This is a genomic window from Kitasatospora sp. NPDC024654 (assembly GCF_055559155.1).
The window spans coordinates 97,795-147,188 of sequence record NZ_JBVHLF010000002.1 but is presented as its reverse complement, the minus strand read 5'-3'; the positions used below and the strand labels follow the sequence as shown (position 1 = coordinate 147,188).

41 protein-coding genes are annotated in these 49,394 nt (G+C 73.7%); 17 read left to right on the top strand and 24 right to left on the bottom strand.

Going from position 1 to position 49,394, the window contains the following annotated elements:
- Nucleotides 1–170 precede the first annotated feature (170 nt).
- From ACZ38L_RS01895 to ACZ38L_RS01885, 3 genes are read right to left on the bottom strand one after another with little or no spacing between them, the layout of a single operon-like run.
- Nucleotides 171–965 (bottom strand): ATP-binding cassette domain-containing protein, encoded by a 795-nt coding sequence (locus ACZ38L_RS01895; protein ID WP_465688272.1) that lies wholly within the window; start codon nt 963–965, stop codon nt 171–173.
- A 7-nt stretch (nt 966–972) separates the two neighbouring features.
- Nucleotides 973–2,085 carry a sugar ABC transporter substrate-binding protein gene (locus ACZ38L_RS01890; RefSeq protein ID WP_465688270.1) on the bottom strand — a complete coding sequence of 371 codons (1,113 nt, stop codon included), beginning with the start codon at nt 2,083–2,085 and terminating at the stop codon, nt 973–975.
- A gap of 45 nt (nt 2,086–2,130) precedes the next feature.
- Nucleotides 2,131–4,431: a SpoIIE family protein phosphatase gene (locus tag ACZ38L_RS01885; protein ID WP_465688268.1), complete on the bottom strand. Its 2,301-nt coding sequence runs from the start codon at nt 4,429–4,431 to the stop codon at nt 2,131–2,133.
- 339 nt (nt 4,432–4,770) lie between these two features.
- Between ACZ38L_RS01885 and ACZ38L_RS01880 the strand changes: the two genes are divergently transcribed.
- The 3 genes from ACZ38L_RS01880 to ACZ38L_RS01870 are packed head-to-tail and all read left to right on the top strand — an operon-like array spanning nt 4,771 to nt 7,182.
- Nucleotides 4,771–5,691, top strand: coding sequence for a hypothetical protein (locus ACZ38L_RS01880; RefSeq protein WP_465688266.1), 921 nt, complete (start codon nt 4,771–4,773; stop codon nt 5,689–5,691).
- 5 nt (nt 5,692–5,696) lie between these two features.
- A complete protein-coding gene (locus tag ACZ38L_RS01875; protein ID WP_465688264.1) occupies nt 5,697–6,359 on the top strand; it encodes a hypothetical protein in 663 nt (220 codons plus the stop codon).
- Entirely contained in the window at nt 6,343–7,182 is an 840-nt protein-coding gene (locus ACZ38L_RS01870; RefSeq protein ID WP_465688262.1) for an inositol monophosphatase family protein, read from the top strand. Before ACZ38L_RS01875 ends, ACZ38L_RS01870 begins: the two co-directional genes overlap by 17 nt.
- Before the next feature lies 1 nt (nt 7,183).
- Here the strand turns inward: ACZ38L_RS01870 and ACZ38L_RS01865 are convergent, their stop codons facing one another.
- A complete protein-coding gene (locus ACZ38L_RS01865; protein WP_465688260.1) occupies nt 7,184–8,374 on the bottom strand; it encodes an ArsB/NhaD family transporter in 1,191 nt (396 codons plus the stop codon).
- Between the two features lie 108 nt (nt 8,375–8,482).
- Here ACZ38L_RS01865 and ACZ38L_RS01860 point away from each other — a divergent pair, with 108 nt between their 5' ends.
- Entirely contained in the window at nt 8,483–14,374 is a 5,892-nt protein-coding gene (locus tag ACZ38L_RS01860; RefSeq protein WP_465688258.1) for a TIR domain-containing protein, read from the top strand.
- 270 nt (nt 14,375–14,644) lie between these two features.
- On the top strand, nt 14,645–16,915 hold the full coding sequence (locus ACZ38L_RS01855; RefSeq protein WP_465688256.1) for an ArnT family glycosyltransferase: 2,271 nt from the start codon (nt 14,645–14,647) through the stop codon (nt 16,913–16,915).
- Nucleotides 16,916–17,027: 112 nt separating this feature from the next.
- Here the strand turns inward: ACZ38L_RS01855 and ACZ38L_RS01850 are convergent, their stop codons facing one another.
- Entirely contained in the window at nt 17,028–18,176 is a 1,149-nt protein-coding gene (locus ACZ38L_RS01850) for a PP2C family protein-serine/threonine phosphatase (protein WP_465688254.1), read from the bottom strand.
- Entirely contained in the window at nt 18,173–20,800 is a 2,628-nt protein-coding gene (locus tag ACZ38L_RS01845) for a SpoIIE family protein phosphatase (protein ID WP_465688252.1), read from the bottom strand. Before ACZ38L_RS01845 ends, ACZ38L_RS01850 begins: the two co-directional genes overlap by 4 nt.
- 322 nt (nt 20,801–21,122) lie before the next feature.
- Between ACZ38L_RS01845 and ACZ38L_RS01840 the strand changes: the two genes are divergently transcribed.
- Nucleotides 21,123–22,412, top strand: a complete 1,290-nt coding sequence (locus ACZ38L_RS01840; protein WP_465688250.1) for a magnesium transporter MgtE N-terminal domain-containing protein — start codon at nt 21,123–21,125, stop codon at nt 22,410–22,412.
- On the top strand, nt 22,409–24,229 hold the full coding sequence (locus ACZ38L_RS01835) for an NRAMP family divalent metal transporter (protein ID WP_465688248.1): 1,821 nt from the start codon (nt 22,409–22,411) through the stop codon (nt 24,227–24,229). The genes ACZ38L_RS01840 and ACZ38L_RS01835 overlap by 4 nt, the downstream gene beginning before the upstream one ends.
- A 19-nt stretch (nt 24,230–24,248) precedes the next feature.
- On the opposite strand, the gene ACZ38L_RS01830 is transcribed toward ACZ38L_RS01835, so the two are convergent.
- The 12 genes from ACZ38L_RS01830 to ACZ38L_RS01775 form a co-directional block, all read right to left on the bottom strand.
- The gene (locus ACZ38L_RS01830; RefSeq protein ID WP_465688245.1) at nt 24,249–25,844 is read right to left on the bottom strand and encodes an LCP family protein; all 1,596 of its coding nucleotides are present in this window, start codon (nt 25,842–25,844) and stop codon (nt 24,249–24,251) included.
- Entirely contained in the window at nt 25,837–26,388 is a 552-nt protein-coding gene (locus ACZ38L_RS01825) for a DUF6542 domain-containing protein (protein WP_465688243.1), read from the bottom strand. The genes ACZ38L_RS01830 and ACZ38L_RS01825 overlap by 8 nt, the downstream gene beginning before the upstream one ends.
- Before the next feature lie 466 nt (nt 26,389–26,854).
- On the bottom strand, nt 26,855–26,932 hold the full coding sequence (locus tag ACZ38L_RS01820) for a hypothetical protein (RefSeq protein WP_465688433.1): 78 nt from the start codon (nt 26,930–26,932) through the stop codon (nt 26,855–26,857).
- Nucleotides 26,933–27,035: 103 nt separating this feature from the next.
- Nucleotides 27,036–28,481, bottom strand: a complete 1,446-nt coding sequence (locus ACZ38L_RS01815; protein ID WP_465688241.1) for a cytochrome P450 — start codon at nt 28,479–28,481, stop codon at nt 27,036–27,038.
- A gap of 72 nt (nt 28,482–28,553) precedes the next feature.
- Nucleotides 28,554–29,171 (bottom strand): GTP-binding protein, encoded by a 618-nt coding sequence (locus ACZ38L_RS01810; protein WP_465688239.1) that lies wholly within the window; start codon nt 29,169–29,171, stop codon nt 28,554–28,556.
- Nucleotides 29,152–29,517: a DUF742 domain-containing protein gene (locus ACZ38L_RS01805; RefSeq protein WP_465688237.1), complete on the bottom strand. Its 366-nt coding sequence runs from the start codon at nt 29,515–29,517 to the stop codon at nt 29,152–29,154. The genes ACZ38L_RS01810 and ACZ38L_RS01805 overlap by 20 nt, the downstream gene beginning before the upstream one ends.
- 64 nt (nt 29,518–29,581) lie before the next feature.
- The gene (locus ACZ38L_RS01800) at nt 29,582–29,989 is read right to left on the bottom strand and encodes a roadblock/LC7 domain-containing protein (RefSeq protein WP_465688235.1); all 408 of its coding nucleotides are present in this window, start codon (nt 29,987–29,989) and stop codon (nt 29,582–29,584) included.
- Nucleotides 29,986–31,521 (bottom strand): ATP-binding protein, encoded by a 1,536-nt coding sequence (locus tag ACZ38L_RS01795; RefSeq protein ID WP_465688431.1) that lies wholly within the window; start codon nt 31,519–31,521, stop codon nt 29,986–29,988. The genes ACZ38L_RS01800 and ACZ38L_RS01795 overlap by 4 nt, the downstream gene beginning before the upstream one ends.
- 418 nt (nt 31,522–31,939) lie before the next feature.
- Nucleotides 31,940–32,950, bottom strand: a complete 1,011-nt coding sequence (locus ACZ38L_RS01790) for a TIGR03842 family LLM class F420-dependent oxidoreductase (RefSeq protein WP_465688233.1) — start codon at nt 32,948–32,950, stop codon at nt 31,940–31,942.
- A gap of 33 nt (nt 32,951–32,983) precedes the next feature.
- Nucleotides 32,984–34,387 carry a dihydropyrimidinase gene (hydA, locus tag ACZ38L_RS01785; protein ID WP_465688231.1) on the bottom strand — a complete coding sequence of 468 codons (1,404 nt, stop codon included), beginning with the start codon at nt 34,385–34,387 and terminating at the stop codon, nt 32,984–32,986.
- The gene (locus ACZ38L_RS01780) at nt 34,384–35,661 is read right to left on the bottom strand and encodes an aspartate aminotransferase family protein (RefSeq protein ID WP_465688229.1); all 1,278 of its coding nucleotides are present in this window, start codon (nt 35,659–35,661) and stop codon (nt 34,384–34,386) included. Before ACZ38L_RS01780 ends, hydA begins: the two co-directional genes overlap by 4 nt.
- Before the next feature lie 84 nt (nt 35,662–35,745).
- Complete coding sequence (locus ACZ38L_RS01775) at nt 35,746–36,588, bottom strand: nitrilase-related carbon-nitrogen hydrolase (RefSeq protein ID WP_465688227.1); 843 nt, start codon at nt 36,586–36,588, stop codon at nt 35,746–35,748.
- Between the two features lie 307 nt (nt 36,589–36,895).
- Here ACZ38L_RS01775 and ACZ38L_RS01770 point away from each other — a divergent pair, with 307 nt between their 5' ends.
- From ACZ38L_RS01770 to ACZ38L_RS01745, 6 genes are all read left to right on the top strand, one after another.
- Entirely contained in the window at nt 36,896–37,651 is a 756-nt protein-coding gene (locus ACZ38L_RS01770; RefSeq protein WP_465688225.1) for a DUF4232 domain-containing protein, read from the top strand.
- 98 nt (nt 37,652–37,749) lie between these two features.
- Nucleotides 37,750–38,058 carry an antibiotic biosynthesis monooxygenase family protein gene (locus ACZ38L_RS01765; RefSeq protein WP_465688223.1) on the top strand — a complete coding sequence of 103 codons (309 nt, stop codon included), beginning with the start codon at nt 37,750–37,752 and terminating at the stop codon, nt 38,056–38,058.
- Between the two features lie 60 nt (nt 38,059–38,118).
- Nucleotides 38,119–38,610 (top strand): GNAT family N-acetyltransferase, encoded by a 492-nt coding sequence (locus tag ACZ38L_RS01760; protein ID WP_465688221.1) that lies wholly within the window; start codon nt 38,119–38,121, stop codon nt 38,608–38,610.
- On the top strand, nt 38,577–38,822 hold the full coding sequence (locus ACZ38L_RS01755) for a GNAT family N-acetyltransferase (protein ID WP_465688219.1): 246 nt from the start codon (nt 38,577–38,579) through the stop codon (nt 38,820–38,822). The genes ACZ38L_RS01760 and ACZ38L_RS01755 overlap by 34 nt, the downstream gene beginning before the upstream one ends.
- Nucleotides 38,823–38,902: 80 nt before the next feature.
- Nucleotides 38,903–39,532 (top strand): helix-turn-helix domain-containing protein, encoded by a 630-nt coding sequence (locus ACZ38L_RS01750; protein ID WP_465688217.1) that lies wholly within the window; start codon nt 38,903–38,905, stop codon nt 39,530–39,532.
- Nucleotides 39,529–40,842, top strand: a complete 1,314-nt coding sequence (locus ACZ38L_RS01745) for an MFS transporter (RefSeq protein WP_465688215.1) — start codon at nt 39,529–39,531, stop codon at nt 40,840–40,842. Before ACZ38L_RS01750 ends, ACZ38L_RS01745 begins: the two co-directional genes overlap by 4 nt.
- Here the strand turns inward: ACZ38L_RS01745 and ACZ38L_RS01740 are convergent.
- Nucleotides 40,806–41,729 (bottom strand): phosphatidylinositol-specific phospholipase C, encoded by a 924-nt coding sequence (locus tag ACZ38L_RS01740; protein ID WP_465688213.1) that lies wholly within the window; start codon nt 41,727–41,729, stop codon nt 40,806–40,808. The two genes, ACZ38L_RS01745 and ACZ38L_RS01740, sit on opposite strands and share 37 nt — an antisense overlap.
- A 263-nt stretch (nt 41,730–41,992) precedes the next feature.
- Between ACZ38L_RS01740 and ACZ38L_RS01735 the strand changes: the two genes are divergently transcribed.
- Nucleotides 41,993–42,445: a pyridoxamine 5'-phosphate oxidase family protein gene (locus ACZ38L_RS01735; protein WP_465688211.1), complete on the top strand. Its 453-nt coding sequence runs from the start codon at nt 41,993–41,995 to the stop codon at nt 42,443–42,445.
- On the opposite strand, the gene ACZ38L_RS01730 is transcribed toward ACZ38L_RS01735, so the two are convergent.
- Entirely contained in the window at nt 42,439–42,756 is a 318-nt protein-coding gene (locus tag ACZ38L_RS01730) for a hypothetical protein (RefSeq protein ID WP_465688209.1), read from the bottom strand. The genes ACZ38L_RS01735 and ACZ38L_RS01730 overlap by 7 nt on opposite strands.
- Before the next feature lie 75 nt (nt 42,757–42,831).
- On the opposite strand from ACZ38L_RS01730, the gene ACZ38L_RS01725 reads away from it, so the two are divergent.
- Nucleotides 42,832–43,374 (top strand): DinB family protein, encoded by a 543-nt coding sequence (locus ACZ38L_RS01725; RefSeq protein WP_465688207.1) that lies wholly within the window; start codon nt 42,832–42,834, stop codon nt 43,372–43,374.
- Between the two features lie 32 nt (nt 43,375–43,406).
- Here ACZ38L_RS01725 and ACZ38L_RS01720 read toward each other — a convergent pair whose 3' ends face one another.
- The 3 genes from ACZ38L_RS01720 to ACZ38L_RS01710 are packed head-to-tail and all read right to left on the bottom strand — an operon-like array spanning nt 43,407 to nt 46,033.
- Entirely contained in the window at nt 43,407–44,429 is a 1,023-nt protein-coding gene (locus ACZ38L_RS01720; RefSeq protein WP_465688205.1) for an NAD(P)/FAD-dependent oxidoreductase, read from the bottom strand.
- Nucleotides 44,426–44,968 carry an isoprenylcysteine carboxyl methyltransferase family protein gene (locus ACZ38L_RS01715; protein WP_465688203.1) on the bottom strand — a complete coding sequence of 181 codons (543 nt, stop codon included), beginning with the start codon at nt 44,966–44,968 and terminating at the stop codon, nt 44,426–44,428. Before ACZ38L_RS01715 ends, ACZ38L_RS01720 begins: the two co-directional genes overlap by 4 nt.
- Before the next feature lie 9 nt (nt 44,969–44,977).
- Nucleotides 44,978–46,033, bottom strand: a complete 1,056-nt coding sequence (locus ACZ38L_RS01710) for a type III polyketide synthase (RefSeq protein ID WP_465688201.1) — start codon at nt 46,031–46,033, stop codon at nt 44,978–44,980.
- A 78-nt stretch (nt 46,034–46,111) separates the two neighbouring features.
- Between ACZ38L_RS01710 and ACZ38L_RS01705 the strand changes: the two genes are divergently transcribed.
- On the top strand, nt 46,112–46,966 hold the full coding sequence (locus tag ACZ38L_RS01705; protein WP_465688199.1) for a UbiA family prenyltransferase: 855 nt from the start codon (nt 46,112–46,114) through the stop codon (nt 46,964–46,966).
- 13 nt (nt 46,967–46,979) lie between these two features.
- Here ACZ38L_RS01705 and ACZ38L_RS01700 read toward each other — a convergent pair whose 3' ends face one another.
- Complete coding sequence (locus ACZ38L_RS01700; RefSeq protein ID WP_465688197.1) at nt 46,980–48,560, bottom strand: FAD-dependent monooxygenase; 1,581 nt, start codon at nt 48,558–48,560, stop codon at nt 46,980–46,982.
- 137 nt (nt 48,561–48,697) lie between these two features.
- Between ACZ38L_RS01700 and ACZ38L_RS01695 the strand changes: the two genes are divergently transcribed.
- Entirely contained in the window at nt 48,698–49,234 is a 537-nt protein-coding gene (locus ACZ38L_RS01695; RefSeq protein ID WP_465688195.1) for a CGNR zinc finger domain-containing protein, read from the top strand.
- Nucleotides 49,235–49,394 lie beyond the last annotated feature (160 nt).

Below are 49,394 nucleotides of genomic sequence, written 5' to 3'. Positions count from 1 at the left end.
GACGACCAAAAACGACCCGGGCTCGCCTCCGCCCGCCCCGCACCCCATCCCACCGAGCTGCCCCCCACCCCCCCACCCCCCCCCGCCCGGCCCCCGGGCGGCGGCGGGCCCGGCGCGGGCGGCGTCGCGGGGCGCGGCGGAGGAGGGGCTCCTGGACCTTCCGGTGCTCTTCACAGGGTCGCCTCCCAGGGCCGGGTCTTGCGGTGCGTCACGGCGTTGTCCGTGGCACCGGTGATGGAGGAGACGATCTGCTCCTGCGAGGTGGTCGGCACGTCGAAGAAGCCGTTGTTGCGGCCCAGCCGCAGCACCGCGACCTTGTCCGCGATCGCCTTGACGTCACCCAGGTCGTGGCTGATCAGCAGCACGCCCCGGCCGTGGTCCCGCAGCCGGTCGATCAGGTCGAGCAGGTGCGCGGTCTGCGAGACGCCCAGGGCCGCGGTGGGCTCGTCGAGGATGAGCAGTTCGGGCTCGCTGAGCAGTGCCCGGGAGATCGCCACCGTCTGCCGCTGGCCCGCGGAGAGCGAGGCGACCGGGACCCGCACGCTGGGCAGGTGGGCGGAGAGGCTGTCCAGGAGGTCCATCCTCCGGGTCCGGCGCTCCATCGCCACCTCGTCGAGCACGCCGGCCACGCAGATCTCGTGGCCGAGGAAGATGTTGCCGACCACGTCGAGGCTCTCGCACAGCGCGAGGTCCTGGTAGACGCTGGCGATGCCCAGGGTCTGGGCGTCGTGCGGGCTGTTGATCCGGACCGGCCGGCCGTTCCACTCGATGACGCCCTCGTCGGCCGGGTCGACCCCGGTGATCACCTTGACCAGGGTGGACTTGCCGGCGCCGTTGTCCCCGACCAGGGCCACCACCTCGCCGGCCTGGATGTCCAGTTCGACGTCCAGCAGCGCCTGGACGGCACCGTATCTCTTGCAGATGCCGCGCAGTGACAGCACCGGGGTGGGTGCCACCTGAACCAACTCCTGCCTAAGCGGTGGTGAGTCCGGCTTTCTGGCAGTCGGGCACGAGTTTCGGTGTGCAGATCTGGTCGATCGTGTAGGGACCGTTGTCGACGACGGCACTGCGGATGGTGCCGATGGTGACCGGGACCGGGGTGCCCAGGACGGCCGGGATGTCGTTGCGGGTGTCGTTGGCGACCGTGCTCGTGGCGATGCCGTTCAGGCTCTGGCCACGGCCCAGCGCGACGGCCATCTCCGCGGCGGCGTTGGCCTCCGAGGCGAAGGACTTGTAGACGGTGACGTACTGCTCGCCCCTGACGATCCGCTGCACCGCCGCGAGGTCGGCGTCCTGCCCGGTGATCGGGGGCAGCGGTCTGATGTTGGCGGCCCTCAGGGCGGCGAGGACGCCGCTGGCCAGGCCGTCGTTGGCCGAGTAGACGCCGTCGATCCGGTTCGCGCCCAGTTGGGCGATCGCGGCGGACATGTTGCTGAAGGCGTTCTCCGGGATCCACCCCGCGGTGTAGTACGACCGGCCGATCTTCACCTTGCCCTTCAGGACGGAGAGCGCCCCCTTCTGCAGGGCCGAGGTGTTCGGGTCGGTGGGGTCGCCGTTCATCATGACGATCTGCGACTCGGGCGCCTTCGGTCCCATCGCCGTGACCAGCGCCTCGGCCTGGAGCCGGCCGATCTGCTCGGAGTCGAAGCTGGAGTAGGCGGAGACCGGGCCTTCGGCGAGCCGGTCGTAGGAGATCACCGGGACGTGCGCCTTGTACGCCGCGACGACGGAGGAGCGCATCGCCTTGTGGTCGACCGGGTCGATGATCAGCGCCCGGACCCCGTTCGCGATCATGGAATCCACCTGCTGCTGCTGGGTGGCCACGTCCGCCGAGGCATTGGCGTAGCGGACCGTGCATCCGCCGCACAGCTGCTTGACCCTCTGCTCGATCAGGGGTCGGTCGGCGGTCCCCCAGCGAGCCGTGTGGGTGTCCGGGAGCAGCAGGCCGACGGTGAAACCGCCTCGCCCCGAGGCACCGGCGCCCGAACCGCCGGCCGTGTCCACCGTCGCCCCGCAGGCCGCGAGACCCGCGGCCAGCGACAGGACGGTCGCGGCGACGGCGCTGCGACCCAGGTAGCTCTTCATCCGAGGGGCCTTCTAGCCACTGGAACCAGCCGACGAAAAGACGGCCTACCCAGCCGATGGTAGTCGCCCCGAGTGAACGACGGGCTCGCGCGCCGGCAGCACGATCTCGCTCCACACCTGCTTGCCGCCGCTGAGCGGAACCGAACCCCAGGCCGCCGACATCGCCTCCACCAGCAGCAGCCCCCGGCCGCCGGTCGCCTCCCAGTCGACGCTGGCCGGCTTGACCGGGGCCCGCGGTTCGGAGTCGCTCACCGCGATCCGCAGCCGCTCGCCGGCGAGGGTGAGGTCGAGCCGCACCTCGCCCTGGGTGTGTCCCATGGCGTTGGTGACCAGCTCGGAGACGACCAGCAGGATGGTGTCGGTCTCCGCCGTCACGCCCCAGGAGCGCATGGTGCGGGCGGTGAAGCGGCGCGCGTGCATCACGGCGTCCGGGAGCCGCCAGGCGGCCCAGCCCGCCCGCAGCGGCCGTGCCGTCGTCCCGTCGAAGCGCAACAGCAGCAGCGCCACGTCGTCCTCGCGCTGCTCGGCGGCGCCGACCAGGTCGTCGGCCATCCGTTCCGCGTCGGACGGGTCGGCGGCGGCGAGCAGCGCGCCCACCCGTCGCAGGCCGTCCTCCAGGCGCAGGCTCGACGACTCCACCAGGCCGTCCGTGAGCAGCACCAGGACCGTGCCGGGAGCCAGGCCCACCATGGTCATCGGGAAGTCGGTGTCCGCGAAGACACCCAGCGGGGGACCGCCCTCGACCGCGACCTCCGCGGCGCCGCCGTCCGGGGCGCGCAGCAGCGGCGGCAGGTGGCCGGCCCGGACGAACCAGGCGTCGCCCTCCTCGAGGTCCAGCGTGACGTAGCAGCAGGTGGCGAAGGTGTCGGTGGCCATCCCGACGAGGAGGCGGTTGGCGTGCGAGACCACCACGTCGGGCGGGTGGCCCTCCACGGCGTAGGCGCGGATGGCGGTCCGGATCTGACCCATGATCGTCGCGGCCTCGGCGCTGTGTCCCTGCACGTCCCCGACGACCAGCGCGACGTACCGGTCCGAGAGCGGGATCAGGTCGTACCAGTCACCGCCCACGTCGAGGCCCGTCGTCGCGGGCAGGTAGCGCGCGACGGCCGCGCAGCCGGGAACGGTCGGAAGCTTGCGGGGCAGCATGCCGCGTTGCAGCGTGTCGGCGAGTTCGCGCTCGGCGTCGAGGGACCGGACCCGGGCCAGCGCCTGCCCGGCCAGGCCGGCGGCCGCGGCCAGCAGGGAGCGTTGCTCGGGGCCGAACTCCCGCGGCTCGTCCCAGCCGAGCAGGCAGCCGCCGACCAACTGGTCGTCGGCCGGGAGCGGCAGGACGGCGAGGCCGCCCGGGCCGACGCCGGGGGCGCGTTCGCCGTCGGCGGTCCACAGGCTGAGGCCGCCCTGGCGCAGCGCGGCCTCCAGAACGGGCGGCTCCGGCGCTCCGGGCCAGTCGGCGCCCCAGCCGAAACGCCAGGCCTCGGGCCGCTCGGCGTGGTACTCGAAGACGGTCACCCGGTCGGCTCCCAGAGGCTCCCGCAGCGCGGTCGCCACCTCCCGGCCGACGTCCCGGGCGGTCCGCGCACTCGCCAGCGCGGCGGTCAGCCGCTGGACGCAGGAGACCTCGTCGTGCCGGGAGCGCAGCGGACCGGCCTCGGCGAGCACGGCCAGCACCCGTTCCGGCCGCCGGCCGCCGTCGCCGCCCACCACCCGGTGCCGCAGGCGCAGCCAGCGCACCTCACCGGTGGGCCGGCGGATCCGGAACTCCAGGTCCCGGTCCTCCCGGGGCACCCGATCCGGCGCGAGGACGGCCATCAGCGCGGGCAGGTCCTCCGGTACGGTCACCGTGAGCAGAGCCTCCACCCGCCCGTCGAAGCCGTCCCGGGCGATGCCCAGCAGGTCCAGCGCCGGCCCGTCCGCGTCGATCCGCCCGGTGTCCAGGAGCAGGGTGAACGAGCCGACCGTCGTGGAGTCCAGCGCGGCGCCCGACTCCGCGGCCCCGAGCCGCGCGGCGACCTGGCCGGCGTACAGCTCCAGCAGGGCGCGCCGGTCCGGAGTGAACTGCTCCCCGGCGCGCTCCACGATCACCAGGCAGCCCGGCCGCCCGGTGTTGATGGGCACCGCGCCCAGGGCGGCGTCGATCCCGTCCCGGGCGGCGGCCTCCGCCGGGGTCAACCACAGCGGCCGGCCGGAGCGGAAGGCAGCGGCGACCGGCGAGCGGCCGGCCAACGGGTAACTCGGTGCCAGGCTGTCCACCGCGCCGGCCCCGTCCCCGGCGGTCTCGGCCAACCGCAGCTCTCCGGCGTCCTCGTCCAGCACGTAGAGAGCAGCAAGCGCAACCCCGGTGAACACCAAAACCTGCTCCGTCGCAATCCGCAGAGCCTTCCGACAACGTCATTATCGCCGCATATCAGGGCCCACGCGCAGGCGTCGCGGGGCGCCCGCCGGCCTGCTCCACCCTCCGTGGCGCGCCGGTGGCCCGTGGTGTTCCCCGCACCTGCGCACGGCCCGCCGGGGCGCACCCGCGCCCCCGGTGGGCGCGGTCCGGCAAGGGCGGCCCGAACGGTGTGACGTTCCGTCAGCCCACCTGTCCGAAACGTCGATTGGCCCCCTGGCGGATGATCTCCCGGCGCTCCTACCATGGCCGCGGGAGGCGATGTGGGAGGGACCACGAGGGAGCCGGGGCGCCGGTTGGAGAACGCGATCGCCTGGGCGATCAGGAACTCGGACGGGGTCGTCGCGTTCAGCGGTGCCGTCGTGGTGGGCCTGCTCGACATGCTCGGGGACGCCGTCCCGCAGAACCTGGTCTCGGGCGCGATCCTGCTGGTGCTGGCCGCGCTGGTGTACGGGTCGCTGGCCGAGCGCCGGCGCCGGGTGGCGGACATCCGGGAGGCCACCGACGGCACCAGGCGCGCGCTGGAGAGCCTGACGGCGATGCGCGAGCTGGCCGGCTCGGAGGTCGAGCAGGCCCTGGCGCGGGCCCGGCATGACACCGACCGGTGGGTGTTCAAGGGCGGCACCGGGACGTACCTGCGGGCGGTCACGCTGCCCGCGTGCGTCGAGGAGGCGCAGCGCCAACGCCGGTCGCTGACGGTCAAGATAGACATCGTGCACCCGGGCGACGAGCAGGCCTGCGCCGCCTACGCCCGGTTCCGGCAGACCTTCGCGCACCGCACGGACCGGGACCGCTGGACGGTGGAGCGGACCCGCAAGGAGTCCTTCGCCACCGTGCTCGCGGCCTGCTGGTACCGGCAGCGGCTGGACACCCTGGAGATCGACGTCCACCTCTCCTCGGTCGTGCCGACCCTGCGCTTCGACCTCTCGGCCTCCTGCCTGATCATCACCCAGGACGACCCGAGCCGGCTGAGCCTGTACGTGGACCGGAACCGGCCGCTCTACGACTACTACGCCACCGAACTGCACCACCAGCGGGAGCAGGCGGCCAAGGTCGACCTCCGGGACGCCGAACCGCTCAGCGACGATCCGACGGTCGACGAGGCGCGCCGGCTCTTCGACCGGCTGCGACTGCCGCTGCCCCCCGACTTCGACGACCGGGACGTCGGCGAGGTGGTCGACAAGGCGCTGCGGGCCGAGAACCCGTACCGAAGGTGATCACCGTGGACTTCAGTCTGCTGGAGCGGGTCGCCGGCCGTACGGCGGCCTCGTCCGAGCTGCCCGACCTGGTGGCCCGGGAGCTCGAACCGATCGCCTCCGGTGCCCGGCGGCTGAACGCGGTCCGGCACCCGCTGGGCTTCCTCTGCCTGCCGATCCTGCGCGACGGCGCCCTCGGGGTGTGCGTGCACATCTTCGAGCCCACCGGTCCCGACCCCGGCGATCCGGACCTGACCGTCGTGCACTGCCACAGCTGGCAGTTGACCAGCAGCGTGCTCTACGGGGAGATCGGCAACCTGCGGGTGCGGGTCTCCGACGAGACCGATCGGCCCACCCACCGGGTCTTCGAGGTGATCAGCGGCAGCTCCGGAGTGGACGAACTCCACCCGACCGCACGGCTGGTGCGCAGCGCGCCGGGGGCCGAGCACACCAGCGGGCGGGGCGAGACGTACACCCTGCCCGCGGGGGAGTTCCACACCACCGTGCTGCCGGCCGGCGGCGCGGCGGCCACCCTGGTGCTCGCCCGGACGCTGCCCCGGGGGCGCGACCTGATGCTCGGCCGGATCGACGCCCCCGCCCACCGGGTGGTGCGCCGGACCTGTGACAGCGCCCAGACCGCCCGGATCGCCCGGGCCTGCGCGAGGAGGATCCATGAACCCGCGTCCTGACCCGCCGAGCGAGTTCGCCGTCGAGTGCCGGATCGCGGTGGACGCCGCGGAGGAGGCGGGCACGCTGCTGCGTTCGCGGTGCCGGCAGGACTACGCCGTCCGGCCCAAGGGCGATCGGGGCGACGTGGTCACCGATCTGGACCTGCTGGCCGAGCGCCTGGTGGTGGGTCGGCTCCGGGAGCACTTCCCGCTGGACCGGATCCTGGCCGAGGAGGCCGGCCTGCTGGAGGGCGAACGCCCCTCCCGCACCTGGCTGGTGGACCCGCTCGACGGCAGCAACAACGTGGTGATCGGCCTGCCGGCCTACGTGGTCGGCATCGCCCTCTGCGTCGACCGGCGACCGGTGCTCGGCGTGGTGCACGACCCGGTGACGCTGCGCACCTGGCGGGCGCTGAGCGGCTGCGGCGCGTACGGCCCGCACGGGCGGCTCAGCGCGCCGGTCCGCCCGCTGCCGTCGTCCGGCCCGGTGCTCGCCTGGACCCAGGGCCACGCCGTCCCGCGCGACGACCCGGCCGCGGGCGCCCTCAAGTCGGCGCTGGAGTCGGGCGCGCGGCGACTGCTCCAGCTGTGGGCGCCGCTGCTCACCTGGTCGATGCTGGCCCGTGGGGACATCGACGGCTTCGTCGGCTACCGCCCGGAGGAGATCGACCTGCCCGCCGGCAGCCTGCTCGCCGCGGAGGCCGGGCTGGACGTCCGGGCGCTGGACGGCGGCGGCTTCAGCCACCGGATCGGCCTGCCGGACACCGAGCGCGGCTTCGTCGCCGGGCGGCCGGAGGTCGTGCCGTACCTGCTCGACCTGGTCGCCCAGGCGCGGACCAGGTGACTCAGCCGGTCACGACCAGCGCCGCGGTGGCGGCCAGCACCGCGCCGACGGCCAGTACCGCGCCGGTGGCCGCCGCGCCGCGGAACGGCACCCGGACGCCGAACGCGCGGCAGCGCTCGTACCAGATCAGGGTGGCCAGGGAAGCCCAGGGCAGCACCAGCGGGCCGACGTTGGTGCCGATCAGCAGAGCCAGCAGCTGCCGGTGGTTGCCGACCGGCACGGCGGCCTCACCGGCCAGGTAGACCGGCAGGTTGTTCAGCACGTTCGACAGGCCCCCGCCGACCAGCGAGGCGCGGAACATCCCCGTCGGCCCGTCGTCCGTGCCGATCGCCGCGGCCAGCAGCCGGTGCAGCCCGTGCACGTCCACGGTCTGCACCACCAGGAACATCCCCGGCACCAGCACCAGCAGCCGCCACGGGACCAGCGACGGTCGCAGCGCCGCGGGCCGCCGGACCGCGAACGCCACGACCACGACCACGGCCGCCGCGCCGGAGGCCGCCCAGAGCGGCAGGTCGGCCAGGAGTATCGCGGCCAGGAAACCCGCGCAGGCCAGCGCGCAGACCCGGAACAGCACCGGATCCGCCGGCCGGTGCGGCGCCGGCGGCGCGTACCCCGGCGCCCCCCGCCGGCCGCGCCGCCAGTAGAACAGCCACAGGCAGGCCATGGTCACGGCGATCGCGGCCAGCTGCGGCGCCCACATCACCGCGGCCAGACCGGTGGGCGAGAGCGCGACCCGGTTGGCCGCCAGCAGATTGGTCAGGTTGGACACCGGCAGCAGCAGGCTCGCGGTGTTGGCCAGCCAGACCGTGGTCATCGCCAGCGGCACCGGCGCGATCCCCACCCGGGAGGCGAGCGCCAGCATCACCGGGGTGAGCAGCACCGCCGTGGTGTCCAGGTTGAGCGTCACCGTGGTGAGCGCGGCGAAGCCCACGCACAGCACGAACAGCGCGGCGTAACTGCCCCGCCCGGCCCGCGCCACCCCGGCCGCGACCACGTCGAACACCTCGGCCTCGCTGGTGAGTTCGGCCAGCACGATGACACTGCCGAGGAAGGCCAGCAGCGGGCCGACCCGGGCCATCGCCGATCCGGCGGTCGGCGCCGGCAGCAGGCCGGTGGCCAGGAACAGCAGGCCGCAGCCGAGCAGGCCCACGGCCACCCAGTCCAGTGTCTGCAGACGTCTCAGAGACAACACAGCCGACAGGATCGCACACGCTCGGCACCGGGGCACCGGGCGGACGATCCCGGTGGTGATCCCGGCGTTACCGTTCCGCGAGCTGATGACACGTCATAGAGTGTCACCATGGGGGCGCTTGAGACGAACACCCGGGAACCACTGGACTTCTTCATCAGCTACTCACCGGCCGACGAACGCTGGGCGTCCTGGATCGCCTGGACCCTGGAGGAGGCGGGCTACCGCACCATCCTGCAGGCCTGGGACTTCGTACCGGGCACCAACTTCGTCGAGTTCATGGACCGGGGCGTCACCGAGTCCGCCGCCGTGATCGCGCTGCTCTCCAGCCACTACGAACGCTCCCGGTACGGGCGCCTGGAGTGGCAGGCCGCGCTTCGCGCCGACCCGGACGCGCCGGAGCGCCGGCTGCTCACCGTCCGGGTCGAGGACGTGCCGGTGGACGGCCTGCTCGCCACCATCACCTACGTCGACCTGGTCGGCATCGGCGATCCGGAGCAGGCGCGCCGGCTGCTGCTGGCCCGGATCGAGCAGGCGCTGGACGGCCACGCCCGGCCCGAACTGCGGCCGCCCTACCCCGTCGAGGTGGCCTCCCCCGCCACCGAGCCCGACCGGACGACCCCGCTGCCGCTGTCGCCGCTGGCCCGACCGATCGGCCGGACCGGCTGGGGCGGCCGGCGCCGACCGGCGAACCAGCCCGAGTACCCGGTGGCGCCCACGGCCACGACGGGGCGGGACAGCGTCACCGTGCTGCACCTGGCCGGCCCGTCGTTCGGCCGTGGCCAGGACCCCGACGAACTCCAGGCCGCGGTCTGGGGCGACCTGGTCGAACTCGGCCAAGCCGGTGCCCCCACCCCCGAGCTGCTGGTGGTGACCGGCGACCTGACCGCCTCCGGCAGTCCGCGCGAGTGCGACCAGGCGCTGACCTTCCTCACCGGACTGCGCGCCCTGCTCGGCCTGGAACCGCACCGGGTCGCCATCGTGCCCGGCGGCCAGGACGTCAACCTGGCCGCCTCCCGTGCCTACTTCAGCACCTGCGAGGCGGACGAGCAGCGACCCCGGCCGCCGTACTGGCCGAAGTGGCGGCACTACACCCGGCTGTTCCAGGAGTTCTACCAGGGCCTCGACGTGGTCTTCGACAGCGACCAGCCGTGGACCCTGTTCCCCGTCCCGGAACTCGGCACCGTGGTCGCCGGCCTCAACTCCTCGATGGCGTACAGCCATCGGCCCGACGACCAGTACGGCTGGCTCGGCCCCGAGCAGGCCGCCTGGTTCGCCCAGGCGCTGCGACCGTACGAGGTCGAGGGCTGGCTGCGGATCGGCGCACTGCGGCACCCGCTCTCCGCGCCCACCCGCTCCACCGCCGGCGGCGCCCGGACCGAGCGCGCCCCCGAGCCGCTGCGCGACCTGGACCGGTTCGCCCGGCTGACCGCACCCCGGCTGCACCTGCTGCTGCACGGACCGGCCGACGGCCACCCGGCCGTCAGTACGCTGCCCGGCGCCGGGCCGTCCGCGCTCCGGGCCGCCGCGCCCGGCGCGCACCAGTTGCTCCGCCTCTCCCGCGACGGTCTCGCCCGCTGGGCCGGGCCGAGCGCCGCCGAGCCCGAGCGGCTGGGCGGCCCCTGGCCCAGCGCCCACCGCGCCTTCCCGCCGGCGCAGGCCGAGCCGGCCGGCCCGGCGGAGCCCGTCGCCGCCGCCGAGCCGCCGAGTCGTGAGGCCCGCGCGCTGACCTCCCCGTTGGAGGTGCTGATCGCCCGGGTCGCCGAGGTGTGCCGGACCAGGCACCCGGGTGCCCAACTCCGCACCGTGACCGGGCCGGTGCCCCAACTGCTGGTCACCTGGAACGAGACCGGCTTCGTCCGCCAGCAGCGGGTGGCGGTCTGCGCCGGCACGCCCGGGACCGAGGAGCTCGACCGGTTCGTCGCCCAGGTGCACGCCTCGGAGAGCACCGCGCTGAGCGGCGTACCGGGTGACGCCGAGCTGGTCTACGACGGGCCGCCGCCCAGCCGCGCGCTGCGCGACCGGGCGCGCCGGCGCGGGGTCCGGCTGTGCAGCTTCGTCGAGTTCCAGGGGCTGCTCGACCTGCGCGACTACGTCGCCGCACAGAGCGAGCGGCTGCGCACCGACACGCAGTACCCGCCGAGCCTCTACCTGCCCCAGCGCTACCGCCGGCTCGACCGCCCGAGCGTCGGCGAACACGAGGGTCTGGTCGACGAGTTGCTGCGGCTGCTCGACGGCGACCAGGGCCGGTTCGTGCTGCTGCTCGGCGACTTCGGCCACGGCAAGACCTTCGCGCTGCGCGAGCTGGCCCGCCGGATCCCGCTCGAACTGCCCCACCTGACACCGCTGTTCATCGAGCTGAAGGCGCTGGACCGGGCGCACACGGTGGACGAGCTGGTGGCCGCCCACCTGGCCGGGCGCGGCATCGACACCATAGACCTGAGGGCCTTCCGCTACCTGCTCCGGCAGGGCCGGATCGTGCTCCTCCTGGACGGCTTCGACGAGTTGGTGAACCGGGTCAGCTACGAGCGGGCCGCCGACCACCTCCAGGTGCTGCTGGACGCCTCGGTGGACGCTGCCAAGATCATCGTGACCAGCCGGACCCAGCACTTCGCCTCCCAGGGACAGGTGTTCACCGCGCTCGGCGAGCGGGTCGACCAGCATCCGCAGCGCCTGCTGCTCGACGTCCGGGAGTTCACTCCGGCCCAGATCCGCGGCTACCTGGCCAACCGGTACGGCGACGAGACCGCGGCCGACCGCCGGTTCCGCCTGCTGGAGGACATCCCGGACCTGCTCGTGCTCTGCCGCAACCCCCGACTGCTGAGCTTCGTCGCCGAGCTGGAGTACGACCGGCTGCGTGCCGTCGCCGGCGCCGGGCGGGCGCTCAGCGCCGCCGGCCTCTACCAGGAGGTGTTCACCGACTGGCTGCGGTTCGAGGCGCGTCGCGCGCAGGGTGCCCCGGGAGCGGCGCCCGGGCTGAGCCTGGACCAGCTCTGGACGGCCGTCACCGAACTCGCGCTGCGCCTCTGGGAGAGTGGCCGCAGCGCCCTGCCGCTGGATGAACTGACCGACCTGGCAATGGCGTTGACCGGTCTCACGGCGCCCGCCCGGGGAGCCGGCGGGCCGGTCACCTCGGTGCCCCAGGCGGCGCACGCGGTGGGCTCGGGGAGCCTGCTGGTCCGCACCGACGACGGGATGTTCCAGTTCATCCACGGCTCGGTGATGGAGTGGCTGGTCGCCCGGGAGGCGGCGGCCCGGCTGACGGACGGCGAGTCCGCGCTCCTCGCCCGGGGCCGCTTCAGCCGGCTGGCGGTCGAGTTCCTCTGTGACCTGGCCGACCACCGGGTCTGCCAGGACTGGGCACGGCGCGTGCTGGACACGTCCGCCGGCGACTCCGGTCGGCAGGACGAGATCGCCCGGGCCAACGCCGTCCGGGTGCTGGCCCGGCTCCGGGTGCCCTCGCACACCGACCTGCGGGGCACCCTGCTGGCCGGCGAGGACCTCTCCTACCGGGACTTCTCCGGGGTCGACCTCAGCCACGCCGACCTCACCGACGCCCGGCTGGTCGGCTCCAACCTGTCCGGGGCGGTCCTGCGCGGCGCCCGGCTGGTCGGCGCCCGGCTGGACGGTGCCGACCTCACCGGTGCCGACCTGAGCGGTGCCGACCTGCGCCGGGCCAGGCTGATCCGGACCGACCTGCGGGGCGCCCGGCTGGCCGGCGGCCACTGGCAGCGGGCCGCCCTGATCTCGTCCGTCACCGACCCGGTGGTGCTGGCGGCGCCCGAACTCCGGGCCGCCGCCATCGCCCCGGGGCTGCCCGTCGAGTCCGGTTTCCGACCCTCCGAGGTCGGCGTCCCGTACGGCTTCGACGTCCGTACCAGCCGGCTGCCCGAGCCGCTGGCCTTCAGCAGCGACGGGCAGCTGCTCGCGGTCGGCAGCGACGACGGCAGCGTCCTGGTCTGCGACGCGGTCACCGGTGCCGCGCTGCGCACCCTCAAGGACCACTCGGGCCGGGTGTACGCGGTGAAGTTCGCCGAGGGCGTGCTGGCGACCGGCAGTTCGGACGGCACGGTCCGGCTCTGGGACCCGGTCTCCGGCGCCTGTCGGCAGCGGCTGGAGGTGCACCCCGGCGGTGTCTGGCCGGTCTCGCTCGGCCCGGACGGCGCGCTGCTGGCGAGCGGCGACGCGGAGGGCACCGTCACGCTCTGGGAGACCGGCTCCGGCCGGCGGCTGCACCGGCTGCCCGGCCACACCGCACCCGTGTACACGGCTGAGTTCAGCCCCGACGGCACCCTGCTGGCCACCGGGGACGCCGCCGGGGGAGTGCGGCTCTGGCAGGTCGCCACCGGCCGCCGGATCGCCGAACTGGCGGACCATCAGGGGGCTGTCTACCGGGCCCGGTTCAGTCCGGACGGGCGGACGCTGGCGACCGCCGACGGCGGCGGACCGGCCGGTGGCACGGTCCGGCTCTGGGACCTCGACGGCCGGCGGCCCCGGCACACCCTCACCGGCCACCCCGGCCGGGTCTACACCCTCGCCTTCGACCCGGCCGGCGGGCTGCTCGCCAGCGGCGACACCACGGGCCAGGTCCGGCTCTGGGACGCCGCCGACGGCCGCTCGGCGGGCCTGTTGCCCGGCTGCACCGGTGCCGTCTACCAGGTGTCGTTCGCCCCGGACGGCAGCCGGCTGGCGGCCGGCGACAGCGACGGTCTGGTCCGGGTCTGGCAGGTGCGTCCCGGTGCCGGTGGGTCCGACCCGGCGGCCGTCCCGCTGCTCAGGCAGCCGCCGGAGCACCGCGGCTCGGTCTGGGCCTGCGCCTTCCGCCCGTCCGGCGGCCCGGACGGGCCGGACGCCGACCCGCTGCTGGTCACCGGCGGCAACGACGGCATGGTCCGGCTCTGGGACCCGGCCACCGGCCACAGCCGCCAGCTGCTGCGCGGCCACGGCCGCCGGATCGGCGCGCTCTCGTTCAGCGGGACCGGCGGTCTGCTCGCGGCGGCCGGCAACGACGGCGTGGTCCGGCTGTGGGACCCGGCCACCGGCCGCCGGGTCAGCGAGATCACCGGCCAGAGCAACCGGCTGGTCTCCGCCGCGTTCGGCCCGACCGGCCCAGTGCTGGCCACCGCCAGCAACGACGGCGACATGTACCTGTGGAACGCCGACACCGGCGAGTACCAGCGGCAGCTCGACGTCGAGACCGAACACGTCTGGGCCGAGGCGTTCAGCCCCGACGGCGTCTTCCTGGCCACCGCCAACGACGACGACACGGTGCGGATCTGGTACCGCTCGACCGGCGCCCACGTGGCGACCCTGGCCGAACACCGCGGTCGGGTCCGCTCGATCGCCTTCGGTGCAGACGGCGGCCGGCTCGTCACCGGTTGCGACGACAGCCGGATCCGGATCTGGGACCTCGCCGCCGGCCGGGTCGAGGCCGTTCTGGAGGGCCACACCGACCGGGTCTACGCCGTCGCCACCGCGCCGGACGACTCCTGGCTGGCCAGCGCGTCCTGGGACGGCCGCGCCGTGGTCTGGGTCGACGGCCGTCCCCGCCACCAGCTGCGCGGGCACACCGGCCGGCTGTGGACCGCCGCCGCCCACCCCCGGGGCAGCTGCCTCGCCACCGCCGGTGACGACCGGGTGATCCGCCTGTGGGACCCGCGCACCGGCCGGGACCTCGGCCGGCTCGCCGGTCACACCGGCCGCGTGCTCGCCGTCACCTTCAGCCCGGACGGCTCGCTGCTCGCCAGCGGCGGCGAGGACGGAACTGTCCGGCTCTGGACCGTCCCGGACGGCTGGAACGGTCGGGACGCCGCCGCGCTCCGGGCCACCCTGGTGGCCACCCCCGGCGGCTGGGCCACCCTGACCCCGTCCGGCGCCTACAAGTACGAGGGCGACGTGGCCGGCGAGTTCTGGCACGCCGTCGGGATGTGCCGCTTCGAGCCCGGCGAACTCGACAGTCAGCTGCCCGGCATCGGCCAACTCGCACTGGACGCACCGATCTGACGCCGCGTTCGACCGGCTACCACCTCGGACCGGAGATGGCGATCCGCGGCGCGCTTTTCTCATCACTCTCCCAGGGGGGTCTGAACCCGGTCTCACCGGCGCTTGCCAGGGTCGACCCGTGACTCGTCCGGCTGCGGCACGCCGGGACGTGGTCGCGACTGGATCCCCCGGCCACCAGGAGGTAGCGCTGTGTCTGCGATCGCCGTCGACCATCCAGCGAGTGCGGGAGAGGTGAGGCGCAACGGTGTCGGTGGGGCGCGCAGACCCTGGATGTTCTGGCGCTCCCCGGTCGACCAGCCACGCTGGGCCCGGCCGGCGCTGCTGGTGATCGCGACCCTGGCCGCCGTCCTCTACGCCTGGAACATCAGTTCCTCCGGCTTCGCGCCGTTCTACTCGGACGCTGTGAAGAGCATGTCGGTGAGCTGGAAGGCACTGCTGTTCGGTGCGATGGACCCCGGCGCCACCATCACTCCCGACAAGATCGCCGGCTCGTTCGTCCCGCAGGCGCTGTCCGCCCGGATCTTCGGTTTCCACGCCTGGTCGGTGACGCTGCCGCAGTGCGTCGAGGGTGTGCTCAGCGTGCTGGTGATGTACCGGGTGGTACGCCGGTGGGCGGGTCCGCGGGCCGGCCTCGCCGCCGCCGGACTGTTCACCTTCACGCCGGTGGTGGCCTCGATGTTCGGGCACTCCATGGAGGACGGCGCCCTGGTCTGCTGCCTGGTGCTGGCGGCCGACTGCTACCAGCGCGCGGTGCTCGACGGGCGGCTGCGCTGGCTGGTGCTGGCCGGAGTCTGGGTGGGTGTGGGATTCCAGGCCAAGATGATGCAGGCGTGGATGGTGCTGCCGGCGCTGGCCATCGGGTACCTGGTGGCGGCACCGGTCCGGCTTCGCCGGCGGTTCGGCCACCTGTTGGTGGCGGGTGCGGTCTGCCTGGCGGTGTCGCTGTCCTGGGTGGCGATGATGACGGTCGTGCCGGCCAAGGACCGTCCCTACGTGGACGGCAGCACCAACAACAGCGCCGTCGCGATGGTCTTCGGTTACAACGGCCTGGAGCGGTTCGGGATCCACGTTCCCGGCTCCATCCCGAGCATGGGCAGCGGGATGGGGGGAGGCGGGGCGCACGGCTCCGGCGGTGCGGGCCGGCCGGTCGTACAGCGGCCCGGGGGCGGTCAACTGCCGGGCGGGGGCGCCGGTTTCGGCGCGGGCGTGGGTGCGGGCTTCGGTGGCGGTGCCGGTGCGGGCTTCGGTGGCGGCGCGGGCGCGGCTCCGGGTGCGGGCACGGCCCCGCAGGGCCTGGCGGGCGGCGCTCCGGCGCACGCCGGCGGCCGGGGCGGCGGCTTCGGGGGCATGAACGACGGGCCGAGCTGGCTCAAGCTGTTCCAGGGCAGGTTCGGCCCGCAGATCGGCTGGATGTACCCGTTCGCCCTGCTCGCCATCGCCTTCGGCCTGTGGACCCGGCGGCGGGCCGAGCGGACCGACCGGCTCCGCGGCGGATTCGTGCTGTGGGGCAGCTGGTTGCTCGTCATCGGCGCGGTGTTCAGTGACATGAGCTCCATCCCGCACACCGCCTACATGTCGACCCTCGCCCCCGCCCTGGCGGCGCTCTGCGGCGCCGGCGCGGTGCTGATGTGGGACGCCTACCGCGAGGGCCGCCGGGCGGCCTGGGCGCTGCCCGTCGCGGTCGCGGCCGAGGCCGGCTGGAGCTGGTACCTGAGCACGTTCGACCCCACCTTCCTGCCCTGGCTGAAGTGGCTGATGCTGGGCGCCTCCATGCTCGGTGTGGTCGCGATGGTGTGGGGACGAGCCACCCGCCGGACCCGTTCCCGGCTGCTGACCGTCGGCCTGCTGGCCGGGCTGGCGGGGGCCGTGGTCACCCCGGTCGCCTGGTCGTCCTCGGTCCTCGACCCGAAGTACGCGGGCAGTGCCCTCGACGCCGGCGCGGGTCCGTCGACCGGGATGGGCGCGATGTTCGAGGGGGTCGCGGGCAACAGCCGCGTCGAGGGCATCCTCGGCGAGCTCGGCAGGCAGGGTGGGGCGCAGCCCGGCGGCGCCGGCGCCTTCGGCGGCCTGGGGGGCTCGGCCACCCTGACGAGCGACCAGCGCGCGCTGTACGACTACGTCAAGTCCCACCAGGACGGGGCCAAGTACGTGTTGGCGGTCGACAACTGGTCCTCGGCGTCGCCGTACATCCTGGCCACCGGCGACACCGTGCTGCCGATGGGCGGGTTCAGCGGCTCGGTCCCGCAGCCCTCGCTGAGCGGCTTCACCACGATGGTGCACGCGGGTCAGGTGCGGTTCGTCTTGGTCCAGGGCGGCCGGGGGATGAGCGCCCTCTTCGGCGGCGGTGCCGACGACGGTTCGGTCACCCAGATCGACTCCTGGGTGAAGCAGAACTGCACCGAGGTGCCGTCCACCAGCTACGGGGTGAACCCCCCGCCGAGCCGGGCCGGCGGCGCCCAGTCGCCCGGGCTGGCGGGCCTGGCGGGCATGTTCGGGGGCTCGGCCACCGGAACCCTCTACGGTTGCACGCCCTCGTCCTGAGAGGGAGCCCTCTCGGATCGGTGATCACCCGGGTGGCACTGCCGCGCACGGCCGTGCCACCCGGGTGCGCCACGGGACGACCCCGGGAGCGTCACCGCGGCGTCCGTCGGTCCTACCGAAGCGGGGCGATGGCGAGCAGGGCGACGTCGTCGTGGAGCACCCGGGTGTGCCGGGGCAGGTCGGTGTCCAGGAAGTCGATGACCTCGCCGGGACTCGGGGCCGGCCGGCCGGCGAACCGGTCCCGGAGCCGGTCGAGGAAAGGGTAGAAGGCCCCGGCCGGGTCGCGGGCCTCGATCAGCCCGTCGGTGCAGAGCAGCAGCACGTCGCCGCGGGAGAAGCGATGGGTGTGGGCGGTGGGGCGTACGTCGGCCAGCGCGCCCAGGCCGAGGGGGAGGGCGGGCGGGCCGGTGAGCGCCCGGACCTCGCCGCCGGAGATCAGCACGGGCTCGATGTGGCCGTGGTTGACGATCGTCAGGCGGTGGGCCCGGGCGTCGTACTCGATCAGGACGGCGGTGACGAACAGCTCGGGGTCGGGCAGGGCGCCGGGCTCGCCGGCCATCCGGTGTTCCATGCCGGCGGCGACCTGCAGCAGGTCACCGGGCTCGTAGACGGCGTGGCGGAAGCTGCAGAGGACGTCGGCGACCGTCCGCACGGCCTGCAGGCCCTTGCCCCGGACGTCGCCGATGATGGCCCGCTCACCCGCCTGGGTGACGCGGATGTCGAAGAGGTCGCCGCCGACCACGGTGCCGGCCTCGGCGGGGCGGTAGAGCGCCGCCGCCAGCACGTGGCCGACCTGGCGCGGCACCGGGCGCAGCAGGGTGCGCATCAGCGCCTCGGCGACCGAGTTGGCGTGGATCAGGTGGGCTTCCTGGCGTTGCCGGTAGGCGGCGAGCGCGGTGCCGAGGGCGCCGACCAGGGCGGTGGAGATGTAGGCCGCGATGTAGTGGCGCTCCCACAGGTCGCCCGCGTCGCGGCCGGCACAGCACGGCGTGCCGGCCAGGACGCCTTCGAACACGACTGCGAAGACCGTGATGCCGGCGACACCGGCCGGGCCGCGGGTGTAGGCCGCGACCACCGGGAGGGCGATGAGCAGGAAGCTCACCGGCCACTGCACGGGGGTCACGGGTTCGAGCAGCAGCACGACCGCGACGTAGCCGGCCGGCAGCCACCGCATCCAGGTCGGCGGAGCGGGCGCCGCCAGGCCGGCGCTGCTCAGCCTGGCGTCGGCCGGATCACCGGTTCGTCGGCGGATCCAGCTCACGAGGGCTCCTCGGCGGGCAGGTCCTGCTCGGCCCAGATGGTCTTGCCGCTGGGCGTGTAGCGGGTCCCCCACCGCTGGGTGAGCTGGGAGATGATGAAGAGGCCGCGGCCCCCCTCGTCGTCGCTCGCGGCGTACCGCAGGTGCGGCGAGGTGTGTCCGGTGTCGGAGACCTCGCAGGTGAGACAGCGGTCCCTGATCAGCCGGACCCGGATCGGCCCCGGGGCGTAGCGGAGGGCGTTGGTCACCAGCTCGCTGACGATCAGTTCGGTGGTGAACGACAGCTCGTCCAGTCCCCACTCGCCCAGTTTCGCGGTGGTCGCGGTGCGGGCGTCTCCAGCGGCCGTCGGATCGGTGGGCAGCTCCCAAACCGCCGTCTGGTGGGCACCGAGCATCCTGGTGCGGGCCAGGAGCAGCGCCGCGTCGTCGTCCACCGGCCCGGGCAACAGCGTCTCCACAGCCTGGTCGCAGAGCTCCTCCAGCGGCCGGCGGTCCTGGCTGAGCACGTCGGCGAGCAGGCCGAGCCCCACCTCGGTGTCGTGGGCGGCGGCCTGGACCAGACCGTCGGTGAAGAGGGCGATCAGGCTGCCCGGGGGCAGCCGGAGTTCCATGCTCCGGAAGGGCATGCCACCGCGTCCGAGGGAGCGGCCCAACGGGAGCTCGGGGTAGCTGACGCCGCTGCCCGGACTGATGATCGCGGGTGGCGGGTGGCCCGCGCACGCCATGGTGCACTCTCCGGAGACCGGGTCGTAGACCGCGTACAGGCAGGTCACCCCGAGGGCCTCGTCGGATCGGGCGCCGGCCCGCTCCTGGCCGGTCTGCCTGACCAGGTCGTCCAGGTGGTCGAGGAGCTCGCCCGGATCCAGGTCCAGTCGGGCGAGGACCCGCACGCTCGTACGGAGGCGACCCATGGTGGCGGCGGCGCGCACACCGTGGCCGAGGACGTCCCCGACGACCAGGCCGACCCGACTGCCCGACAGCGGGACGACGTCGAACCAGTCACCGCCCACTCCGGACCGGCTGTCGGCGGGCAGATAGCGGCTCGCCAGGTCGACGGCGCTCAGCGCTGGCAGGCTGTGCGGCAACAGGCTCCGTTGCAGCCTGAGGGCGGTGGTGTGCTCACGGGTGACGGCCGGCATCAGCAGGGCACCGACCAGCAGGGCGCCCAGACCCATCACGGTCACCCCGCCGGTCCGTCCGATGAGCGGCAGGTCGAAGGAGGTCGCACCGTAGGCGGGGTTGGCGTAGACGTCGAAGGCCGCGTAGCAGAAGAAGTAGACCATCATCAGCCCGCCCAGGCCGGGGAGCAGGCCCTTGAACACGAGGTCCCGGGAACTGTGGGTGAGCACCCTGCGGAAGTACCAGGCACAGGCGAAGCCGGTGAGGCCGTAGTAGAAGGCGATCGCGAGGCCGACCGACTGGACGGAGTCGGCCAGGACGTCGCGGCTGATCGTCGTCAGCAGGACGAGGAAGCCGATGGAGGCCAGACCCACGCCGACGGTCGACCAGGTGGGCGTGAGGTAGCGGCGGTGCACCCGGGCGAACTGCGAGGGGACGGCCTTGTGTGCGGCCATCGAGAAGACGGTCCGGGCCAGCGGCAGGATCGTCGTCTGGGTGGAGGCGGCCGCGGAGGTCACCACCATGAAGATCAGCAGCTTGGTGAAGACCTGACCCATCCCCTGGCTGCCGAAGACGGCGTTGCCCAGCCCGGAGAGCACGTCGCCGGAGTTGTTGGCGTTGCCCAGCCCGATGCCCGTCGTGCCGACTCCGGCGAAGGCCTGTGCGGAGGTGGAGACCAGGGAGTAGATGATCAGCAGCAGCACGGTGGAGATGACCGCCGCGCGCCCGGGGGTGCGTCTGCTGTCGGCGCTCTCCTCGTTCACCGAGACGGCGGTGTCCCAGCCCCAGTAGACGAAGACGGCGGCGAGGATGCCCGAGGTCAGCGCTCGGGCCGAGGCGACGTGAAGGGGGTTGAACCAGGACGCGGAGACGTGGATCGCCGTGCTGGGGCTGCTGGTGTAGACCCTGACCAGGGCGGTGACGGCGAACAGGACCAGGACGGCCACCTCGGTGCAGAGCAGCCAGCGCTGGACGGCGGCCGAGACCTCGATGCCGACGTAGCAGACGGCCGTCATCACGACGATCCAGCCGATACCCGCGACCGTGGTCCACAGCCTGCTGCCCGCGAGTGAGTCGAGACCGAGCAGCCGGAAACCGTAGATGCCGGCGATCTCCGCCAGGTTCGCCATGACGATGACGTCGGCGACGATGATGCCCCAGCCGCCCATCCAGCCGGTGCGCGGACCGAAGGCACGGGTGGCCCAGGTGAAGGTGGTCCCGCAGTCGGCGTCGCTCGCGTTGAGTTCCCGGTAGGCGTACGCGATCAGCAGCATCGGGATGAAGGCCAGCATCGTGATGATCGGCGCCTGCAGGCCGACCCCCGCCACGACGAGGCCGAGCGTGGCCGCCAGGCTGTACGCGGGGGCGACGGAGGACAGGCCGATCACGACCGAGGAGAACAACCCCAGAACCCCGGCCTTGAGCCCTTTCTCACCCGCACCCGAGCCGGGGGCGAGTGGCGCGGCGGGCGCGGCAGAACCACCGGAGAGCTTCACATCTGATTCCAACCCCGAATCCGTTCGCGCGCAACGCCGCACCGAACGGGTGGCGTCGACGACAGTCACCCCATCATCCACACGAACTTCCCGTACGCCGCAGACCGGGCCCGGGGCGCGGACCGTGTCGTGCGGCCCTTCCCCGCCGAGTCTGCGACGGTGCACCGGCCGACACGTCACGGCGCTTCGCCGGAGGAACTGAGGCCCATGAGGGCCCTGCGCTCCGCACTCGACGTCATCAACGTCGCGCCATCCGCCTGAAGGTTCGCCCGGTCGCGGTGCGTCTCACGGACCGTGCCCAGGCGCGGGTTAGCTTCGTACCGTGGATCGTGTCGTGTCCCTGTCCCAGCTGTTGCGCCGACCACTGGTGGGGCGCGACGGCGCGTCGGTGGGTCGCCTCGCCGATGTGATCGTCCGTCTGCGTGGACGTGACTACCCCCTGGTCGCCGGCCTGGTCGCCCGGATCGGGAGCCGCGAGGTCTTCCTGCCCATCGAGCAGGTCACCGACTTCGGCCGGGAGCGGATCCAGCTCACCAGCGAGGTCGTGGACCTGCGCCCGTTCGAGCGGCGCGAGGGGGAGGTGCTGCTGCGCGCCGACGTCCTCGGGCACCGGGTGATCGACGTCGCCCACGTCGAACTGGTCCGGGCCCACGACCTCGGCCTGAGCCCGCACCCCGAGGGCTGGATCGTCGCCTGCCTGGACACCAGTCCCCACCGGCCGCGGCTGTTCGGGCGGAGCGGTGCCGGGAGCCGGCGGCACTGGCGGGACTGGAAGTCCTGCGAACCGCTGATCGGCCACGCCCAGTCCGCTCGCGTGCGAGGCCCCTTCGGACGGGTGGGCCGACTCAGGCCGGCCGACATCGCGGATCTGCTGGAGGACGCCAACCGGACCGAGTCCCACGAGATCCTCCAGACCGTGCACGCCGACCCCGAGCTGGAGGCCGACGTCTTCGAGGAGTTGGAGCCCGACTCGCAGACCCGCCTGCTCAAGGAGAAGAGCGACGCCGAGATCGCCGAGGTGCTCACCCGGATGCGTGCCGACGACGCCGCCGACGCGATCAACGACCTGCCGCAGAACCGCCGCCAACCGGTCCTCGACGCGCTGCCCGCCGGCCAGCGCACCAAGGTCCTCACCCTGTTGGGCTTCAACCCCTCCAGCGCCGGCGGACTGATGGCCCTGGACATCCTCACCGCGTCCGCGGGCACCACCGTCACCGAGGCGCTGAGTCTGGCCCGGGCGGCCCGGACGCTGCAGCCGGAGGCGCTGACCAGCATCCACGTCGTCCGGGAGGGGAACCGGCTGATCGGCACCGTGACCCTGGTGGTCCTGCTGCAGGCCCGGCCGGACGCCCGCCTGGAGGAGGTGATGGCCACCGAACCGGTCCGGGTCCTCCCGGACACCGACGTCGAGGACGTCGCCCTGCTGATGACCGACTACAACCTGCTCACCGTGCCCGTCGTCGACCAGCAGGACCAGATCCTGGGGGTCATCACCGTCGACGACATCCTGGAGACGGTCATCCCCGAGGACTGGCGCCGGCGCGAACCCGCCCCGCACCCGGCCTACCGCACCGACGGCGGCGCCTCCGCCGGGCCCACGCGCGTCACGGACCTGGGCGGATGACGGCGCCCGGTGACCCGCCGGAGCCAACCGGCCGACCCACCCCCGGCAAGCCCGCGACGCCCAGGCCCACGCCCGAGCCCACGTCCACACCTACGCCCAGGCCCACACCTACGCCCAGGCCCACCTCCGCACCCGCACCCGAGCCGGGACCCCGGCCCAAGCCGGCACCCAAGCCCGCGCCCAAGCCCGCTCCCAAGCCCGCGCCCAGACCCAGCGCCGTCCTGGACGAGGCCCACCTCGGCGACATCGAAGGCGCCTTCGGCCGCATCTCCCGGGACGAGTCCGACGAGCGCCCCGGCCCGAAGGCCCGGCTGCTGACCCTGCTGGCGATCATCGGCCCGGGCATCATCGTCATGGTCGGCGACAACGACGCCGGCGGTGTCGCCACCTACGCCCAGGCCGGGCAGAACCACGGCTACTCCCTGCTGTGGGTCCTGCTGCTGCTCATCCCGGTGCTGATCGTCAACCAGGAGATGGTGGTGCGCCTCGGCGCGGTCACCGGCGTCGGCCACGCCCGGCTGATTAACGAACGGTTCGGCCGGTTCTGGGGCTGGTTCAGCGTCGGCGACCTGTTCGTTCTCAACTTCCTCACCATCGTCACCGAGTTCATCGGCATCTCACTCGCCGCGGGCTACCTCGGGGCATCCAAGTACTGGGTGGTCCCGACCGCCGCCCTGCTGCTGATCGCCGTCACCGCCAGCGGCTCCTTCCGTCGCTGGGAACGCGCGATGTTCGCCCTCATCGCGATCAGTCTGCTGCTGGTCCCGCTCACCCTGCTGTCCGAGCCCAGGTGGGGCCGGGCCGCACACCACTTCGTCGTCCCCGGCATCCTGGGCGGCGTCACCAGCGACGCCGTCCTGCTGATCATCGCGATCGTCGGCACCACCGTCGCCCCCTGGCAGCTCTTCTTCCAGCAGTCCAACGTCATCGACAAACGCATCACCCCCCGCTTCATCGGCTACGAACGCACCGACACCGTCATCGGCTCCTTCGTGGTCGTCATCGGCGCCGCCGCGCTGGTCATGGTCGCCGACTACGCCGCCCGTGGCACCGCCTTCGCGGGCCGCTTCACCGACGCCGCCGGTGTCGCCCACGCGCTCGACGGGCGCGGCCACGCCCTGGGCGTCATGTTCGCGGTCGTCCTGATGGACGCCAGCATCATCGGCGCGGCCGCCGTCACGCTGGCCACCAGCTACGCCTTCGGTGACGTCTTCAACCTTCGCCACTCACTCCACCGCGGCTTCGGTGAGGCCAAGCAGTTCTACGCCTCCTACAGCCTGATGGTGCTGCTCGCGGCCGCCATCGTGCTCATCCCGGGCGCGCCACTGGGTGTGATCACCGAGGCCGTCCAGGCCCTCGCCGGCCTGCTCCTCCCGTCCGCCAGCGTCTTCCTGCTCCTGCTCTGCAACGACTCCGAGGTCCTCGGCCCCTGGACCAACCCGCGCTGGCTCAACCTCCTCGCCACCCTGATCATCGCCGTGCTCCTGCTGCTCTCCGCCACCCTGATGGCCACCACGCTCTTCCCCGCCCTGAACGTGAAGGCCCTGGCCGGCCTGCTCGCCGTCGTGCTCGCGGTGGGCCTGGCCGCGGCTGCCGTCGGCCTGTGGATCGCGCGGCGGCGCGCCGGTGCTCCGACCGTACCGGCGCCGACCATGTCCGCGTCCGAGAAGCTGGCCTGGCGGATGCCCCCGCTGGCCCTGCTCAAGCCCGTCCAGTGGTCACCGGGCCTGCGCCTGGGCATGCTCACACTCCGCGGTTACCTGCTGCTCAGCGCCGTCCTGCTGCTCGTCAAGGCCATCCGCCTCGGCGGCGCGTGACGCACCGGATCGGCGCGTGTCAGTTGACGCAGGGGATGCCGCCCATCTTGACCGGGGGTCCCTGCATGGGCAGGGTGGCCGCCGGGTCGGGGGCGCTGCCGCCGCCGCTGGCGGGGGTGGGTGCCGAGCCGCCGGGCGGGGTGTAGTCGGTGCCGAGGGTGACCACGATGTGCCCGGCGGGCACCTCGGAGGACGGCTCGGCGGTGGTGCCGTAGCGGGTGGCGACGCCTTGGGCGCCGTCCTTGGCACCGGCGCCGTAGGTGACCGTGGTGGTCCTCGGACGGGTGCCGGCCTCGCCGACCCGGCCGCCGGTGTAGCCCATCCCTGCCAGGGCCTTGGCCTCGGCCGCGGCGGCGCCGGTGACCGTCGAGGCGTTGTACACGTCGACCGTGCCCGAGCCGGTCTTCCCGGCGGGCGTGGCGGCGGCCGGGGACGGGCCGGCCGAGGAGGAGCCGGCGGGGGGCGGGGCCGGTGCGGGGTCGTGCCCGAAGAGCTGCTGCACCTCCCGCCTTATCAGGGCGGGGTCGACGGTGTTGACGTCCTCGCCCCCGATGGTCGCGAAGCCGGCGATCGGCAGGGTGTTGAACTCGACGTTCCCGCCGGTGAGGTTGGTGGCCTGCTGGGCGAAGTCCAGGATGTTCAGCTGGTTGTCGATCACCACGTCCTTCTTCACCACGTCGAAGAGGGACTGCATCTTGCCGATGTCGTCGAAGATGCCCTCGTTCTTGAGCTTGTACTCGACCGAGGAGATGAAGGCCTGCTGGCGGTGGGTGCGGTCGAGGTCGCCGTTCGGCAGGTTGTGGCGCTGGCGGACGAAGGCCAGCGACTGGGCGGCGTCGAGGGTGTTGATGCCGGCCACGCCCTTGAAGCCGGAGCCCTGGCCCTCCTCGGCCGGGTCGCTGGTGGCGTGGTTCAGGCAGACCTGGACCGGCCCGACGGCCTGCGCGATGTCGTAGAAGCCGAGCAGGTTGACCTCGGCGAAGTGGTCGATCGGGATGCCGAGGAAGTTCTGCACGGTGGCCAGGGTCGCCGCCCGGCCCGCGTCCCGGCTCTGCTGCTCCAGCTGGGCCCCCTTGAGCCCCTGTGCCTGGAGCTTGGTCTCGGCGGCCGCCTTGGCGATGCCGTACGCCTCCTTGATCTTGTGCATCCTGCCGTCGGCGCCGGCGGTCTGCACGTAGTCGTCGCGCGGGATGGAGAGCGCGGTGACCTTGCCGCCGTTGGCCGGTATGTGCAGCACGATCAGGCTGTTGGTGTTGTAGCCGCCGACGTTGCTGCTGGCGCCGGCCTGCAGGTCGTCCTCGACGAACTGCGGCGGCAGGTCGTTGCCGTTCATGTCCTTGCGGCTGTCCAGGCCGATCAGCAGCAGGTTGACCGAGTTGTCCAGGTGCGGCGGCGCGCCCCTGCGCACGTTGCTCAGGGCGTCGGAGGTGTTCAGGCCGGTGGTCAGGGACCGGTACGTGTACCAGGTGACACCGCTGGTGGCGAGGACCGCCAGACCGACCCCGCACACGACGGTGCGCCCGGCGATGGCCAGCAGGGAGGGGCGGTGCCGCTCCGGCACGGAGGTCTGGCGGCGGCTCGCGCGCCCTCGGTCGGCAGGGGTGTGCTCAGCCACGACGGTTCCTCCCGTCCCGGGTCCGCCTGTCCCGGGCGATCCGGACCAGGACGACGAGCAGCGCGGCGCCGAGCGCCGCGAGCATGACCGGGAAGTCGTTGATGGTCCAGCGGGCCGCGCCGGTGGCCAGGGCCTTGGAGCCCTGGTACTTGGCGGAGTCGCCGAGCAGTTCGGCGGCGGCCGTGGTGGCCAGCACCACGGCCGGTGACGCCGGCAGCACCCACCACCAGCTCGAGCGTTCGGCCAGGGCGGCCGCGCCGGCGGTGCCGAGGACGGCGCAACTGTCGAAGATCAGGCCCAGCCCCGGGGCGACCGCCTCGTCGACCAGCGCGCCGACCAGCGGCAGCCCGAGCAGCAGCAGCAGTGCGATCAGGCCGCCCTGCCGCTGGGGTCGGGCTGCCGGCCGCCCGCCACGGGACAGCGGACCGGGACGGCTCGCGTCCGGCCCGTCGTCCGATGCCCGCTCGGGTGGGGACGGTGGTTCCGGCTGGTCCCGCCAGAGATCTATGCCCTCGCTGGGCGTGACCGCCCACTGCTCTGCCACGCGCTCATCCTCATACAGTCGGCCGATGCGCCAATGGTTGCTCGGTTGCGCAATATAGCAACTGTTCATGACGTCGCGTCGCCGGCCGGCACAGGACGGGGGAGCGCCGGCCGGTGTGCGGTCCTCCGAGGAGGTGGTCGGGATGGCACCCGGCAGTCGGTCCCGAAGCCGACCCGCTTCTGCCCAGGAGGTCCCACGGCCCCGAGCGGCAGCTGCTCACGGAGTCCAACTACCCGACCGGGTAGCCTGGTTCGACTTTCACCCAGGCCGTTGTGCGATCGTCATGGGCGCGACCCGCCCGCCCCCGCCCGCTCCGCGGACGTGCCCGCCGCCTCCGGGTGACGGCATGCCCGACCGTCGAGGGACCACACCACTGCGACCGCCGCCGGCCGAACCGAGTCCGTCGGCCTGGCCGCACGGCGTCACCGCACGGCCACCCGGGTCCGCCCGGTTGGGGTGCCCTCGCTCAGCACTGCGGCCGCCGGCCGTGGTTCGCGGCGTGGTTACGACGGGTCTTCTTCTTGCGGCGCCGTTTCGATGACATGTCCGCCTCCTCGCTCGCTGCTGCGTTTCGCCCCTCTCCAACGTTGCACATGCGCGGCCCGTCGGCGCGGCGTCGACGTTCGGCAGGCGGTCGGGCGCCGCCGTCAGCGTCGGAACCGCCCGGTCAGGACGCTCCACCAGCTGCGTCGCTGCCGGGGGACGGCGGCCGCCGTGGCGGGCGGCTCGGCCGGCTCGGCAGGCAGGGCGGCGGGCGCTGCCGGCGGTGTCGCGGGCGCGGTGCCTTCGGCGATCGCCGCCTCTCCCTCGGGCTTCGTCGGCGGGGTGAAGCTCACCGGCAGCTCGACCAGGTGCTGGGACAGCCAGGCCGAAGTCCAGGTCAACTCCCCCTCGGGAACGGCGAGTCGGAGGTCCGGCAGGCGGGTCAGCAGGATGTCGATGCCGGTCTCCGCGATGGCCCGCCCGATGTCCTGGCCGGGGCACTCGTGCGGGCCGCTGCCGAAGGCCAGGTGGGAGCGGTTGCCGTAGAGCGGCTGCGACAGGTCGGGACGGACGACCGGGTCGACGTTGCCGGCCGCGAGACCGAGCAGGAGCATGTCGCCGGCCTTGATCTGCTGCCCGCCGAGTTCGGTGTCGCCGGTGGCCCAGCGGCCCGCGACCAACGACATCGGCGCGGAGTCCCAGAGGACCTGGTCCAGGGCGTCGGGCAGGGTCATGTGGCCACCGGACAGGTGGGCGCGGAACCGACGGTCGGTGAGGACGAGCTTCAGGGTGTCCGCGATCAGGTTGACGGTCGTCTCGTTCGCGGCGAGCAGCACCACCCGCAGGTGCTCCAGCACCTCGTCGTCGGTGAGCCCGGCGCCGTGCTGCATCAGCCATGACACGAGATCGGCGCCGGGCGCCACGCGCTTGCGCTCCATCATCCGGCGCAGCGTCGCCACGACGTAGTCGTTGCTCTCGATCGCCGTCTCGGTGCCCTTCATCAGGTCCCGGGCGGCTTCGACCAGTCGGGGCCCGTACTCCTCGGGCATCCCGACCACCTGCGTCATCACGAGCATGGGCAGGTGCTCGGCGAACTGGGCCACCAGATCGGCCCGGCCGGTGGATCCGAAGCCCTGGATCAGCTGGTCGGTGAAGCGGGTGACGTAGCGGCGGATCCCGCGCCGGTCGAAGCGGTTCAGACTTTCGGTGACCGCCCCGCGCAGGCGCCGGTGCTCCTCGCCGTCCGCGAACACGCACAGCGGCTGCCAGGCGATCACCGGCATCAGCGGGGAGTCCGGGGTGATCAGACCCTCCTGGAACGCCGTCCAGCGGCGGGAGTCCCGGGAGAAGCGGGAGGGCGTGCGCATCGCGGTGAGGTTCGCGGAGTGGCCGAGGACCAGCCAGGCCGGGAGGTCACCGTGCAGCAGTACGGGCGCCACCTCGCCGTGCTCGGCACGTAGTTTCTCGTACAGACCTGCCGGGTCGGCCTCGGCCTCCGGCCCGTAGAGCCGCCGGAGGCCGTTGGCGCCGAGCCCTTGGGCGCCGAGTCCGTGGGCGGGGCAGCCGGGCGGCGGGGTGAGGGAGGCGTCGTCAGGGAACGAGGTGGTCACGGTGTCTCCGGGGTCGGCGCCAGGCGGTCGTCGTGAGGCGCGGTCGTCGTGGGGCGGGCAGGGCGGGTGCGGTCACCGCGCGGGCGGGGCCGAGAGGTCGTACAGGTGGCGTATCAGGGCCATCAGGACGTCCCGGCTGGATTCGCGGGTCCGGGCGTCGCACGCGACGATCGGCACCTCGGGGGGCAGGTCCAGGGCGGCCCGCAGCTCCTCGGTCGGGTAGGTCGGCGACTCGGGGAAGGTGTTGGCCGCGACGACGAAAGGCACGCCGCGGTCCTCTAGCCGCCCGATCACGTCGAAGCTGACTTCGAGCCGGCGGGTGTCGACCAGCACGACCGCGCCGAGGGCTCCCTCGAACAGGCCGTTCCAGAGGAACCAGAACCGCTCCTGCCCGGGGGTGCCGAACACGTACAGCACCAGTTCGTCGCTGATGCTGATCCGGCCGAAGTCCATCGCGACCGTGGTGGAGGTCTTGAGCTCGACCCCGGCGAGGTCGTCGACGGCGGCTCCGGCCTGCGTCATCGTCTCCTCGGTGGTCAGCGGGCGGATCTCGCTCACGGAACCGACCAGGGTCGTCTTGCCGACGCCGAAGCCGCCCACGATCACCACCTTGACCGCCATGGCGGCCGAGTCCGGGAGCAGGTCCGCGCTCTGCGGCCCCACCACCGTCTCAGAGCTTCTGTAGTCCATGCATCACCGCCTCCAACAGGGCGCGCTCGGGAAGGATCGCCTGCGGGACACCGGCGCGGGCCTCGATCCGCCTTTCGGCGAGGAGGTCCGCCAGCAGCACGGTGACCGCGCTCATCGGCAGCCGCAGGTAGGCGGAGATCTCGGCCACGGACAGCGGCGAGCCACAGATCCGCAGGATCGCCGCGTGCTCCGGCTGCATCGTGAGGGTCGGCTCCGAGCGGGAGACGATCAGGGTGACCAGGTCGAACGTGGTCCGCTCGGCCGGACCGCTGCGGCCGCGGGTGATCACATAGAGACGTTCCGGGTCGTCGCCGTCCCAGTCCTGGTCCTGGTCCGCAACGCTCATGCGCCCGCCTCGCGGGGCTCGGCCCGTGCTTCGCCGACGCGCACCACCCGGACGTTCCGCCCGCTCATGCGACCTGCTCGCTGTTGCGCGGAGCCGTGCTGAGGTGTTCGCCGATCCGGGCGACCAGGTCCCGCATCCGCTGGCCCATCAGCCCGGCGTCGACCCCCTCGTCGGCGAGCACCGCCAGGTAGGCCCGGGCGCCGGCCGCCATCAGGTAGAAGAAGCCGCCGCCCATCTCGATCACGACCAGCCGCATCCGGCCGTCACCGTGCGGGAACTCGTGTCCCACCGCGGCGGCCAGGCTCTGCAGGCCGGCACAGGCGGCGGCGAGGCGGTCCGCGGTGTCGGTGTCGGTGCCGTGCTGGGCCATCCGCAGGCCGTCGGCGGAGAGCACGACGATGTGCCGGGTGTGCGGGACGCCGTCCGCCAGCTCCTTGAGCATCCAGTCCATGTTGGTCCGCTGTTGAATCACTGCTCGCCCTTCCCTGCCGACTCTTCACTGGTGTGGCCGGCCGCACCGGTGGACGGCGCGTGGCCGTTCACCCCCTCGTGGAACGCGGCCAGCCACATCCCGGGCTGTACCGGTGCCTGGGCCGGCTCGGTGACCCTGGAGGCCCCGGGAGCGACCGTCCGGGCGGGTGCGGCGTGACGGCGGCGCTGCGGCAGGCCGTTCGGGGTCCACTCGGTCACCACCGGAATCCCGTCGTCGGCCGGGACCGGTCCCGTGGCGGCCCCCCGGGAGGACCTGAAGGACGACCCCGCGGCGGAGACGGGTACCGTCCTCGACCGCCACGGCCGCGGTCCGTCCGCCACCCGGGGGCCGGAGGCGATGCCGATGCCGTGCGCGCGGCCGGTGGCGGGCGCCGTGGTGATGAGCTCCTGCGGCACGATCAGCACGGCGCGCACCCCGCCGTAGGCGGAGGGACGCAGCGAGACCTGGAAGCCGTACGCCTGCGCGAGCCGGCCGACCACGGCCAGGCCGAGCCGTGGGGTCTCGCCGAGGTCGTTGAGGTTGATGCCGGCCTGCGCGTCCCGGAGCATCCGCTCGGCGCGGGCCCGCCCCTCCTCGCTCAGGCTGAGGCCGCCGTCCTCGATCTCGATCGCGATGCCGGTCTGCACCTCGACCGCGGTCAGGTGCACGTTGGTCTGCGGCGGGGAGTAGCGGGTGGCGTTGTCCAGCAGCTCGGCGAGTGCGTGGATGAGCGGCTCGACCGCCGGTCCGACCACGGCGACCTCGGACACCGGGTGCAGTTCCACCCGCTGGTAGTCCAGGATGCGCGACATGCCGCCGCGCAGCACGCTGTACAGCGGCACCGCCCGGCTCCACTGCCGGCCGGGGCGGGCGCCGCCGAGCACGGCGATGCTGTCCGCGAGGCGGCCGATCAGCGCGTTGCCGTGGTCCAGCCGCAGCAGGTCCTGGAAGACGGCGGGGTCGTTGCCGTGCCGGTCCTCCATCGAGCGCAGGTCCTGGGCCTGCCGGTGGACGATCGCCTGGACCCGGCGGGCGATGTTGACGAAGGCCCGCTGGGCGGACTCGTGCAGGGCGTCCTCGTTGTCGACGGCCTCCAGGACGGTGCGCAGCACGGCCTGCCGGGCGGCCCGGAACTCCGCGCCGACGATGGCGTCGTGGGACTCGTACGCCTTCAGCACGTCCTCGATGAACGCGCCGCGCTGGAGCCGGGCGACCGCCTCGGGCAGGGCGAACCTGGCCAGCCGGACCGTCTCGCTCTCCTGCCGGGCCAGCCGACGGCGCAGCTCGCTCTCCTGCCGGCCGGAGCGCTCGCGCAGGTTCGCCAGCGCGTACCCCCGGCGTGCCGCCTCGGCGGCCACCACGGCCACCGCCACGGTGCCCACCACCCCGAACCAGACGACTCCCGCGCGGGCGCCGGCGGAGGCCACCGACGCGGCGACGACAGCGGCGGCCGCCGTCACGATCGTTGGCAGGAGCCACACCAGAACGGGAGCGGAGCGCCAGCCTCCTGGTGACGATCCAGCACCAAGCATCATCATCCTCAAACGATCGGAAGAGTAGGGAAGGACGGACCGGGAACGCGTCCGGACGGGGCTCTCGCTCCGCCGGCCGGGGTGGTACTGGCACCAGGATTGCCCTGACCCGGGCTTGTCGTACCGGTGCCCAGGTTCAGTTCGCTCGTGAGGGGGTTCTCCCCGGAAATCGGCACGTGCTGCGGGAGCTCCGTGCTACGGCGTGATCCACGACATGACCTGGATCTCTCCGGTCCGCGCTGTCCCCGCGGAGGTGACCGGCATCCCGGCGTCGCGGGTGGCCTCACCGGGCGGCGGCCGGAGGCGGTTCGTCCCGGCGGTCGGCGCAGCCCGACGGTCACGGCCGCGTCGTCGCCGATCTCCCCGGGACATGGCTGGTCCCGGCCGCGCGGACGGCCGGGACCATGGAAGTCGCCGGTCAGAGCCGGGGGATGACCTCGCGCCCGTAGGCGTCGATGGTGTCCTCGATGGCGTCGTGCATCGCGTAGACGGCGAACTGGTCCACGCCCAGCGCCCGCAGCTCCTCCAGCCGGGCCACCTGCGCCGCCGGCGGTCCGATCAGGCAGAACCGGTCGACGATCTCGTCCGGCACGAACGTGGTGTCCGGGTTGTCCACCCGTCCGTGGTGGCTGTAGTCGTACCCCTGACGGTTCTTGATGTACGCGGTGAGCGCCTCCGGCACCAGGTCGGAGTGCTCGCCGTAACGGCTGACCAGGTCGGCCACGTGGTTGCCGACCATGCCGCCGAACCACCGGCACTGCTCGCGGGCGTGCGCCAACGCCGCCGGCGACTCGTCGGCCGTGACGTAGGCCGGCGCGGCGACGCAGATGGTCAGCGCGGCCGGGTCGCGACCGGCGTCGGCCGCCGCGGCCCGGACCGCCTTGACCATGTACCCGGTGAGATAGGGATCGGCCAGCTGCAGGATGAACCCGTCGGCCTGGCGGCCGGTCAGCGCGAGCGCCTTGGGCCCGTAGGCGCCCATCCAGACGGGCAGCGCGCCGTCGCGCACCCACGGCAGGTGCATCTCGGTGCCGTCCACCTCGACCGACCGCCCCTCGGCCAACTCCTTGATGGCGTGCATCGCCTCGCCCAGCCGGGCCAGCGTGGCGGGCCGCCGGCCGGCCACCCGCATCGCGGAGTCGCCGCGCCCGATGCCGCAGACCGTGCGGTTGCCGAACATCTCGTTGAGCGTGGCGAAGAGCGAGGCGGTCACCTCCCAGGTCCGGGTGGACGGGTTGGTGACCATCGGCCCGACCTTCAAGTGCCGGGTCCGGCCGAGGATCTGACTGTAGATCACGAAGGGTTCCTGCCAGAGCACGCAGGAGTCGAAGGTCCAGCCGTGGCTGAAGCCGGCCGCCTCCGCGCGCTTCATCCGCTCGACGAGCAGCCGGGCGGGCGGGTCGGTCTGGAGCACGAGCCCAAAGTCCATCAGCGGCACAACCGTTCGGTGGTCGGAAGCGGATCAGGTCAGGTACTGGCAGGTGTCGCGCCGCAGGAAGGTGCCGTGGCCGGCCCGGCCGAGCCAGTCGCCGCGGTCCAGCACCACGCTGCCCCGGGAGAGCACCGTCCTTGCCCGGCCGGTGAGTTGACGGCCCTCGTAGGCGGAGTAGTCGACGTTCATGTGGTGAGTGGCGGCGGAGACCGTCTGCTTCGCCGTCGGGTCGTAGACCACCAGGTCGGCGTCGGCGCCGGGCGCGATGGTGCCCTTGCGCGGGTGGAGGCCGAACATCCGGGCCGGGGCGGCGCAGGCGATCTCGATCCACCGCCGCCGCGACAGGTGCCCGTCCAGCACGGCCTGGTGCAGCAGGTCCATCCGGTTCTCCACCCCGGGCAGCCCGTTGGGGATCTTCGAGAAGTCGCCGCGGCCGAGCTCCTTCTGGCCCTTGAAGCAGAACGGGCAGTGGTCGGTGGAGACCACCTGGAGGTCGTTGACACGCAACCCCCGCCACAGCGCGGCCTGGTGCTCACGCGGCCGGAGCGGCGTGGAGCAGACGTACTTGGCACCCTCGAAGCCCGGCTCGGCCAGGTTCTCGGTGGAGAGGAAGAGGTACTGCGGGCAGGTCTCGCCGAAGACGTTCAGTCCCTCGCGCCGTGCGGTGGACAGCTCGGCGAGCGCCGAGGCGGCCGAGACGTGCACCACGTACAGCGGCGAACCGGCCACCTGGGCCAGCTTGACGGCGCGGTGGGTGGCCTCGGCCTCCAACAACTCCCGGCGGACCTCGCCGTGGTAGCGCGGGTCGGTGTGGCCGGCCGCGAGCGCCTGCTCGACCAGCACGTCGATCGCGATGCCGTTCTCCGCGTGCATCATGATCAGGCCGCCGTTCCCGGCACCGCGCTGCATCGCCCGCAGGATCCGCCCGTCGTCGCTGTAGAAGACACCGGGGTAGGCCATGAAGAGCTTGAACGAGGTGGACTCGCCGGAGGCGACCAGCAGGTCCATCTCCTTGAGCACCGCGTCGTTGACGTCCGAGACGATGGTGTGGAACGCGTAGTCGATCGCGCAGCGGCCCTCGGCCTTGGCGTGCCAGGCGTCCAGGCCCTCCCGCAGCGAGCCGCCGACCGGCTGCACCGCGAAGTCCACGATGGTGGTGGTGCCGCCCCAGGCGGCGGCCCGGGTGCCGGTCTCGAAGGTGTCGGAGGCGTGCGTGCCGCCGAACGGCAGCTCCATGTGGGTGTGCGCGTCCACGCCACCGGGGATCACGTAGTGTCCGGTGGCGTCGATCTCGGTGTCGGCGGTCCAGGCCTCGGCCGCGCCGCTGCCGGTGGCGGCGAGCGCGGCGATCCGCTCGTCCTCGACCAGCACGTCGGCGGCGGTCTCCTCGGTGGCGGTGATCACCAGGCCGCCCCGGATCACGGTCCGGCTCATACCGGCTCTCCCACCACGTCGATCCGGCGCAGCGCCTCGACCAGCAGGTCGCCGCCCTCGCGGGCCTCGGCCTCGGTGAGCGAGAGCGGCGGGGCGATCCGCAGCACGTTGCCGGCCCGGCCGCCCTTGCCGATCAACAGACCCAGTTCCCGGGCGTGTTCGAGCGCGGCGGAGGCCGCCGCGGCGTCCGCCAGCTCGACCCCGAGCATCAGTCCCCGCCCGCGCACCTCGTGCACGGCCGGCAGCTTGGCACTCTCCAGTCGCTCGCGCAGCACGGCGCCGGTGCGCCGGGCGTTGCCCTGCAGGTCGTTGGCGAGCAGGTGGCGCAGGTTGGCCAGCGCCGCTGCGGTGGTGATCGGGCTGCCACCGAAGGTGGAGATCGAGTTGGCCCCCAGACAGTCCATCACCTCGGCCCGGGCCACCACCCCGCCCATCGACATGCCGTTGGCGATGCCCTTGGCGAAGGTGAGCAGGTCGGGCGGGCCGGCCTCGGCGTGCGCCTGCCAGCCCCAGAAGTGGTCGCCGGTACGGCCCCAGCCGGTCTGCACCTCGTCCGAGATCCACAGGATGCCGTGCCGGTCCAGCACCCGCTTGAACGCGGCGAGCAGCCCGTCCGGTCCGTGGGTGAACCCGCCGACGCCCTGGATGGGTTCGGCGATCAACGTGGCGACCGTGCTCTCCGCCTGGTCGAGCATCTCCTCCAGGTCGGCCACACAGGCGGCGATGAACTCGCCGTCGGAGAGTGCCGCGAACGGCCCGCCGGTGCGCACCCCGCCGTGCACGTAGAGGGTCTGCAGCGGCGAGAGGCTGGTGGGCGACCAGGAGGCGTTGCCGGTGATGCCCACCGTGCTGAACGAGCGCCCGTGGTAGCTGTTGCGCAGCGCCACCACCTGGTTGGAGCGGCGGTAGCAGGTGGCCAGCAGCAGCGCGGCGTCGTTGGCCTCGGTGCCGGAGGTGGTGAAGAACACCTTGGCGTCCGGGATGCCCGACAACTCGGCGATCCGCTCGGCCAGTTCGACCATCGTCGAGGAGAGGTAGAGGGTCGAGGTGTGCAGGATCCGGCCGGCCTGCTCGGCCACCGCCGCGGTGACCTCGGGCAGTGCGTGGGCGGTCATCGTGGTCAGGATGCCGCCGAAGAAGTCCAGGTAGCGGTTGCCGGCGGCATCCCAGACGTGCCGGCCCTCGCCGTGGGTGAGTTCGAGCGGTTCCCGGTAGTAGGTGGCCAGCCAGGCGGGCAGCACGGCGCGGTGGCGGTCCAGCAGGGGTCGGGTCATACGGCTCTGCACGCTCCTTGTCGGTGGGCCCGCCGGCGGTGCGGCCGGCGGGCGGGTCGGGGTGCTCACGCCTGGGTCAGCTGTTCACGGCTGGGTCAGCGGTCCGTACGCGTCGGGCCGGCGGTCGCGGTAGAACGCCCACAGCTGGCGCACCTCGTCGATCACCCCGAGGTCGAGATCGCGCACCACCAGTTCCTCCTCCTTGTCGGAGGCCACCTCACCGACGAACTGGCCCCGCGGGTCCACGAAGTAGGACGAGCCGTAGAAGTCGTTGTCGCCGTACTCCTCGGTGCCGACCCGGTTGATCGCCGCGATGAAGTACTCGTTGGCGACCGCGGCGGCCGGCTGCTCCAACTGCCAGAGGTAGCTGGAGAGGCTGCGGCTGGTCGCGGAGGGGTTGTAGACGATCTGCGCGCCCGCCAGGCCGAGCGCCCGCCAGCCCTCGGGGAAGTGCCGGTCGTAGCAGATGTAGACGCCGACCTTGCCGACCGCGGTGTCGAAGACCGGCCAGCCCAGGTTGCCCGGCTTGAAGTAGTACTTCTCCCAGAACCCCTTGACCTGCGGGATGTGGTGCTTGCGGTACTTGCCCAGGTAGCTGCCGTCGGCGTCTATCACGGCCGCGGTGTTGTAGTAGAAGCCGGCCTGCTCGACCTCGTAGATCGGCACGACGATCACCATGCCGAGCTCCCGGGCGAGCGCCCGCATCCGGACCACGGTGGGACCGTCCGGCACGGGCTCGGCCCAGCGGTAGTGCTCCGGGTCCTGCACCTGGCAGAAGTACGGGGAGTTGAAGACCTCCTGGAAACCGATGATCCGCGCGCCCTGCGCCGCTGCCTCCCGGGCGTACCGCTCATGGTTGTCGATCATGGAGTCCTGGTCACCCGTCCACCTGGTCTGGACGAGCGCCGCACGAACGATCTGGGACATGGAAACCGCTCCTGTCGGAGAGGGCTGGTTGGTCCTGGTCCTGTGTATACGCGACGGGCCGCGGCCGCGACGGGTACCGACGACCCGGCGCCGGCCGCGTCACCCGGGTGGCCCGTTTGGCGGCCGCCACGGTGTGCCGTGACGGGAATGCTGTTGGACATTCCCCATCCGCTGGGGCGGCGAACCCGACGACCTGTCAGGCCCGGGCGGAGTTCCCTGCCATCCTGCCGCTGGCGTGCCCGGAACGCCGTGATCCCGTTTGGCCCAGCGGGCGAACCAGGCGGCCTCCGCCGTCGTCCTTATGGACATGACGAACTTCGCTTCCAAGCGCGCCGCGCTGCTCGCGGCCGGTGTCGCCGCCCTCGGCCTGTCCCTCACCGCCTGCGGCTCCGGCGGTTCGACCGCCTCCTCCGGGGCCGCGGGCACCCCGGCGGCCGGCAGCAGCGTCGCGGCCACCGCCGGGTCCGTCACCTCGGGTGGTGGCGGCACGGCCCAGCAGACCGGAGCGCAGACCTCCGGCGGTGGCCGCACCGGCTCGACCGGTTCGGGCTCCACGGGCACCAAGGGCTCCGGCGGGTCCGCTTCCGGCACCGCGCAGGCCGGCGGCCCGGGCATGTCGGCGGGCGGCGGTCCCGGCAACGGCTGCACCCCGGGGCAGGTCTCCGTCACCAGCGCCGACGGCGGGGCGGGGATGGGCCACCAGGGCGTCGTCCTGGTCTTCCGCAACACCTCCTCGAACGCCTGTAGCCTCTACGGCTACCCGGGCGTGGCCGCGGTCGACGCCTCCGGCAAGCAGGTCGACCAGGCCCAACGCACCCTGAACGGCTACCTCGGCGGCGCCCAGTCGGTGACCGCCGTCCAGCTGGCACCGGGCGCCCAGGCCTCGGCCCTGCTGGAGGGCGACGACGTGCCGTCGGGCAACAAGCCCTGCCTGACCTACGCCTCGCTGCTGGTCACCCCGCCCGGGACCAAGGCCTCCACGCCGCTCGGGGTGACCGTGGCCGACTGTGACGGGCTGCAGGTCCACCCGGTCGTCACGGGCGCCTCCGGGAGCGCCCAGTAGCCACCCCGCCGCCCGGCGGCCCGGTGGCGGGCCGCCGGACGACCGGATAATGAAGGAGGAGGAAGTTCCCGTCGGTCGGGCCACGGGAGGAGGAAGCCATGATCGTCCGAATCTGGGAGGCGAAGGTCATCCCCGGTCAGGTCAGTGAGTTCTGCACGCTGCTCGCGACCAAGGTGATGCCCCAGCTGGTCGGCTTGGACGGGTTCCTCGGTGGTGAGCTGCTGCGCGCGGTGCCGGACAGCTCGCACCGGGTCCTGGTGGTCACCCGGTGGCGGGACGAGGAGGCGCTGCGCGGCTACGCGGGCCCGATGTGGGCGATCCGGCCGGTCTGGTCCGACTCGGACATCAGCCATTTGGAGCATCCACCGGAGGTTTCGCACTTCGGCGTGGTCACCACCGCCCCCTGAGCGCGCGGGTCCGGACAAACCGGTGGCAGCCGCCATTGGCGCTGGTTACCTGCGGTGCGCATGACCGGCCTCTCCTCAGCCGTCCCCGCCGGCCCGGCCGTCCTGACCACGCCGGTCCGCCGGCTCGCCCCCACCGACCTGGACGGCTGCGTCCGGCTCTCGCTCGACCGCGGCTGGTCGGCGGAGCGCCACAAGTGGACGCTGTTGCTGCGGGCCGGTGACGCGTACGGGCTGGACGCCCCGGACGGCGACGGCCTGGCCGCCGCGGTGGTGCTGACCAGGTACGGCGACCGGCTCAGCGCGGTCGGGATGATGCTGGTGGCCGCCCGCTACGAGCGCCGGGGCGTCCGTCGCCGGCTGTTGACCCACGCGCTGGCCCGCGCCGGCGGCCGGACCACCGCCCTCACCGCCACCAGCGCGGGGCGCCCGCTCTACCAGCAGCTGGGCTTCCGGGCGATCGGCGGCTCGGTCACCTACACCGGGACGCCCGGGCCGGACCCGCGGTGGTCGGCCCGCTGGTGGCGCCGGACCCCACGCTGGCGGCGGCGCTGATCGGCGAGTTGGCGGCCGGCGTCGAGGGCGAGCTGCGGCTGGACCTGGAGGACCGGCAGGCCGAGCTGACCGCCTGGGCCCTGGCGTCCGGCTTCACGGCGCGGTCCCGGACCACCGTGATGATCCACGGCGAGCCGCTGCCGGGCGACCGCTCCCGGCTGTTCGGCCCGCTGACGGTGGCCTGGGCTGAGCCCGTGCCGCCCGTTCGGTGACGGGCCGCCGGGAGCTCTTTCCAAAGAGTTCTTTCCAAAGAACTCTTTGCAAAGAACTCTTTGCGGTCTACGGTGCTGCCATGACCGAAGACGCTCCTGACCGTCCTGCCACGGATGAGGCCGCCGTCCTGGACGCCAGGGGGCTGCGGGCGCTGGCCCACCCCGTCCGGGTCCGGCTGCTCGGCCTGCTGCGCCGGTACGGGCCGTCCACCGCCACCCGGCTCGCCGAGCGGATGAGCCTGACCTCCGGTGCGACCAGCTACCACCTGCGCCGGCTCGGCGAGGCCGGCTTCGTCGCGGAGGACCCCGGGCGGGGCAACGCCCGCGAGCGCTGGTGGCGGGCGGTGCACCGGACGACCTCGTTCAACGACCTCGATCTGCTCGACCAGGAGCCGGAGGCCGTCGAGGCGTACCTGAGGTCCGGGCTGGCCGTCTACGCGCTGCGCGGCCAGCGCGCGTTGGACGAGATCAGGACCATGCCGCGCGCCTGGCAGCGGGTCCTCGACCTGAACGACTGGACACTGCGGCTCACGCCCGACGAGGCCGCCCGCCTGCGCGCGGAGCTGGCCGAGCTGGTCGGTCGTTACCGCCGGGACACCCCGGAGGCGGCCGCCGGCGCGCCGGCCGGTGCCCAACGGGTCGGCCTGATCACCCAGTTGCTGCCGGAGCTGGACGCCACCGGGACCGGTGGGGGAACGGCGGAGAAATGAACAGCTCAGGGGGGAACAGCCGGCGACCGCTGGTCGGGCTGCTGGCGGCCACCGGCGTGTCGCTGACCGGGACCAGGGTGTCGGCCATCGCGATGCCCTGGTTCGTCCTGGTCACCACCGGCAGCGCCACCCGCACCGGGCTGGTGGCCTGCTGCGAGATGGCGCCGTACGTGATCGCCAAGGCGTTGAGCGGCCCGCTGGTCGACCGGGTCGGACCGCGGGTGGTGTCCTGGAGCGCGGACGCGGTCAGCACGGTCGCCGCCGGCCTGATCCCGCTGCTCCACGCCGTGCACCGGCTCTCGTTCGGGTTGCTGCTGCTCCTGACCGCCGCGGTCGGCGCGGTGCGCGGGCCCGGCGACCTGGGCAAGCACGTGATGGTGCCGGAGGCGGCCGAACGCGGCGGGGTGCCGCTGGAGCGGGCCACCGGCGCGTCCGGGGTGGTCGAACGGCTGGCCTCCACGGTGGGACCGCTGGCGGGCGGGGCGCTGGTCGCGCTGACCGGTCCGGTGATCGGCCTGGTGGTGGACGCGGCCTCGTTCGCGCTCGGCTCGGTGGTCATCGCGCTCTTCCTGCCGCGCGGGATGGGACGCCCCGCCACCCCGGGTGAGCCCGACCCGTCTGGTTACTGGCGGCGGCTGGCCGAGGGTCTCGCCTTCCTGCGCGGCGAACCGCTGCTGCTCACCATCGTCGTGATGGTCGGGATCACCAACCTGCTTGACGCCGGCTTCAGTTCGGTCCTGCTGCCGGTCTGGGCCCGCGGCCACGGCGGCCCGGGCGTGCAGGGCCTGCTCGCCGGCGCCGCCGGAGTCTGCGCCGTCGGCGGAAGCCTGATCGCGACCGGGGTTTCCCACCGGCTGCCGCGGCGTCCGGTGTTCTTCCTGGGCTTCCTGTTGGCGGGCGCGCCGCGGTTCCTGGTGCTCGCGCTGCACCCGCCTACCTGGGCGGTGGCCGCGGTCTTCGCGGTGGGCGGCTTCGGCGGGGGCTTTCTCAACCCGATCCTGGGCGCGCTGGCCCTGGAGCGGATACCGCGCGAACTGCTCGGCCGGGTGGGCGCGTTGGGCGACTCGCTGGCCTGGGCCGGGATTCCGCTCGGCGGTCTGCTCGCCGGAGCGGCGATCGGCTGCTGGGGCCTGGCCCCGGTCCTGCTGGCCGGCGGCGCGCTGTACTTCGCCACCACCAATCTGACGGCACTGCGCCCGGAGTGGCACGAGATGGACCGGAGCCGGCGCGCGGGCGGCCGGCCGGTCCAGCCGGACGGATCCGGCGTCAGCGGTCACAAGCCGGGCAGGGAAGCGAAGTTGAGCGCGTAGAAGGGCGCGAGCGAGGCGGCGGTGACGTAGTCCATCGCGACGGTCCCCAACACCGGCCGCCCGGCCGGGTCCAGGGCCGCCAGGTAGCCCCTCACCTTCGGCCCGATCGCCTCGGCGGCCTGCGGCGGCCACAGGCCCGCGCCGGAGGAGGAGGTGAAGGTGAGGAAGAGCCGCCGCGGGTCCTGGGCGGCCCGGGCCGCGTCGAGGTGGGCGGAGACCTCGGGCCACTTCCGCGACCAGAGGTCGAAGACCGTCCCGATCTGGTAGTCGTCCTCGATGTCGGTGAGTGCTCCGCCCCAGGGGATGCCGGGCAGGCCGGAGCTGTCCGCGAGCACCACGATCCGGCCGCGCACCTCGCCGAGCCGCGGGATGCGCTGCTCGGCCCAGAACAGCCCGGGCCACCGGGTCCGGTAGCTCGCGAAGATCGCCGCGAAGTCGGCGTCGGAGACCGTGGAGTACTCCTGTTTGACCCGCATCAGCACGGTCTCGCCGGGGTGTTCGACGAGGAAGTCCTGGCAGGCGTTGAGCACGTCGCCGAAGAAGATCTGCTGGAAGACCTGGCTGTGGTGGATCGCGAACACCCCGCTGATCGCCCGGCAGCGGATGTCGAGGAAGCGCACCCCGGCCGCCAACTGGTCGGGGACGGAGAGGGTCTGGGTCTGGGCGAGCGGTCCGCCGTGGCGTGAGCAGGTGTCGTGGCTGCCGGGGATGGTGAGGCGGGACAGCGGGCACGCCGCGTCGAGCGCGCCCAACCAGTCCGAAGCCGGGGGGAGTTCGGCCGCCCGGGCGGGCCGGGCGGCCAGTCCTGTGCCGGCCGCGGCGACGCCCAGCGCGAGTGCGGCGCGGCCCAGGTCGCGCCGGCTCAGTCGAGTTCCCGTCAGATCCATGGAGTTCTCTCCTCGTTGCGCGCCCGCGATCATCTGGCATGGGCATTATCGACAGCTTGCGCCATATAGCGGTAGTCCGCCCGGGGGCATACCGTGGCGCGGGGTGGCGTTGGGTGGCGCTTTATGGCGCACGGCGGCACTCCGGATGGCCCGGCGTGCCGGACGGCGTGACGGCTCGCGTCGATCACCGGACGGCTCGCGGTGGAGGCGCGGATCATCCGGGGGCGCCCCCACCGCCGGCGGGTCGGCCGTACGCTGGGCCGATGACCGTCTCCACCGCTGTTCCGTCCGACCCCTCCGCCACCCCGGTGCTCGTCCCCGGTCCGGAGTTCCTGGCCTTCTGGGCCGAGCGCCACCTCTGCACGCTCACCACCCTCCGTCCGGACGGCACGCCGCACGTCGTCCCGGTCGGTGCCACCTACGACCCGGCGACCGGCATCGCCCGGGTGATCACCTCGGCCGCCAGCCGCAAGGCCCGCAACGTCGAGGCCGCCGGCGAGGGCGGCGCCCGGGTAGCGCTCTGCCAGGTGGACGGCGGCCGCTGGGCCACCCTGGAGGGCGTGGCCGTGGTCCGCCGCGACCCGGCGGCGGTCGCCGACGCGGAGGCCCGCTACGCCCGCCGCTACCGGACACCCCGCCCCAACCCGGACCGGGTGGTCCTGGAGATCACCGTCACCCGCACCCTCGGCCGGGGCACCCCGCCGCGCGCTCAGTGACGGGCGGCGGCCGCGCGCAGCGAGTGCAGGACCGAGCCGTCCACCCGCAGGATCCGGGCCCTGACCAGCACCGGGTGCGCGCGCACCGCGTCCCCGGCCCGGACGTACTCCGCCCACAGGCGGTCGAACTCGGCCTGCTCGTCCGCCGCCCAGCCGCACCGCTCGACCGCCTGGTCCGGCCCGGGGAAGGCGGCGCGGCGGCGGTCCCGGACGGCCAGCGCGTAGTCGCCGAGCGCGCGGTCGGCGCTGAGCACGGCACGCTGAAGGGCGATCAGTTCGGCGGGGAGGGCGAGGGTCGGAGTGCTGGACACGCTGCCACGGTAGGGGCGGGCACTGACAGCCGGCCGCCGAGGCCGGTTGTCAGTGGCGGGTGGCAGGCTCGCGCCGTGACCGAGATCCCAGCCGAGAACCTGCCGCCGATCTGGCCCGGCACCCGCCCCACCATCCCCACCGTCGGCGACGAGCGCGCGATGCTGACCGCGATGCTCGACTGGCACCGCGCCACCTTCGAGCTCAAGTGTGCCGACGTGCCCGCCGCGCGGCTCTCCGAGCCGAGCGTGCCGCCGTCCGGGCTGAGCCTGCACGGGCTGCTACGCCACCTCGCCGGGGTGGAGCGCTGGTGGTTCCAGCAGCAGTTCGCCGGCTCGGACGTGCCGGACCTGTACTACTCGGACGACGATCCGGACCAGGACTTCGAGCGGCTGGACGGCGACACCGCCGCCGCCCTCGCGGTCTGGCGGGCCGAGTGCGAGAGCTCCCGCCAGGTCGTGGCCGCGGCGCCCTCGCTGGACGACCGGGGCGTCCGGCAGCCGAACGGCAAGCCGATCGCGCTGCGCTGGGTGCTGCTCCACCTGATCGCCGAGTACGCCCGCCACAACGGCCACGCCGACCTGCTGCGGGAGAGCCTCGACGGCCTGACGGGGGTGTGATGCCCCGGCCGCCGTGCGGCGGTGCCTTTGACTCAGGCCAGTTGCCGCACGGCCGCCGCGAAAAGCGCCGGAAAGCGGGCCGCCGTCGGCACGATCCGGTCGGCCAGCAGCGGCTGGTGCCGTGCCCAGAGCAGCGCCGCCGTCAGCGCGCGGCTGCGCAACGCGAGCCGGCGCCAGGCCCGTTCGTACTCCTGCGGCCGGTCGGCCCGGACGCAGCGCACCAGCGGCCCGGCGGCGGCCAGCGCCAGCGCGATGCCCTCGCCGGTCAGCGCGTCGAGGTACCCGGCCGCGTCACCGACCAGCAGCACCCGGCCGGCCACCCGGGCCCGTACCGACCGGCGCAGCGGTCCCGCGCCGCGGGCCGCCGTGCCCTCTCCGGCGGCCCCGGCCAGCCGCGCGGCCAGCTCGGGAAAGCCCGCCAACTGCTCGCCGAACGGCCGCCGTTCGCGGGTCAGCACGGCCACCCCGACCAACTCCGGCCCGACCGGCGTGACATACGCCTCCGCACCGTCCGCCCAGTGCACCTCGACGTGGTCCGTCCACGGCGGCACGGCGAAGTGCCGGCGCAGGCCGTACCGGGCGGGGGCCGGCCCGCGCGGTCCGTCCAGGCCGAGCCGGCGGCGGATCGGTGAGTGCAGCCCGTCCGCGGCGGCCAGGTAGCGTGCGGTGATCCCGGCGGCGGTGACCGCGTGGGTGTCCTGCCGCACCGCGGTCACCCGCAACGGCAGTACGGGCACGCCGAGTTCCGCGACCCGCCGGGCCAGCGCCGCGTGCAGCTCGGTCCGCCGCACCCCGCGGCCCGGCCCGTCCGGAAAGGCCGCCTCGACCTGGCGCCGCGCGTCCAGGTAGCGGATGCCACGCAGCGGACACCCGCCGACCGTGACCCCGAGGCCGGTCAACTCCCGTACCGCGCCGGGCATCAGGCCCTCGCCGCAGGCCTTGTCCACCGGTGTCGGCCGGGGTTCGGCCACCACCACCCGCAGCCCGGCCCGCGCGGCGTGGATCGCGGTGGCCAGCCCGGCCGGCCCACCGCCGACCACCAGCAGGTCGATCACGGCGCCACCGCCAGGACGCCACCGGCCGGCCGCGCGGGACCGGCCGCGAGCGCGGCGTTCTCGCAGCGCAGTCGCACCGCCAGCAGCGGCAGGTTGAGCAGGGTGAACCCGGTCGCGGTGAGCCAGGCGCCGTGCACCAGCGGCAGCGCGACCCCCTCCGCGACCACCGCCAGGTAGTTGGGGTGTCGAAGCCAGCGATACGGTCCGCCGGTCACCAGCGGCAGTCCGGGCACCACCAGCACCCGGGTGTTCCAGCGCGGGCCGAGCGTGCCGACGCACCACCAGCGCAGCGCCTGCGCGGCCAGCAGCACGGCGAGCATCGGCAGTCCCAGCGCGGCCCGGAACGGCCGTTCGCCCCAGCCGGTCTCGGCCAGGCAGCCGGCCAGCAGCGCGGTGTGCAGCAGCACCATCACCGGGTAGTGGCCGCGCCCGGACTCGACCGCGCCGTGCCGTCGGCTCCAGGCGGCGTTGCGCCGGGCGACCACCAGTTCGGCCAGCCGCTCGAGGCCGACCAGCAGGACCAGGACGGGATAGCTCATCGGGATCACCTACCAGCGCAGCAGGACGAGTTCGGTGGCGAGCCCGGGGCCCAGGGCGAGCATCAGCCCGGGTGTGCCGGGCAGCGGCGGTCGGACCGCGAGGGTGTCGCGCAGCACGTGCAGCACGGATGCGGAGGAGAGGTTGCCCACCTCGGCCAGTGAACGCCGGCTCAGTTCGAGGGCGCGGGCCGGCAGGTCGAGGCTCTCCCGGACGGCCTCCAGGATCTTCGGGCCGCCCGGGTGGCAGACCCAGGCCGTGACGTCCGCCGGTTTGAGTTCGTGGTCGGCCAGGAACTCGCGGACGGCCGGCCCCACCCGCTCGCGGACCACCCCGGGCAGGTCGTCGCCGAGCAGGATCTGGAACCCCTGGTCGCCGATGTCCCAGCCGAGCAGCCGCTCGGTGCCGGGGTAGAGCCGGCTGCGGGTGGCGGTCACGGACGGGCCGGCGCCGCTCGGGTGCTCGGCGCCGACCGCGACCACCGCCGCCGCGCCGTCGCCGAACAGCGCCGCGGCCACCAGGTTGGCCCGCGAGGTGTCCGTGCGCTGCAGGGTCAGCGAGCAGAGCTCGACCGAGAGCAGCACCGCCACGCCGTCCGGGCGGCCGTGCAGGAAGTCGTGCAGCCGGGCGATGCCGGCGGCCCCGGCCACACAACCGAGCCCGAAGACCGGCAGCCGCCGGACGTCCGGGCGCAGGCCGAGCCGCCCGGCCAGCCGGGCCTCCAGTGAGGGCGCGGCGATGCCGGTCACCGAGGTCGAGATGACCAGGTCGACCTGGTCCGGCCGGAGTCCGGCCCGGTCCAGCACGCCGCGCACGGCCTGCTCGCCGAGGTCCAGGCCGGCCTTGATGAAAGCGTCGTTGGCCGCGCCGAAGCCGCTCAGCGTGGCATAGCGTTCCAGCGGCAGGGCCAGGTGCCGGCTGCGGACCGTCGAGGCGGTGTGCAGCCGGTCGAACAGCCGGTGGTCCGCCGGGCGGGCCAGGCCCAGCGCGGTGAGCGCCTCCCGGATCTCGTGCTGCTGGTAGCGGTGGGGTGGCAGCACGCCGTGTACGGCGGCGATTCGGGTCATTGCGCCAGGATAGGGAGACTCACCCGGAATGCCCCGGTTTGACGGACCATCGGCGCGCGGTGTCCCTAGCATCGCGGGGTGAACAGCACCGCGACCTCGCCCTTCTCCGCGCGCCTGGCCGCGCTCGCCGGGGCCGGCCACCCGCAACCCGCCGTGGCCGTCACCGCCCTGGTCGCCGCGCTGGCGGTGGCCGCCGGGCGCGGGCCGGCCGGCAGTGCGGTGCTGGCCGCGGCGGTGCTCACCGGCCAGCTCTCGGTGGGCTGGTCCAACGACCTGGTCGATCTGCACCGGGACCGCGCGGCCGGCCGGCCCGACAAGCCGCTTGCCACCGGCCGGCTCGCGCCCGGCACGGTGGCCCGGGCGGCCGGCGGAGCGCTCGCGCTCTGCGTGCCGCTGTCGCTGGCGGGCGGCCTGGCAGCGGGGGCCGTGCACCTGGTCGGGGTGGTGGCGGCCTGGGCCTACAACCTCGGTCTCAAGCGGACCGTGCTGTCCTGGTTGCCCTACGCGGTCGCGTTCGGTCTGCTGCCCGCCTTCGTCACGCTCGGGCTGCCGGGCCGGCCGTGGCCGGCCGGCTGGACGCTCGCGGCCGGCGCGCTTCTCGGGGTGGGCGCGCACGTCGCCAACGTGCTGCCGGACATCGAGGCCGATCTCGCGGCGGGCGTCCGCGGCCTGCCGCAGCGGCTGGGCCGCGGGCCGTGCCGGGTGCTGGCGCCGGTGCTGCTCTCGGCGGCCTCGGTGGTCCTGGTGCTCGGCCCGCCCGGACCGGTCGGGCGGGCCGGCTGGGCGGCGCTGGCGGTCAGCGGCGGGCTGGCCGCGGTCGGCGCGCTGCCGGGGGAGGCGGTCCGGCGCGGGCGGCTGCCGTTCCTCGCCACCCTCGGCCTGGCGCTGGCCGCGGTCGCGCTGCTGGTGCTGCGCGGCACCGCGCTGACATGACGGACCGTCGAGTTCATGCGGAGAGCAGCCGGCGCAGCACCGTGAGCAGCTCCCCGGGCGCGGGTTCGCCCGGGGCCCGCCAGCCGATGTGCCCGTCCGGCCGCAGCAGCACGGCCCCGCCGTCCGGGACCGCGCAGAGCCGTCGCCAGGTTCCGGGCCGCTCCTCACGCAGTGGCCCGGCGGGGTCGAGCCGGTGCACGGCCACCGGGATACCGGCCGCCCGGGCGTCCGCGGCCTGCGCGCGCCACACCGCCTCGCGGTCCTCGACGACCAGCGCGAACCCCGGGCCGACCAGATCCAGGCTGGACGTCACCTCGGCCGGGCCGGTCAGCCGGACGTGCGGCAGTCGCTGACCGGGAGCGCCGCCGGGTCGTCCCGAGCCGCCCAGCGGCCGGGCCGGGCCGTCGGCCGGGTCGGCGAGCACCGCGCTGGACCGGTAGTCGGCGGTCAGCAGCAGCTCGTCATCGATTCGGTAACCGCCGCGGGCCGCCCGGGCCTTGGCGTTCTCGGTGGCCCGGTCGAGCACTTGCCGGGCGACCGGCCGCCGCTCGTCCTGGTAACTGTCCAGCAGCGCCTGGCCGGCCCGCCCGCCGAGCACGGCGGCCAGCTTCCAGGCCAGGTTGTCCACGTCGCCGATCCCGGTGTTCATGCCGTGGCCGCCGGTCGGCGGAATCACGTGCGCCGCGTCGCCGGCCAGCAGCACCCGGCCGCGCCGGTAGGCCGGGGCCAACTGGGCGTCCATCCGCCAGAGTTGGACGGAGCGGACGCGGACATCGAGGTCGGGCAGCCCGGCTGCGGTGCGGACCAGTTCGACCGGCTCGGCGTCGGCCGCCGGACCGGCCGGGCCCACCGGATACTGGTAGATCCACTGCCGGTCGTTGTCCACCGCCAGGAAGCCGCCGCGGCCGGGCTCGGTGAGGAAGTACGAGGCGCTGGCCCGGTCCGCCACCACCGGGCCGAGCGGTGCCTCGAACCGGATACTGAGGAAGTGTTGGAGGCCGGTCGGCCCGTCCAGGGCGAGCCCGGCCCCGGCCCGCACGGTGCTGGCCGCACCGTCGCAGCCGATCAGCCAGTCGGCTCGCACGGTGAACTGGTCGCCGCTCTCCCGGTCGGCCAGCAGGGCGTGCACGGACCCGGTGTCGTCGGCGGGGTCGGCGGAGTCGGTGAAGGAGAGCAGCCGGGTGCCGAAGCGCACCCGGTCCGGTCCCGCCCGCCGGGCCCGGCGCAGCAGGACCGGTTCCAGGGCGTCCTGGGAGCAGATCAGGCCCGGCGTCGGGGTGTGTTCCGGGCCGTCCGAGGGCGGGCCGGCCGGGCTGGTCCGGGTGAACCCCGGGTCGACCAGGCTCCGGCCGCGGTAGAAGGCGACCTGGTCGGCGGGCAGGCCCGCCGCGCGGATCTCCTCCTCCAGCCCACAGCGCCGGAGAATCTCCATCGAACGGGCCGAAATGCCACGGGACTTGGGGTGCCCGGTGGTGCCCGGGCGGGCCTCCACCAGCAGGTGGTCCACCCCGAGGTCGGAGAGCAGGACGGACAGGGTGAGACCGATCGGGCCGCCGCCCGCGATCAGGACGGGCACGGTGGTCGGGCAGCGCATGGGGCTCCAGTCGCTCGGGATCCGGATTGCTGTAACGCCTTTATCAAAAATTGACGTTACCATGGCCGTCGAGGCGACCGAGTGTCGCGGTGATCCACCGAGTAGTCCTAGTGATCCACGAGTAGGAGGGCGCAGTCGTGACCGAGGACCTGGGCCGGGCCAACCCACGCGGCCTGCACTTCATCGTGGAACTCGCCAACGCCGTCCAGGAGGGCGTGCCGGGTGCCGCCGAGCTGCGGTCGCTGCTCGACCGGCACGGCGCCCCCGCCTTCACCCTCACCGAGCCGGAGGCCGCCGGCCTGCGCGCGGCTGCCGCCGAGCTGGTCGCGGTGCTCTCGCAGGACGATCCGGACGTGGCGGCCGAGCTGCTCAACGGCCTGCTCGACCGCTACCCGGCCCAGCCCCGGCTGGTCCGGCTACCCGGGCGGACGTGGTCCCTGCACGCCCGGACACCCGCCGGCGCCGATCGCACGCACTGGCTGCTCTCGACCTCCGCGCTGGCCCTCGCCCTGTGGCTGAGTGAGCGCGAGGGCTGCGCCTGGGGGCGGTGCGCCGCACCGGGCTGCGCCCGCTTCTTCGTCGATGCCGGGCGGCGCACCCCGCAGCGCTACTGCTGCCCGCGCTGCGCGACCCGGGTGCGGGTCGCCGCCCACCGTTCCCAGAAGCGGAGTTGACGGAAGGAGCACCGGTTTCCGGTGGCGGGGGGGGGGGGGGGGGGGGGGGGGGGGGGGGGGGGGGGGGGGGGGGGGGGGGGGGGGGGGGGGGGGGGGGGGGTGGGGGGGGGGGGGGGGAGAGGGGGGGGGGGGGGGGGGTCGAAGTAACTATCACGTTCGC

Bases quoted from the DNA above. Each gene is read 5' to 3' on its own strand.
- ACZ38L_RS01890 (WP_465688270.1), bottom strand. From the start codon at position 2,085: ATGAAGAGCTACCTGGGTCGCAGCGCCGTCGCCGCGACCGTCCTGTCG.
- ACZ38L_RS01870 (WP_465688262.1), top strand. From the start codon at position 6,343: ATGAACCCGCGTCCTGACCCGCCGAGCGAGTTCGCCGTCGAGTGCCGG.
- ACZ38L_RS01860 (WP_465688258.1), top strand. From the start codon at position 8,483: ATGGGGGCGCTTGAGACGAACACCCGGGAACCACTGGACTTCTTCATC.
- ACZ38L_RS01855 (WP_465688256.1), top strand. From the start codon at position 14,645: ATGTTCTGGCGCTCCCCGGTCGACCAGCCACGCTGGGCCCGGCCGGCG.
- ACZ38L_RS01835 (WP_465688248.1), top strand. From the start codon at position 22,409: ATGACGGCGCCCGGTGACCCGCCGGAGCCAACCGGCCGACCCACCCCC.
- ACZ38L_RS01820 (WP_465688433.1), bottom strand. From the start codon at position 26,932: ATGTCATCGAAACGGCGCCGCAAGAAGAAGACCCGTCGTAACCACGCC.
- ACZ38L_RS01810 (WP_465688239.1), bottom strand. From the start codon at position 29,171: ATGGACTACAGAAGCTCTGAGACGGTGGTGGGGCCGCAGAGCGCGGAC.
- ACZ38L_RS01805 (WP_465688237.1), bottom strand. From the start codon at position 29,517: ATGAGCGTTGCGGACCAGGACCAGGACTGGGACGGCGACGACCCGGAA.
- ACZ38L_RS01795 (WP_465688431.1), bottom strand. From the start codon at position 31,521: ATGCTTGGTGCTGGATCGTCACCAGGAGGCTGGCGCTCCGCTCCCGTT.
- ACZ38L_RS01790 (WP_465688233.1), bottom strand. From the start codon at position 32,950: ATGGACTTTGGGCTCGTGCTCCAGACCGACCCGCCCGCCCGGCTGCTC.
- hydA (WP_465688231.1), bottom strand. From the start codon at position 34,387: ATGAGCCGGACCGTGATCCGGGGCGGCCTGGTGATCACCGCCACCGAG.
- ACZ38L_RS01780 (WP_465688229.1), bottom strand. From the start codon at position 35,661: ATGACCCGACCCCTGCTGGACCGCCACCGCGCCGTGCTGCCCGCCTGG.
- ACZ38L_RS01775 (WP_465688227.1), bottom strand. From the start codon at position 36,588: ATGTCCCAGATCGTTCGTGCGGCGCTCGTCCAGACCAGGTGGACGGGT.
- ACZ38L_RS01770 (WP_465688225.1), top strand. From the start codon at position 36,896: ATGACGAACTTCGCTTCCAAGCGCGCCGCGCTGCTCGCGGCCGGTGTC.
- ACZ38L_RS01765 (WP_465688223.1), top strand. From the start codon at position 37,750: ATGATCGTCCGAATCTGGGAGGCGAAGGTCATCCCCGGTCAGGTCAGT.
- ACZ38L_RS01760 (WP_465688221.1), top strand. From the start codon at position 38,119: ATGACCGGCCTCTCCTCAGCCGTCCCCGCCGGCCCGGCCGTCCTGACC.
- ACZ38L_RS01750 (WP_465688217.1), top strand. From the start codon at position 38,903: ATGACCGAAGACGCTCCTGACCGTCCTGCCACGGATGAGGCCGCCGTC.
- ACZ38L_RS01745 (WP_465688215.1), top strand. From the start codon at position 39,529: ATGAACAGCTCAGGGGGGAACAGCCGGCGACCGCTGGTCGGGCTGCTG.
- ACZ38L_RS01740 (WP_465688213.1), bottom strand. From the start codon at position 41,729: ATGGATCTGACGGGAACTCGACTGAGCCGGCGCGACCTGGGCCGCGCC.
- ACZ38L_RS01735 (WP_465688211.1), top strand. From the start codon at position 41,993: ATGACCGTCTCCACCGCTGTTCCGTCCGACCCCTCCGCCACCCCGGTG.
- ACZ38L_RS01715 (WP_465688203.1), bottom strand. From the start codon at position 44,968: ATGAGCTATCCCGTCCTGGTCCTGCTGGTCGGCCTCGAGCGGCTGGCC.
- ACZ38L_RS01710 (WP_465688201.1), bottom strand. From the start codon at position 46,033: ATGACCCGAATCGCCGCCGTACACGGCGTGCTGCCACCCCACCGCTAC.
- ACZ38L_RS01700 (WP_465688197.1), bottom strand. From the start codon at position 48,560: ATGCGCTGCCCGACCACCGTGCCCGTCCTGATCGCGGGCGGCGGCCCG.